General features: G+C 35.9%; 63 protein-coding genes (1 of these 63 only partly in view). 43 read left to right on the plus strand and 20 right to left on the minus strand.

All coding sequences use genetic code 11. The features are described from left to right. Positions 1 to 231: 231 nt before the first annotated feature. The 4 genes from H3T55_RS11780 to licT all read right to left on the minus strand — a co-directional run bounded on the left by H3T55_RS11780 (position 232) and on the right by licT (position 5,809). Positions 232 to 1,224, minus strand: a complete 993-nt coding sequence (locus H3T55_RS11780) for a linear amide C-N hydrolase (RefSeq protein ID WP_087641931.1) — start codon at positions 1,222 to 1,224, stop codon at positions 232 to 234. A 170-nt stretch (positions 1,225 to 1,394) separates the two neighbouring features. After that, positions 1,395 to 2,822: a glycoside hydrolase family 1 protein gene (locus H3T55_RS11785; RefSeq protein WP_087641932.1), complete on the minus strand. Its 1,428-nt coding sequence runs from the start codon at positions 2,820 to 2,822 to the stop codon at positions 1,395 to 1,397. A 100-nt stretch (positions 2,823 to 2,922) separates the two neighbouring features. Further along, complete coding sequence (locus H3T55_RS11790) at positions 2,923 to 4,821, minus strand: beta-glucoside-specific PTS transporter subunit IIABC (RefSeq protein ID WP_225534627.1); 1,899 nt, start codon at positions 4,819 to 4,821, stop codon at positions 2,923 to 2,925. Positions 4,822 to 4,957: 136 nt separating this feature from the next. Continuing rightward, positions 4,958 to 5,809, minus strand: a complete 852-nt coding sequence (gene licT / locus H3T55_RS11795) for a BglG family transcription antiterminator LicT (protein WP_225534629.1) — start codon at positions 5,807 to 5,809, stop codon at positions 4,958 to 4,960. A 348-nt stretch (positions 5,810 to 6,157) separates the two neighbouring features. Here licT and H3T55_RS11800 point away from each other — a divergent pair, with 348 nt between their 5' ends. From H3T55_RS11800 to H3T55_RS11815, 4 genes are all read left to right on the plus strand, one after another. Next, a complete protein-coding gene (locus tag H3T55_RS11800; protein WP_225534631.1) occupies positions 6,158 to 6,700 on the plus strand; it encodes a helix-turn-helix domain-containing protein in 543 nt (180 codons plus the stop codon). Positions 6,701 to 7,046: 346 nt separating this feature from the next. Then, positions 7,047 to 8,315, plus strand: a complete 1,269-nt coding sequence (locus H3T55_RS11805; RefSeq protein WP_225534633.1) for a RidA family protein — start codon at positions 7,047 to 7,049, stop codon at positions 8,313 to 8,315. A 231-nt stretch (positions 8,316 to 8,546) separates the two neighbouring features. Continuing rightward, positions 8,547 to 9,056, plus strand: coding sequence for a YbhB/YbcL family Raf kinase inhibitor-like protein (locus tag H3T55_RS11810; protein ID WP_225534634.1), 510 nt, complete (start codon positions 8,547 to 8,549; stop codon positions 9,054 to 9,056). 29 nt (positions 9,057 to 9,085) lie between these two features. Beyond that, a complete protein-coding gene (locus tag H3T55_RS11815; protein ID WP_225534635.1) occupies positions 9,086 to 9,421 on the plus strand; it encodes a winged helix-turn-helix transcriptional regulator in 336 nt (111 codons plus the stop codon). A 560-nt stretch (positions 9,422 to 9,981) separates the two neighbouring features. Here the strand turns inward: H3T55_RS11815 and H3T55_RS11820 are convergent. Next, on the minus strand, positions 9,982 to 10,440 hold the full coding sequence (locus tag H3T55_RS11820) for a hypothetical protein (protein ID WP_225534636.1): 459 nt from the start codon (positions 10,438 to 10,440) through the stop codon (positions 9,982 to 9,984). Between the two features lie 247 nt (positions 10,441 to 10,687). On the opposite strand from H3T55_RS11820, the gene H3T55_RS11825 reads away from it, so the two are divergent. The 22 genes from H3T55_RS11825 (at position 10,688) to nfsA (ending at position 35,181) form a co-directional block, all read left to right on the plus strand. After that, positions 10,688 to 11,782, plus strand: coding sequence for a M50 family metallopeptidase (locus H3T55_RS11825; RefSeq protein ID WP_225534637.1), 1,095 nt, complete (start codon positions 10,688 to 10,690; stop codon positions 11,780 to 11,782). A 25-nt stretch (positions 11,783 to 11,807) separates the two neighbouring features. Continuing rightward, positions 11,808 to 13,721, plus strand: coding sequence for an ATP-binding cassette domain-containing protein (locus tag H3T55_RS11830; protein WP_225534638.1), 1,914 nt, complete (start codon positions 11,808 to 11,810; stop codon positions 13,719 to 13,721). Positions 13,722 to 13,731: 10 nt separating this feature from the next. Beyond that, a complete protein-coding gene (locus H3T55_RS11835) occupies positions 13,732 to 15,639 on the plus strand; it encodes an ATP-binding cassette domain-containing protein (RefSeq protein ID WP_225534639.1) in 1,908 nt (635 codons plus the stop codon). A 20-nt stretch (positions 15,640 to 15,659) separates the two neighbouring features. After that, a complete protein-coding gene (locus H3T55_RS11840) occupies positions 15,660 to 15,992 on the plus strand; it encodes a LytTR family DNA-binding domain-containing protein (RefSeq protein WP_225534640.1) in 333 nt (110 codons plus the stop codon). A 297-nt stretch (positions 15,993 to 16,289) separates the two neighbouring features. Then, positions 16,290 to 16,880: an accessory gene regulator ArgB-like protein gene (locus H3T55_RS11845; RefSeq protein ID WP_225534641.1), complete on the plus strand. Its 591-nt coding sequence runs from the start codon at positions 16,290 to 16,292 to the stop codon at positions 16,878 to 16,880. 114 nt (positions 16,881 to 16,994) lie between these two features. Continuing rightward, a complete protein-coding gene (locus H3T55_RS11850; RefSeq protein WP_225534642.1) occupies positions 16,995 to 18,296 on the plus strand; it encodes a sensor histidine kinase in 1,302 nt (433 codons plus the stop codon). Next, positions 18,293 to 19,051 (plus strand): LytR/AlgR family response regulator transcription factor, encoded by a 759-nt coding sequence (locus H3T55_RS11855; protein WP_225534643.1) that lies wholly within the window; start codon positions 18,293 to 18,295, stop codon positions 19,049 to 19,051. Before H3T55_RS11850 ends, H3T55_RS11855 begins: the two co-directional genes overlap by 4 nt. A gap of 346 nt (positions 19,052 to 19,397) precedes the next feature. Next, complete coding sequence (locus H3T55_RS11860) at positions 19,398 to 20,906, plus strand: DUF1846 domain-containing protein (protein WP_225534644.1); 1,509 nt, start codon at positions 19,398 to 19,400, stop codon at positions 20,904 to 20,906. A 220-nt stretch (positions 20,907 to 21,126) separates the two neighbouring features. Continuing rightward, positions 21,127 to 21,465, plus strand: a complete 339-nt coding sequence (locus H3T55_RS11865) for a hypothetical protein (RefSeq protein WP_225534645.1) — start codon at positions 21,127 to 21,129, stop codon at positions 21,463 to 21,465. A gap of 104 nt (positions 21,466 to 21,569) precedes the next feature. Then, positions 21,570 to 22,562 (plus strand): LacI family DNA-binding transcriptional regulator, encoded by a 993-nt coding sequence (locus tag H3T55_RS11870; protein ID WP_225534646.1) that lies wholly within the window; start codon positions 21,570 to 21,572, stop codon positions 22,560 to 22,562. Between the two features lie 70 nt (positions 22,563 to 22,632). Next, positions 22,633 to 23,019, plus strand: coding sequence for an RDD family protein (locus tag H3T55_RS11875; RefSeq protein ID WP_176372889.1), 387 nt, complete (start codon positions 22,633 to 22,635; stop codon positions 23,017 to 23,019). Beyond that, entirely contained in the window at positions 23,012 to 23,260 is a 249-nt protein-coding gene (locus H3T55_RS11880) for a hypothetical protein (protein WP_225534647.1), read from the plus strand. Before H3T55_RS11875 ends, H3T55_RS11880 begins: the two co-directional genes overlap by 8 nt. A 53-nt stretch (positions 23,261 to 23,313) precedes the next feature. After that, positions 23,314 to 23,976: a beta-phosphoglucomutase gene (gene pgmB / locus H3T55_RS11885; RefSeq protein WP_225534648.1), complete on the plus strand. Its 663-nt coding sequence runs from the start codon at positions 23,314 to 23,316 to the stop codon at positions 23,974 to 23,976. Positions 23,977 to 24,000: 24 nt separating this feature from the next. Continuing rightward, positions 24,001 to 26,313: a glycoside hydrolase family 65 protein gene (locus H3T55_RS11890; RefSeq protein ID WP_225534743.1), complete on the plus strand. Its 2,313-nt coding sequence runs from the start codon at positions 24,001 to 24,003 to the stop codon at positions 26,311 to 26,313. Continuing rightward, a complete protein-coding gene (locus H3T55_RS11895; protein ID WP_087641944.1) occupies positions 26,314 to 27,585 on the plus strand; it encodes an extracellular solute-binding protein in 1,272 nt (423 codons plus the stop codon). It abuts the gene before it with no gap. A gap of 147 nt (positions 27,586 to 27,732) precedes the next feature. After that, the gene (locus H3T55_RS11900; protein WP_087641945.1) at positions 27,733 to 28,638 is read left to right on the plus strand and encodes a carbohydrate ABC transporter permease; all 906 of its coding nucleotides are present in this window, start codon (positions 27,733 to 27,735) and stop codon (positions 28,636 to 28,638) included. Beyond that, the gene (locus tag H3T55_RS11905) at positions 28,635 to 29,471 is read left to right on the plus strand and encodes a carbohydrate ABC transporter permease (protein ID WP_087641946.1); all 837 of its coding nucleotides are present in this window, start codon (positions 28,635 to 28,637) and stop codon (positions 29,469 to 29,471) included. Before H3T55_RS11900 ends, H3T55_RS11905 begins: the two co-directional genes overlap by 4 nt. A 16-nt stretch (positions 29,472 to 29,487) precedes the next feature. Next, on the plus strand, positions 29,488 to 31,470 hold the full coding sequence (locus tag H3T55_RS11910; RefSeq protein WP_225534649.1) for a glycoside hydrolase family 65 protein: 1,983 nt from the start codon (positions 29,488 to 29,490) through the stop codon (positions 31,468 to 31,470). A 22-nt stretch (positions 31,471 to 31,492) separates the two neighbouring features. Further along, positions 31,493 to 32,935, plus strand: a complete 1,443-nt coding sequence (gene gtfA / locus H3T55_RS11915) for a sucrose phosphorylase (protein WP_225534650.1) — start codon at positions 31,493 to 31,495, stop codon at positions 32,933 to 32,935. A 172-nt stretch (positions 32,936 to 33,107) separates the two neighbouring features. Next, positions 33,108 to 33,557, plus strand: coding sequence for an ATP-binding protein (locus H3T55_RS11920; RefSeq protein ID WP_225534651.1), 450 nt, complete (start codon positions 33,108 to 33,110; stop codon positions 33,555 to 33,557). Then, complete coding sequence (locus tag H3T55_RS11925) at positions 33,547 to 34,302, plus strand: tRNA(His) guanylyltransferase Thg1 family protein (RefSeq protein ID WP_225534652.1); 756 nt, start codon at positions 33,547 to 33,549, stop codon at positions 34,300 to 34,302. Before H3T55_RS11920 ends, H3T55_RS11925 begins: the two co-directional genes overlap by 11 nt. A gap of 141 nt (positions 34,303 to 34,443) precedes the next feature. Further along, a complete protein-coding gene (nfsA, locus tag H3T55_RS11930; protein WP_225534653.1) occupies positions 34,444 to 35,181 on the plus strand; it encodes an oxygen-insensitive NADPH nitroreductase in 738 nt (245 codons plus the stop codon). 110 nt (positions 35,182 to 35,291) lie between these two features. On the opposite strand, the gene H3T55_RS11935 is transcribed toward nfsA, so the two are convergent. The 7 genes from H3T55_RS11935 to H3T55_RS11965 form a co-directional block, all read right to left on the minus strand. Beyond that, positions 35,292 to 35,552, minus strand: a complete 261-nt coding sequence (locus H3T55_RS11935; RefSeq protein ID WP_225534654.1) for a hypothetical protein — start codon at positions 35,550 to 35,552, stop codon at positions 35,292 to 35,294. Beyond that, the gene (locus H3T55_RS11940; RefSeq protein WP_225534655.1) at positions 35,552 to 35,890 is read right to left on the minus strand and encodes a hypothetical protein; all 339 of its coding nucleotides are present in this window, start codon (positions 35,888 to 35,890) and stop codon (positions 35,552 to 35,554) included. The genes H3T55_RS11935 and H3T55_RS11940 overlap by 1 nt, the downstream gene beginning before the upstream one ends. A gap of 14 nt (positions 35,891 to 35,904) precedes the next feature. Then, positions 35,905 to 37,206, minus strand: coding sequence for a hypothetical protein (locus H3T55_RS11945; RefSeq protein ID WP_225534656.1), 1,302 nt, complete (start codon positions 37,204 to 37,206; stop codon positions 35,905 to 35,907). Positions 37,207 to 37,219: 13 nt separating this feature from the next. Then, complete coding sequence (locus H3T55_RS11950; RefSeq protein ID WP_412523576.1) at positions 37,220 to 37,789, minus strand: hypothetical protein; 570 nt, start codon at positions 37,787 to 37,789, stop codon at positions 37,220 to 37,222. Between the two features lie 337 nt (positions 37,790 to 38,126). Continuing rightward, on the minus strand, positions 38,127 to 38,663 hold the full coding sequence (locus tag H3T55_RS11955) for a hypothetical protein (RefSeq protein ID WP_225534657.1): 537 nt from the start codon (positions 38,661 to 38,663) through the stop codon (positions 38,127 to 38,129). Positions 38,664 to 38,978: 315 nt separating this feature from the next. After that, complete coding sequence (locus H3T55_RS11960) at positions 38,979 to 39,509, minus strand: hypothetical protein (RefSeq protein WP_225534658.1); 531 nt, start codon at positions 39,507 to 39,509, stop codon at positions 38,979 to 38,981. A gap of 130 nt (positions 39,510 to 39,639) precedes the next feature. Then, positions 39,640 to 39,942 carry a WXG100 family type VII secretion target gene (locus H3T55_RS11965; RefSeq protein WP_088270133.1) on the minus strand — a complete coding sequence of 101 codons (303 nt, stop codon included), beginning with the start codon at positions 39,940 to 39,942 and terminating at the stop codon, positions 39,640 to 39,642. 317 nt (positions 39,943 to 40,259) lie between these two features. Between H3T55_RS11965 and H3T55_RS11970 the strand changes: the two genes are divergently transcribed. After that, positions 40,260 to 40,658, plus strand: a complete 399-nt coding sequence (locus tag H3T55_RS11970) for a hypothetical protein (RefSeq protein WP_225534659.1) — start codon at positions 40,260 to 40,262, stop codon at positions 40,656 to 40,658. Between the two features lie 37 nt (positions 40,659 to 40,695). Continuing rightward, positions 40,696 to 41,004 (plus strand): hypothetical protein, encoded by a 309-nt coding sequence (locus H3T55_RS11975; protein ID WP_225534660.1) that lies wholly within the window; start codon positions 40,696 to 40,698, stop codon positions 41,002 to 41,004. 169 nt (positions 41,005 to 41,173) lie between these two features. Here H3T55_RS11975 and H3T55_RS11980 read toward each other — a convergent pair whose 3' ends face one another. Further along, entirely contained in the window at positions 41,174 to 41,434 is a 261-nt protein-coding gene (locus H3T55_RS11980; protein ID WP_225534661.1) for a hypothetical protein, read from the minus strand. Positions 41,435 to 41,870: 436 nt separating this feature from the next. Between H3T55_RS11980 and H3T55_RS11985 the strand changes: the two genes are divergently transcribed. The 7 genes from H3T55_RS11985 to H3T55_RS12015 all read left to right on the plus strand — a co-directional run bounded on the left by H3T55_RS11985 (position 41,871) and on the right by H3T55_RS12015 (position 45,695). Then, positions 41,871 to 42,137 carry a DUF3130 family protein gene (locus tag H3T55_RS11985; protein ID WP_225534662.1) on the plus strand — a complete coding sequence of 89 codons (267 nt, stop codon included), beginning with the start codon at positions 41,871 to 41,873 and terminating at the stop codon, positions 42,135 to 42,137. Between the two features lie 7 nt (positions 42,138 to 42,144). Continuing rightward, the gene (locus H3T55_RS11990; RefSeq protein ID WP_225534663.1) at positions 42,145 to 42,504 is read left to right on the plus strand and encodes a hypothetical protein; all 360 of its coding nucleotides are present in this window, start codon (positions 42,145 to 42,147) and stop codon (positions 42,502 to 42,504) included. Further along, positions 42,497 to 43,942, plus strand: coding sequence for a T7SS effector LXG polymorphic toxin (locus tag H3T55_RS11995; RefSeq protein ID WP_225534664.1), 1,446 nt, complete (start codon positions 42,497 to 42,499; stop codon positions 43,940 to 43,942). Before H3T55_RS11990 ends, H3T55_RS11995 begins: the two co-directional genes overlap by 8 nt. 14 nt (positions 43,943 to 43,956) lie before the next feature. Further along, positions 43,957 to 44,196, plus strand: a complete 240-nt coding sequence (locus H3T55_RS12000) for a hypothetical protein (protein WP_225534665.1) — start codon at positions 43,957 to 43,959, stop codon at positions 44,194 to 44,196. Between the two features lie 87 nt (positions 44,197 to 44,283). Further along, the gene (locus H3T55_RS12005) at positions 44,284 to 44,577 is read left to right on the plus strand and encodes a hypothetical protein (protein ID WP_225534666.1); all 294 of its coding nucleotides are present in this window, start codon (positions 44,284 to 44,286) and stop codon (positions 44,575 to 44,577) included. Between the two features lie 235 nt (positions 44,578 to 44,812). Then, positions 44,813 to 45,157: a hypothetical protein gene (locus tag H3T55_RS12010; RefSeq protein ID WP_225534667.1), complete on the plus strand. Its 345-nt coding sequence runs from the start codon at positions 44,813 to 44,815 to the stop codon at positions 45,155 to 45,157. Between the two features lie 256 nt (positions 45,158 to 45,413). Then, positions 45,414 to 45,695: a hypothetical protein gene (locus H3T55_RS12015; protein WP_225534668.1), complete on the plus strand. Its 282-nt coding sequence runs from the start codon at positions 45,414 to 45,416 to the stop codon at positions 45,693 to 45,695. A 182-nt stretch (positions 45,696 to 45,877) separates the two neighbouring features. Here H3T55_RS12015 and H3T55_RS12020 read toward each other — a convergent pair whose 3' ends face one another. Then, positions 45,878 to 46,105: a hypothetical protein gene (locus tag H3T55_RS12020; RefSeq protein ID WP_225534669.1), complete on the minus strand. Its 228-nt coding sequence runs from the start codon at positions 46,103 to 46,105 to the stop codon at positions 45,878 to 45,880. Positions 46,106 to 46,245: 140 nt separating this feature from the next. Between H3T55_RS12020 and H3T55_RS12025 the strand changes: the two genes are divergently transcribed. From H3T55_RS12025 to H3T55_RS12035, 3 genes are all read left to right on the plus strand, one after another. Continuing rightward, on the plus strand, positions 46,246 to 46,488 hold the full coding sequence (locus H3T55_RS12025) for a helix-turn-helix domain-containing protein (RefSeq protein WP_086282410.1): 243 nt from the start codon (positions 46,246 to 46,248) through the stop codon (positions 46,486 to 46,488). Between the two features lie 86 nt (positions 46,489 to 46,574). Then, positions 46,575 to 46,817 carry a helix-turn-helix domain-containing protein gene (locus tag H3T55_RS12030; RefSeq protein WP_225534670.1) on the plus strand — a complete coding sequence of 81 codons (243 nt, stop codon included), beginning with the start codon at positions 46,575 to 46,577 and terminating at the stop codon, positions 46,815 to 46,817. A gap of 258 nt (positions 46,818 to 47,075) precedes the next feature. Next, positions 47,076 to 48,161, plus strand: a complete 1,086-nt coding sequence (locus H3T55_RS12035; protein ID WP_225534671.1) for a hypothetical protein — start codon at positions 47,076 to 47,078, stop codon at positions 48,159 to 48,161. A 9-nt stretch (positions 48,162 to 48,170) separates the two neighbouring features. On the opposite strand, the gene H3T55_RS12040 is transcribed toward H3T55_RS12035, so the two are convergent. Then, positions 48,171 to 48,983, minus strand: coding sequence for a sce7726 family protein (locus tag H3T55_RS12040; RefSeq protein ID WP_225534672.1), 813 nt, complete (start codon positions 48,981 to 48,983; stop codon positions 48,171 to 48,173). 128 nt (positions 48,984 to 49,111) lie between these two features. On the opposite strand from H3T55_RS12040, the gene H3T55_RS12045 reads away from it, so the two are divergent. Both H3T55_RS12045 and H3T55_RS12050 read left to right on the plus strand, forming a co-directional pair. Beyond that, complete coding sequence (locus H3T55_RS12045; RefSeq protein ID WP_225534673.1) at positions 49,112 to 49,426, plus strand: type II toxin-antitoxin system RelE/ParE family toxin; 315 nt, start codon at positions 49,112 to 49,114, stop codon at positions 49,424 to 49,426. Positions 49,427 to 49,441: 15 nt separating this feature from the next. Next, entirely contained in the window at positions 49,442 to 50,512 is a 1,071-nt protein-coding gene (locus tag H3T55_RS12050; protein ID WP_225534674.1) for an ImmA/IrrE family metallo-endopeptidase, read from the plus strand. A gap of 465 nt (positions 50,513 to 50,977) precedes the next feature. On the opposite strand, the gene guaA is transcribed toward H3T55_RS12050, so the two are convergent. The 5 genes from guaA to H3T55_RS12075 all read right to left on the minus strand — a co-directional run bounded on the left by guaA (position 50,978) and on the right by H3T55_RS12075 (position 55,632). Further along, on the minus strand, positions 50,978 to 52,546 hold the full coding sequence (gene guaA / locus H3T55_RS12055) for a glutamine-hydrolyzing GMP synthase (protein ID WP_225534675.1): 1,569 nt from the start codon (positions 52,544 to 52,546) through the stop codon (positions 50,978 to 50,980). 290 nt (positions 52,547 to 52,836) lie between these two features. Then, positions 52,837 to 53,760, minus strand: coding sequence for a type I pantothenate kinase (coaA, locus tag H3T55_RS12060; protein WP_087641963.1), 924 nt, complete (start codon positions 53,758 to 53,760; stop codon positions 52,837 to 52,839). Between the two features lie 105 nt (positions 53,761 to 53,865). Continuing rightward, on the minus strand, positions 53,866 to 54,957 hold the full coding sequence (locus H3T55_RS12065) for a hypothetical protein (RefSeq protein ID WP_225534676.1): 1,092 nt from the start codon (positions 54,955 to 54,957) through the stop codon (positions 53,866 to 53,868). A gap of 2 nt (positions 54,958 to 54,959) precedes the next feature. Beyond that, positions 54,960 to 55,406 (minus strand): YiiX/YebB-like N1pC/P60 family cysteine hydrolase, encoded by a 447-nt coding sequence (locus H3T55_RS12070; RefSeq protein ID WP_225534677.1) that lies wholly within the window; start codon positions 55,404 to 55,406, stop codon positions 54,960 to 54,962. Continuing rightward, the gene (locus tag H3T55_RS12075) at positions 55,351 to 55,632 is read right to left on the minus strand and encodes a hypothetical protein (RefSeq protein ID WP_225534678.1); all 282 of its coding nucleotides are present in this window, start codon (positions 55,630 to 55,632) and stop codon (positions 55,351 to 55,353) included. The genes H3T55_RS12070 and H3T55_RS12075 overlap by 56 nt, the downstream gene beginning before the upstream one ends. 237 nt (positions 55,633 to 55,869) lie before the next feature. On the opposite strand from H3T55_RS12075, the gene H3T55_RS12080 reads away from it, so the two are divergent. From H3T55_RS12080 to H3T55_RS12090, 3 genes are all read left to right on the plus strand, one after another. Beyond that, complete coding sequence (locus H3T55_RS12080; protein ID WP_225534679.1) at positions 55,870 to 56,460, plus strand: SGNH/GDSL hydrolase family protein; 591 nt, start codon at positions 55,870 to 55,872, stop codon at positions 56,458 to 56,460. A gap of 10 nt (positions 56,461 to 56,470) precedes the next feature. Continuing rightward, positions 56,471 to 57,073, plus strand: coding sequence for a class I SAM-dependent methyltransferase (locus tag H3T55_RS12085; RefSeq protein ID WP_225534680.1), 603 nt, complete (start codon positions 56,471 to 56,473; stop codon positions 57,071 to 57,073). A 137-nt stretch (positions 57,074 to 57,210) separates the two neighbouring features. Then, positions 57,211 to 57,671, plus strand: partial view of a LacI family DNA-binding transcriptional regulator gene (locus H3T55_RS12090; RefSeq protein ID WP_225534681.1) — the start only. 499 nt of this gene lie beyond the right edge of the window; 461 of the gene's 960 nt are visible here — the first part of the coding sequence; the start codon lies at positions 57,211 to 57,213; its stop codon lies off the right edge, out of view.

Here is a 57,671-nt window from a genome sequence, read left to right on the forward strand (position 1 = left end):
GAGACAAAAGTGTTTAATCCCGAAAAATAAGAAAGAATTCACGAAAATTGTTTTCCAAATTTTTGTGAATTCTTTCTTATTTCCGACCTTCAAAGCTTAGGGCTTTAGCCCTTAGCATTTGATGAGATCGGAGTTCAACGTAGTGGGATTGCTTCTGCTCTCACCGTTTATCTGGAGTACGTGTGTCCAGAATTTGACTCGCAAAATTTTGTCCCAGTCACTTTCCTACGATTATTTTTTATTGCGATATAAAATATCTTCAGTATCTGAACTTGACCAGATTTTTCCGTTTGGCGCATCGAAGTCTTCAGCGGTTAGATCAATACAGCGAATACGTTGGTTATTGTATGTTTTATAGTAATATTTCAATGAACTATTCATCATGATCGATGTATATTGGGTATAATCATAAGAATCTGTTGTTTGTACGAGCCCTTTTGGAACACTCACGTTGGAAAGAACATGGAATGCAGCGGTTACTGCGTCTACTTCTGATTCGACCTCTTGTAAACAAGATTTCAGAAAGGCTGCCCGAATAAAACGTGAGGGTGATGTAAAATCACCTGGAAGGCCGAAAGAGCCAGCGCCTTCGCCGAAAGGTCTCATGATGATATTTTGCAATTGAAATTCTGTTTTTTGAGTCGTTGAAAGACCGATATAGTTTCTAAGATTTGTCACATGCCATAGATAGTCCGGGCTATTAGTCATCACACCGACTGTATTATCATGGATTTGCAGGATTTCATCAATATATTCGATCACGATGCTTTGACCTGAGGCATCAGTAACGACCCAATGAAGAGGTAAAACAGTCTCAAGAAAGTCTAATGGAATGTTTTCAATTTGGGCATTTTCCATCACTTCTGCAGCTTCTCGAACTGTTGCGCAAGAAGAGAGTAAAAATGGAACAACATCATGTGGGGCTAAGGGATATGTTTTATCATGTGCTTGATCATTATAGTCGGCATAACCTGAAAAATAAAGAGTTGCACAAGACAAGCCTTTTTCATTTAAACCATCCGCGAAGATGAAGGCGTCATTTTCTTGTCGCGCCATTCCTACGAAGGCATAGTCATTTTTATGATTATCACTGTCATCATTATTAAAAACAAACTTTTTTCTAGGAATAAATGTTGGCTCTGCTTCTAAAACTACACCAAAATCCATTGTTCGAGCCAATAAAACATCTTGCTCATCAGTCGTCATCGTGATACTTGTACACATGGAAATCTCTCCCTCTTTTATAAATGTTCTCTTTTTAAAATTTTAACGTACTTTTATGACAGAGACAAACAAAAGACTATAGTATTAAGCATTTATTAAACTAAAAACTGTAAAATCTATTAGAAAGGCTAAATGATTTTACAGTTTTTTTTAGTTATTCAATTTTTTCGTTAATTAGAAAGGTTTTCGCCGTTCGATTCAATTACTTGTTTGTACCAATAGAAAGAGTTTTTACGACTTCTCGCTAAAGTACCGTTTCCTTCATCGTCACGATCAACGTAAATAAATCCATAACGCTTGCTCATTTCTCCAGTTCCCGCACTGATCAAATCGATACAGCCCCACGGCGTATAGCCGATCAAGTCTACACCATCTTCGATCGCCTTATCCATTTCGATGATATGCTGTTTGAAATAATCGATTCGATAATCATCATTGATCGAACCATCTGCTTCTACTTCATCGAAAGCGCCAAGACCATTTTCCACTACCATCAAAGGAATCTCATAGCGAGAGTAAATTTGATTCAGTGTATAGCGTAATCCGATGGGATCGATCTGCCAACCCCAGTCGCTGCTTGGTAAATATTCGTTTGAGACACCTCCGAAAAGATTCCCGCCGGATTTGTCATCACGCTGATCTAAGTCGTCAGCGATACAAGTTGTCATGTAATAACTAAATGTATAGTAATCGACAGTTCCAGCTTGAAGGATCTGCTGATCTTCTTCAGTGATCTCTACTTGGATATTGTTTTTTTCAAAGTAGCGTTTCATAAAGTAAGGATATTTTCCTTTTACTTGCACATCACCACAGAAATAATTGAATTTGTCATTGATTTGTTGTGTTTTCAGTACATCTTCAGGGCGGCAGGTTTTGGGATACATAGTGATGTAAGCCAACATACAGCCGATTTTAAAGTCTGGATTGATTTTATGTCCAGCGCTTACTGCTTTAGCGGATGCTAGAAAGACATTATGTAGCGCTTGATACTGTTCTGTTTCTGTATATTCCCGATTGAATAGACCGCTGATCCGTAACCCATGTTCCATTGTACCAAAATTGATTTCATTGAAGGTCAGCCAATATTTCACTTTGTCTTTATAGCGATTGAACAAAGTCGTTGCATAGCGTTCATAAAAACCGATCGTGCGTTTATCTAAAAAGCCATCATATTCTTTACCCAAATGAAACGGCAGCTCAAAGTGGGAAATCGTTACAAGCGGCTCAATGCCATATTTTGCAAGTTCATCGAAAACATCATCATAAAATTGTAATCCAGCTTCATTTGGTGTTTCCTCATCGCCATTTGGGAAAATCCGTGTCCAGGCAATCGATAAACGGTACACTTTGAAGCCCATTTCAGCGAATAAAGCAATGTCTTCTTTATAATGGTGATAAAAATCGATCCCAGTATGACTCGGATAATAATATTTTTCTGTATCGATCGTCAAATCAAACGTTCTGCGGGTTCCTGCGGTTCTGCTTCCAGCCCGATTGTGATCGTTGATGGAATCACCTTTTCCATCTACATTCCAAGCTCCTTCACATTGATTAGCAGCCGTTGCGCCGCCCCATAGAAAATTTTTTGGAAATGTCATGAATGTCTGCTCCTTCGTTGGTTAAATGTATTTTAGTTGAAAAGAAAAAATTGCGGGAGGATGAGTTTGTTCATTTCCCGCAATTTCATTTAAAGCACTGCTAGTTCGAAATAACTGCTGTAATGAGAATATCTCCTTGTTTCACAGCTGTTTCGGAAGTCGGGATCACATCTGCGTAATCAGGTGTGTTGGTTATGATGATCGGCACCTGTGTGCTGTAACCAGCAGCTTCGATTGCTTCAATATCAAATGTGACTAATTTGTCTCCTTTTTTAACAGTTGCATTTTGTTCTACGAAAGATTCAAAGCCTTTGCCTTCAAGCTGAACCGTGTCGATCCCAATATGGATCAAGACTTCAGTTCCATTATCTGATATCAAACCAATGGCATGTTTTGTCGGGAATAGAGTCATGATCGTTCCATCAAATGGGGCAACGATTTCACCGCGGGCAGGTTCGATAACTACCCCTTTGCCCATGATACCTTCAGAAAAGGCAGCATCTCTTGCTTCGCTTAATGGCAATACTTTTCCTTCAAGTGGTGAAAATACTTCATCTTTACCTAATTTCTTTTTTTTACCAGTTGCAGCTAATTTTGCTTCTTCTTTTGATAATTGAACAGTTGGTTCGTCGTCTTTGAATCCTAAGATCCAAGCTAAACCAAAACCAGCTGCCAACGCAACAGCATCTAAGATCATGCTGTAGATCGCATATTTCATATTTCCATCAGGTGCGATCGTACCAGTATATCTAAAGATACCAAGACCACCCATTTGATACGCTTCAATTCCTAAGCCCATTGCGATCGCTCCGATCACACCACCAACGATACAAGATGCCCAGAAAGGTTTCTTTTTCGGTAAAGTGATCCCGTAGATCGCAGGCTCAGTTACACCGAAGATCCCTGAAATGAAGGCTGGGATCGATAGTTCTTTTAGTCGTAGGTTTTTCGTTTTCAACATAACAGCAAGCACTGCACCTGTTTGCGCAAAGGATACACTTCCTGATCCTGTCAATAGTGAAGTTGGTGTTCCTTGAGATAATGAAATGATCACAAACGGAATCAATGCCCAGTGCATACCGAACATAACCAAAATCTGCCAAGTAAACCCGACGATCGCGCCGAAAATGATTGGGTTGAAATCTTGAACAGCTAATAACCCATTTCCTAAGCCATCTGCTACGACATTCATAATTGGACCGATCACTAAGAAAGTCAAAGGAATCGCGATCAATGCAGTGAAAAACGGTACCAAGAATAATTTAACAACATCCGGAATGATTTTCCGTAATTGTTTTTCAAGAAAGGCACTGAACGCTGTGGCAGCGATGATCGGCATTACTGTTGAGCCGTATCCTGCAGCGGGGATCGAAAACGGGATCCCAAAGAAATTCAGTCCGCCCGCTTCTGCAAACGTTGCAGTTGCGGAACCGTCAATAAATCCTGTATAAACCAAACTGGATGCGATCATCATTCCTAAGAATGGTGAGCCGCCAAATTTTTTCATTGCTGTGTAGCCAATAAAGATCGGTAGGAATAAGAATAACCCATCGCCCATCGCGTTGAATACAGCGTATGTCGAGCTTCCAGAGAAACTAGAGCCTAAAGCAAAGGCAAGGATCGCATTGACCCCTTTTAGCATACCGGCAGCGGATAAAGGCGCAAGAATAGGTTGAAAAATACCAGAAATCATATCGACGAATCGATCAAATAAATTGCCTTTAGGTCCTTCATCTGCAACAGGTTCTAAAATGCCCAAGACTGCATCAACATCTTTACGTACATCAGGTACATGATTCCCGATAACGACTTGATATTGTCCGCCAGCCTGCATGACCGTTACGACACCATCCATATTTTTTAGAACTTCGGTGTTTGCTTTACTTTCATCTTTTAGCTTGAAGCGTAGACGTGTGATACAGTTTGTTAGTGAATTGACGTTTTCTTTTCCACCAACTTCTTTTACAATGTTTTTTGCTAATTCTTCATATTTGCCCATTTTCTTTCCTCCAAATGTTTTTTTGTTTAATTTAGAGGTCTCGCCAACTGAATGTCACGATCCATGTCCTTTCCAAAGACGGGGGATTTTCCGATGCTCCTTTTCTTTAAAGTATTTATCTTAAGAGAAATATCTCTTAATCTCTGGTTTTTTCAATAATTCGCGCAAGGTGAATCGTAATGTAAACTTGTTCATCTTTTGAAATAGTATAATTGCGTCTTGTTTTAAGAAGTTCTGCGACTTTTTTTGTTACCTCAAAAGCTTCAGGATATTGGTTAGTCACGAGTAGAAACAGCTCATTTTCGACTTGATTTTCTTCTTTTTCCAATGCATTACTTTTTAAGACCCGCTCTGAGAAAAATTTGAGATGGGTGATAAATCGTTGGAAGTAAATATCATTTTCAACAAAGTTGATTTTTAGTGTGTATTTGATCACTGTTAAAATTTCTTCGATCAACTGTGTTAAACTGACTGCATCTTCATGACTGTTGTCGATGCCGGCATTTGTGATATGAAGTGCTAAAAAGCCAGCTTCATCATCAGTCAAGTTGACTGCTAGTTTTTGATTGACGATCTGGATCGCTTTTCGAGCGATTTTTAGCTCCTTCGGGAAAAAGCGTTTAATGTCCCATAACAAGAAGTTTTTTACTTGAATATTATTTTTTTCACGCTGGATTGCGGAATGGAGATGATCGGCAATAGCGATAAAAGCGATCTCATTTAGTTTTTTATCTAATGTTCGAGTCGCATAGGAAACAATTTCGTAGGAGATACTGATGATTTCTTCTGGAATTTCAGAGAAAACTTTTTCGATCTGCTCTGGTTCCACTTGATTTTCTAATTTGAATACTTTTTCAACTTTTTCTTCATTTACTTGTGCACCGGCCTTCATCTGAAAACCCAGTCCATTACCCATCAAAATAACTTCTTCATGTTCTTCGTTTGTGACGATGACAACATTATTATTCAGAATTTTTAGAATTTCCAAAGCAGTATCCCCCTTACTCCTATGAAATAGAAAAAACCTAAACAAGCCCTTTTCAGGCATTGTTTAGGTTTAGCTTAACTTAATAATCACTATCCTACTTACAATGCAAATATACAATATAGAGAAAGCGCTGTCAATGGTTTGTTTAAGGAAATGATTAGAAGAAAATAAGTTTCATACATTCTGAACATGAACAACTTTATTTTGTCTAAAAAGCTGGAGGAATCTCAGGCAACGATACGTTGCTTTTCAAAAATTGCTTTTAGCAACGAAAAAGTGACAAGAAAATAAGAGTTCTTCTTTTCTTATGGATCAAAAAACGCTATGGTTAGAACAGGAGGGGACGAGATGATAACTATTGGGGCCAACATTCAAGCTTATCGAAAAATAAAGCATATGACTCAAGCAGAGTTAGCGGAGCAATTACACGTATCAAGACAAACGATTTCTAAATGGGAGTTGGATAAAAGTATGCCAAGTATCGAGTACCTCGTTCAGCTTAGTCAAAAACTTGACATTACACTGGATCAATTAATTAAAAATACGGGAAGTAAAAAGGAAATGGAGGGAACAGCAATGAAAAAAGCATTGTTACTAGTACAAAACTACAAACCATCTGAAGATACAACTTGGGGGATGGAGGCACAAGACTATGGAACGAGAGATTTTCTTGCGAATTTAGCACAAAAATATCCTCAGTATGACTGGCGTGCTGTGACCTTTAAGGAATTAGAAAATGTACTTTCAAACGTTCAAGTAGAGTTTATTCTTGTGACTCCGGCGGCCGAAAGATTCTTAGACCGATTAAAGAAACTATATCATGGTGAAATCCGTGTTCTCAAATCCAATGAATATGCACAGATAACACTGAACCATATATTAAAAAAATAATACTTGAGAAGATCTGTTAGAGAAAGAAAACTATGCTGCCAAAACGTGTTAAGCTGGCAGCATAGTTTTTTGAGAGCATAGTTGAGATGATAAAGGCAAATGCATATCTTTTCTACACAAAGAAAAATAAATTTAGGAATCCCTTATTGAAATGTTAGCGCTATTATTGTAGACTAAAATGAGTGATATGATTTTTATCAATTTGTCATGATTTTATAAAAGCAGGAAAATGAAAGTGATCAAGCTCTGATTTATTTTTAATGCTTATTTTGAAAGCGTTAACAAAAATATTTGGAGACAGACTATTTTCGTTTAAAAGTATCTAAAAGAAAAGAGGAATGAAACAATGAGCAATGAAAATGCAGTACTAGCAAGAAATACGGAGAATGCACCGCAAAATGCCCTTGCAGCACAGTCGGTTGCTTTTTCTCACTACAACAATCTATCTGCGCAGTTACCAATCGATCCCGAATCCGGTAAGCTAGTAGCTGGCGGAATCAGCAAACAAGCTGAGCAGTGTTTTAAAAATATTCAGTCGATCGTTGAGAGTATCGATCATAGAATGAGTGATATCGTCAGGGTCACTATTTTTGTCAAAAACATACAAGACTGTGATGCAGTAGATGAAGTCTATGCATCATTTTTTAAAAGCTATCATCCGTCAAAAACAGTCGTTGCAGTTGCCGACTTACCACAAAACGCATTGGTACAAATCGAAGCACTAGTTTCAAATGGAGAAGGAACGATCCCGAATGCACCGCAAGCTGGTGATTTAATTAAGCTTACAAATGAGACAGCCAATGCACCGGTCCATCCGTTAGCAAGTCAAACAGTTGCATTTTCTCATTATAATAATCTATCCGCTCAACTGCCGATCGATCCAAAAACTGGGAGAGTCGTTGCTGGTTGTGTGAAAAAACAAACAGGTCAATGCTTGAAAAATATCAAAGCTATCCTGGAAAGCATCGATGTTCCATTTGATGATATCGTTAAAATCAATATTTACTTGAAAGACTTATCGAAAATGGAAGCCGTAAATAAAGTTTATGCTACCTTTTTCCCTGATTCGGCTATTGCGCGCTCCGTAGCCTATCTTCCTGCACGAACAGTGATTGCAGCTGCTGATTTACCAATGGGGGCTGAGGTTCAAATCGAAGCTGTAGTTTCACATGGTGATGGAACGCCGCCTCAAGCAATCGAGGATCGACATGGGCTTATTATAGAAGCAAATAATACTGACAAAGCACCGAAGTGCCCCTTCTCAACACAAACGGTCGCCTTTTCACATTACAATCATTTGTCCGCGCAATTACCGATCGATCCAAAAACCAATACTCTTGTAACAGGTGGAATAAAAGAGCAAACGAAACAATGCTTAGAGAACATCAAAGCGATTATTGAAAGTGTGGATCATACACTGGAGGACATGGTCAAAGTGAATATTTTCGTTAAAGATTTAGAAGATATGAATGCCGTAGATGAAGTGTATAAAACTTTCTTCTCAAAAGGTACTCCAGCAAGAAAAGTGATCGGTGTAACTGAGTTGCCAACAGGTGCGTTGATTCAGATCGATGCTATTGCTGGAAATGCGGAAGGAACACCGCCGATCGTTTGAACCTTAGAGTAAGATGCTTACTATAATAACAATGATTTATATAGATAAACCCGTGAAGACTTTTATACAGTAAGCTCACGGGTTTATACTACTGTACGGAATAAATCTCATGTTGAATCAGAGGATCGTTGAAGAGAAAATATAATATACTTACTAAAAAGTAAGTAATATACAAAGTACTGATTATCCTCTACAATGAAAAAATAGTAAATCAAAAGGAGTCGTGTGAATATGAAGATCAGTAGTAAAGGACTTAAAGATGGTTACTTTTTAGATATTTTTGGAGGAAATAGTCCAAGTGTGGAGCAGGGGGATATGCCAACTTACTCGATTCCCTTTAAAATTGAAGATGCACCGGAAGATACAGTTTCTTTTGCGGCGATTTTATACGATGTAGATGCCTTTGCTGTGACAAATGGTTTTCCTTGGATTCACTGGACGATCGCAAATCTGACAAAAAAGGAAGTCAAAGAAAACGAGAGTATTGACGCAGTAGATTTTGTCCAAGGTGTCAATAGTTGGCATAGTCAATTTGTAGGTGGAAAAGAGAAAAAGCTGACATCAATGTATGGCGGAATGACTCCACCTGATCAAGATCATGTCTATACCTTGACTGTCTTTGCATTAGACGCTCTTTTAGATATCGAAAATGGCTTTATGCTGAATGAATGGCATCACAAAATCAAAGAGCATATTTTAGCAAGTGCCACACTTGAAGGAAAATATAGAAAACTTGACTAGCTCTGTTTTAGTGGAGGGAGCAGATAAAGATGAAAATACGTGAAGACTATATTTGTCCGATCGAAGTCGTTACAGATATGCTGCGAGGAAAATGGAAAACGATCATTCTCTGGCGTTTACGTTTAGGGCCGACAAGTTTGTCACAGCTGCATAGAGATATTGAAAATGTCAGTGAAAAAATGCTGCTACAGCAATTAGCTGAATTGATTGAATGCGGCTTTGTTGCTAAAACTGAATTTCAAGGTTATCCGCTAAAAGTAGAATATTGTTTGAGTGATGAACTCGGTTTGGAATTACTGAAAGCATTGACGATACTGCAGAACATTGGATTGTCGTTTACAGGGAAAGATAGTTGTGAAAAATAAGCAAAAAGAGTTGGCGATTTAAGCCAGCTCTTTTTTATGTGTTTTTAGAAGAAAGATCCAACAAACGATCCTACAGCATAGCCAATATTGTACCAAATACCCGGTGCTGCAACTTCTTCATATTTTTCAATACGAGATAAAGTCATGATTATATTCTCCTTTCTAAAGATCTATTGAAATAATTGCAAAGATGATTAGAAGAAAGAGCCAACAAATGATCCTACAGCGTAGCCAATATTGTACCAAATGCCTGGAGCTGCAACTTCTTCATATTTTTCAATTTGTTTTAATGTCATGTGAGTCCCTCCTTTTTAATGAATCAAAATAAGTGATTAACGTCTAAATCCATCGATGAAACCATGGCAAAAATCTGCCACGTTTGCCCAAAATCCTGGAGCCGCTACTGTTTCGAATTTTTCAACTTGAGTTAGCATCATTGTTTTGTCCTCCTTTTTAGAATAATGAACGAGACGGATTAGCCTCTGAAACCATCGATAAAACCATGACAGAAATCAACAACGTTTGCCCAGAACCCTGGAGCTGCTACTGTTTCATATTTTTCAATTTGAACTAAAGTCATAATACATTTCCCTCCTTTTTTCTAAATGTGTTTGGATCGTCCTAACATAATCGATACACTCTTTGATTTCTCGTTTACAAGTATACGTAGAGTTTGCAGAGTCAATAAAAGCTAATGCTCTTATTTTATACTTGTAACTTAAAGTCATGAGCTCATGTGTTATTTCCGAACAGATAACAATAAAGTGTAAGGGAGGCTGTCTATCACTAGTCAAAAATTCTTTATTGAAACGTAAGAACGTTTCAACATCCGGAATATAAATGAAATAGATACTTAAAGAATCTTTCGCCGCTAATTGAGTGAATGAACGCTTTTCTTTCATACATAAACGAGCCGTATCTGTTTCTTCTTGTGTTATCTCTTCCAGAGCTTCTGTCATGATTTTTGACTCTTTGACATAGGTAATCAAGTATAAGTAGATGAATTCATTGATCTCCATATGAATGCTCTTCCTTTCAATTCTAGGTTTATCTTTTCGAGTTAGAACTTGTTATCCTTGCTACACCAATAACTATACGTGAATTCATTCTGGAAATACGTTCTATTCTTTAAACAGTGAGCTTTCTATCGTGAACTGCTTAAAATGAACCATTCACGGCGGAAAGATTACCGTTTATGAAACACGGACTTATTCGCTCACTAGATTCGATAAAGTAAGAGTATCAAGAACATAGGAGGACGAAAAAATGGAAATGACAGATTTACAAATAACAGAAAAAGAAGATCATTATGTTGTACTAAAAGAAGATCAGTATTTTCGCTTAGGCCTTTCCGAGGGGAAGGTTTTAACAGAACTACAGGCGGGTCACTCTTTGGAAGAAATCTCAGAACGATATGACGTTTCAGAAGCTGAAATAGAACGTTTCATTGAATCTTTAGAGAAGTTGGGTGTATTAGGGGAGAAAAAAGAAGAGAAAAAGAATCTGCTATATTATAGGATCAAATTATTCGATCCGGATAAATACTTTCAATGGGTTGTTGACCATGTACTAAAAAGTAATACCATCAATCGAATGCTCATTACAGTAGTTAGTGTGATTTGTCTAGCGGGTGTTGCCTTACTTGCCTTACACTCCACTATCATTTTCACTAACATGGCTTTTGAAATAACAGCGAAAAACCTCTTTTTACTATATGTAGGAACGATTTTGACAGTCTTTTTCCACGAATTAGGCCATGGATTAGTTTGTAAATATCACGGTGGAAAAGTGAAAGAAATTGGCTTTCTGTTCATATGCGGGTCACCAGCATTATTTTGTGATGTTAGTGGTATTAGGGAATTCAATGAAAAAAGAAAAACGCTAGCAACCTTACTAGCTGGTGTTTTTGTTCAGTTGATCATTACAGCTGTAGCCGTCATTGTATCCGTTAATATCAATGGAGCAAACACTTTACTAAATACATTTATCGGATGGAATTTGCTGATGATGCTATCGAATCTTTTGCCCATCACAAAGCTAGATGGTTATTGGATTTTTTCAACACTATTGAACATTCCCAACCTATATGACAAATCGATCAAATTAGCCCTAGGCAAGAAAAATAATGTTTTATTCAATAAATATGAAGAAAGTAAAGCGGGACTGATCAAGTTTTACGGCATTATGAATCTTTCGATCATGTCTGTGATGATCATTAGCATGATCCTTGGGATTTCTCGAATCAAGCTTGAAAGTGGGAATGCACTATCCACAGGATTAAGCATTTTCCAAGGCATTCTCGGATTTGCAATGATTTTTTATTTATTCAAAATGATCGTAAAAGTACGTAGAGAAAATTAAACAGTAGAAAGAAGTGAATGTATCAATGATTAAGTTTAGATCCGTCTTTAAAAATTATAAATTAAATAAAAAAACTGTACCTGTGCTAAAAGATATCCATTTAAGCTTAAATAAGCCGGGTCTCGTTTATCTGATCGGAGAGTCAGGTAGTGGTAAATCGACTTTGCTAAATATTATTGGCGGTCTAGATAAAATCGATCAAGGAGAGTATTTTCTATTTGGAGAAGATACAGCGATGCTTAGCGAAAAAAAATGGGCGGCTATTCGACAAAGTAGATTAGGAATCGTTTTTCAACAATACAATCTGATCGATCATTTAACTATTTTAGAAAATGTCAAACTAAGTTTGATGCTTGGAAAATATTCTGAAAAAGAGCAAATAGCTAAAGCCGAAGAATTATTGGAAAAAGTAGATATGTGGGATAAAAGAAACTATTTTCCCAACCAATTAAGCGGTGGGCAAAAACAACGGGTCGCAATTGCTCGTTCCTTAGCAAATGACCCGGAAGTACTTTTAGCAGATGAGCCGACAGGAGCATTAGATTCAGAAAATGCAGATAAAGTAATGCATCTTTTTAAAGAAATCTCAGAGCAAGGAAAGCTGGTCATCATTGTTACCCATTCACAAGACTACATGGAACTTGCAGATCAAGTTATTGAACTAGCAGATGGAGAAATCATACAAGGGTCACAGGCTGATTCTGAGCCACCTATGCAACTAACGAAAAAGAAATTGCTGCAAAAACGATTAAGTCTAGCGGCAGTTGTCAAAATGGCCTTCCGCAATATCAATAGCAAAAAGAGTAGAACATTTCTGACAGCTATGGGTGCTTCAGTAGGGATTATGTCTGTATTATTGATTGCTTTTTTTAGTCTGGGAATGAATAACTATATCGAAAATGAATTCAGCATCTATCAAACCAATAAATTATTGATGGTCAATAAAACAGGCTATAAATTACTTTCGGAGGAAAACAAAGAAAAGTTGTCAAAACAACCAGGAGTCAAAGAAGTAATAACAGATTATGTTTTTTCGGCAAGTTTGAAAAGTGGGGAAAATGTTAAAAGCATGAGTTTGTATACAGCATTAGATAAAAAGAATAGCTCTCTTTATAATAAGACGATTTTAAAATCTGGACAAATGCCTACGAAAAACGCAGAGATAGTGATCCCAGAAGAGACTGCAGATCAATTTTTTGGCAGCGCAGAAAAGGCTTTAGGAAAAGAAATCGAGTTAGTTACGCAGTTGGTTTCAAAAAGTGAAATGATGCCGACTTCTCAAAGAAAAGTAACGATCTCAGGTGTGACTCGAAAGAAAATTGTCGACTTATTGAATTTGGCATACGTATCTCATCCATTAGCTGAATCGTTGGTGAACGATTCTCCTTTAACAAAAAATCAAGCAACAGGTATGATTTTACTTTTTGATACAACGGCAGATAGCGAAAAGGCTAATAAAACACTAAAAAAAGAAGGCTATATTTCAGTCACACCAGATGAAGATACAGAGATGGGAAAACAATATATCACGATTCTTTTTGTCTTCTTAGGCTTAGTAGCCGGTATTTCATTAGTTGTAGCAGCTATTATGATTGCTATTGTCATCTATGTCAGTGTTATTGAACGTAGAAAAGAAATTGGTATATTGAAATCGATCGGTGCAGCTAGAAGTGATATCCGACGTCTCTTTGTAACTGAAGGAGCGATGATTAGCTTATTAGGTGGATGTGCAGGAGTGGTCTTGAGTTTAGTGATCGGCGTAGGTGCAAATCATGTATTAAAAAGCAAACTGAACTTTACGACAGCACTACTTGATTTTAATGGCGGAACGATTATTAGTATGTTGATTTTCAGTGTTATTTTAGGCATGATTGTTTCTTTTGTTCCTGCAAGAAAAGCTGCTAAAGCATCGATTGTTTCCGTTTTAAATAATCCATAGAGGTGAGAAAATGATCTATATAAAAAATATAACTAAAAGCTATCAACTGAAGGATGAAAATGTAACAGTTTTAAAAGATATATCTTTTGATATCACTACTGGGTTAACTTATATTATAGGAAAATCAGGTAGCGGCAAGTCGACCTTGCTGAATATTATTGGTGGAATCGACCAAGCGAGCGGCGGCCAAATCTATTATGATGAAGTAGATGTTTCCAGATATTCAGAGAAAGAATGGGCAGAGTTCCGAAAAAAGAATGTAGGATTTATTTTTCAATCCTTCAATCTCTTGGATCACCTGACTGCATTAGAAAATGTCGAAATCAGTTTGATGTTAGCCGGAGTAGAAAAGAAAAAAAGACGAGAAAAAGCCCAAGCTCTTTTAGAAAAGGTTCACATGGAAGAGTATAGCCGACACAGGCCTGGAGAATTAAGCGGTGGGCAAAAACAGCGTATCGCAATTGCACGGGCGTTAGCTAATGACCCGGAAGTAATATTAGCAGATGAGCCGACAGGTGCTTTAGATAGCAAAAATTCAGATGAAGTAATGACTGTTCTAAAAGAGATCAGTGAAGAGCTGGGGAAAACAGTTGTCGTTATTACTCATTCAGAAAAATATCGCTCTCTTGCTGATCAAATGATCCATTTAAAAGATGGAAGAATTGAAGAAATCAAACAGTCAAAAGTGACAACTGTTCATAATCAAAAAACAAACAATTCTTCTATTCGTGATTTTTCGCTTCTTTCTACACTTAAGCTGGCATGCAGCAATATGAAAAAGCGAAAAGCTCGAACCTTTATTACGGCATCAGGTGCGTCTGTTGGGATCTTTGGCATTTTGATGATTACGTTTTTAGTAGCTGGATTAACCAAGCAAATGAATTCTATTGCTTCAGATAGAGTGGGGGAAAATACATTAGTTGTTTCAAGTGAAGATAAGCAATTATCTCCTGTTTCTGACCGACAGAAATTAGCAAGACTTGACGATGTAGCTCTTGTTTATGAGACAAATCGTTTCCGTGCTCAATTAGACTATGATGGAAAGCAATTTCAAGCAGAGGCAATCAATATTGCACCTAAAGAAGAGGGGATTGCTGAAAACTATGTCGATTGGGGGAAAGCGCCATTGAATGCAGATGAGATTGCCCTTTCAAAATCCGTAGCAAAACAACTTTTTACGCAACCGACAGATGCGCTAAATAAAAAATTGATAGTGAAGACACAACTAATCACAGCTGACACAACAGCAGTTTATCCTGTGAAAAGTACTGAATTTACAGTCACGGGAATTTTTAAGAATGAAGATCAGCATCAGGCTAGTGTAGAAATGTCCTATGTTAGTGCCGAACAATTAATGCAAGGGGAAGAAGCAACCAAGAATTTGACGAATTATTTTACAATTGTTCCTCAAAACCTAAATAACGTAGATACATTAATAAAGCAAGTAAATGAAATGAACTATTCTTCCGACGATAATACATTGGCTTCGATGAAAAATTATTTAAACATTGCCAAAAGTATATTGATTGTACTCTCCTCTATTTCATTGATCGTTTCCACATTATTGATTTGTGTTGTTTTGTATATCAGTGTTGCAGAACGAACCAAAGAAATCGGCATTATGAAAGCATTAGGGGCAACCCCGATTAATGTTCAACGATTGTTTCTTGTTGAAGGTGGATTGATTGGATTGGCAGGTGGAACGCTAGGTTTAATTTCTGCATTGGGCATTTCTCAAGCCTTAAATACAGTGATTGAACATGCAGTTGAAGGAATCAAGTTCCATTTCTTTAGTTTTGATTTAGCGATTATCTTTATTTTATTAGTCTTTAGTATTGCTATTGGCGTGTTGGCAGCCTATTTCCCAGCAAGATCTGCAAGTAAAAAAGTTCCTTTAGAGGCATTGCGTTTTGAGTAATAGAGAAAGGAGGATCATCAATGGTTCAAGGTGTATTAGTTGATAACCAGAAAGAAACGATTTGGGTTCCGTTTAGTGAGCTTCTTTATATCCAAACAACAGAAAATTCGCATAAGTTAAAAGTGGTGGCTTTGAAAAATAGTTACTACATATACAGCTCATTGGATAAATTAGAAGTAGAATATCCTGCATTAATTAGATGCCACCGGACAACGCTAGTCAATCCTAAAGCAATCAAGGGGATCGACAAAAAGAAAAGAGAAGTCCAATTTTTTGAAAATCCCAAAGAAACATGTAATATTTCTAGACGAGTTTATCAAAATATGCGGCTTTTCTGGTTGGAATATTCATAAAAGAGAGTAGTAACAGATGAATCGAGAACAACTGAATAACAGTGATTCGTCTGTTATATGGAGAAATCTACAGAGTGCTGACCTAAGTTTTTCGTAACCAAAGGAATAGCTGGAACAGAAGCAAATTCTTCGGAAGTAGTCACTTCTGTTCTAGCCATAAATAAAAAAAGTAATGTTTTTCGGGTCTTTTGTTACAAAAAAAGCTGTTTAAGGTGGAAATCGAACCGTTTAGGGTATATAATTACTAAAAGATTTCCTTTCTTTTGTATAATTTAATTATCAAAAGGAGGGAGAAGCATGCATCATACACTATCATTATTTCTTCTCGAAAAGAAATTGAAAAGTCATCACTTTTTGTCACCTGAGGAATTGGCCTATGCAGTGTATAATTTAGAGGTTTTGTTGATCAATTTGGAGAAGGTAATGACGATTTATTTTTTTGCATTGATTTTTCAGAATATTTCCACAACAGTCATCGTTCATCTTTCTTATTTTTTTATCCGCATGTTTGCTGGTGGTTGGCATGCACAGTCATCTATTGGGTGTACGGTTATTTCAGTCGTGGGTTTTGTTTTTCTTCCAAAAATTGTACAGTCATTACCAATCAGTATCGAAAGTCCAGCGTTTATGCTATTTGCGATTGCTTTATTAGCAATTATTTGGAAATATGCTCCGGCAGGCACTGAGAAAAAAACGATCACTGACAGGTTTCAGCTCAGAAAGTTAAGATGGCAAGCTATGGCGGTAACCACTGTCTTATTGATTGTTGCCTATTTAAGTACATCCGCAGATTTACAGATTTTGATTCTATTAGGCTTAAGCATTGAAGCGATAACGATTCACCCATACTTTTATCAACTAATGAAAAGAGGTCAAAAGAATGATTAAAAATAAGCGTATCCAAAAATTGATAAAGAAATATTTGTTGAATACAACCTATGTCTGTCCCTTTTTTTTCTATGAACCGACTTATCCAGTTATAGAAACCAAAGAGAAAGCAAAATGATCACCTCACTAACACATTTGCTGTTACTAGTCGTTCAGCTATCGTCACTTACGCTAATTTATCAACAAGTCAGTAAAATCAAGCTATCGTACAAAGAAATTATTCTCCTTGTTGTATTGACTATCATGGTTTTATCGTTCATGAGCTATTTTTTCTATGTAGTGATCATTTTGTATTTTTATTTTTTAGGCATGCACCATCGTTTAAAGCAGAAAAAGAATCTAGCAGCTTTTTATAGTATTTATAGTGTGACAACTTTAACTGTAATTGGAAGTCTTACTCAGTTGTTGATCGATCGATTTTTTTCAACAAATCTCACAATTACTCTATTGCTGCAATTGACTCCTTTTTTTATCAATAGGCTGATGCTACGCGTTTTTGAAACCAATTTTGATTTTTTAGTAGAAAATTACGAGCGGGTCAATAAAAAAATTCTGCTCAATGTGAATGTCCTACTTTTTTTATTGTGTACATTTCAGTTTAGCGGTTACTTTTTTGAATTAAGAATGCAGGAGATCGAATTACTAAATATCCTAAAGACAATTGCTTTTTTTGTTATTATTCTTGTTCTGTTGTTTTACTTAAATATGAAAACACAATTACTCCAAAAAGAGCAACTTGAAGAACTAAAGGAAACGCAGCTAAATGATTTAACACAATATACGACACAAATCGAAGAACTTTATGGAGAGATTCGTAATATCCGTCATGACTATGTCAATATTATTGCCAGCTTAAAAATTGGGATCGAAGAAAATGATATGGAGCAGATAAAAGAAATCTATACAGAGGTTTTAAGTGAGGTAAATCGATCACTGCAAAATAATAAATATGATCTGATACAGCTAAGTAAAATCAAAATTCCAGCAGTGAAGGGGATCATTTCGGCTAAGTTGTTGACTGCACTTCAAGAAGGCTTGACAGTGAATGTGGAGATTCTAAATGAGATAGAAGAAGTTTACATAAATACATTAGATTTTATCCGTATTCTTTCAATTTTTCTAGACAATGCAATTGAGGCTGCTGGTGATACAGAAACGAAGCAATTAACGATTGGATTGATTCAAGAACAAACGAAGCAGATCATCATTGTCAATAATTCCACACAAGAAGGAGCAATTGATAAGCGGAAAATCTTTTCTAAAGGATACTCAACAAAAGGTTCAAAACGAGGACTAGGCTTGGCAATCGTCAAAGATATCTTAGCGAACTATCCAAATGCTTCATTGGAAACAGAATTTCAATCCAATCATTTTACTCAAACATTATCTATTCAGAAGGAAGGGATAACAGGATGAATATTTTTATACTGGAGGATGACTTATTTCAGCAGCAGTACTTAAAAAGAATGATTGAGCGCTTGGCTAAGCAGAATCTTTGGTCTTACGTAAAGCTTATCGCTACCTCTAAGCCGAAAGAACTACTGACAGAAATCGAGAACAGTCAGGTTAGTGCCAATATTTATTTTTTAGATATTGAAATAAAAGGAGAACAGCAAGCAGGATTGAAATTAGCGAAGCAAATCAGACAACTGGATCCTTTTGGTCAGTTGATTTTTGTCTCTACTCACTCTGAATTTTTACCGATCACCTTCAAATATAAATTAACAGCCTTAGATTTTATTGATAAAGGATTTAACGAAGAAGAATTTTCTAAACGAATAGAGGAATGTTTACAAATTGCCTTTACTAATAAAAATGAGTTGGTTGCTTCCGATGCGTTCGTTTTTAAAAATCAACATTCTGATTTTCAAGTTCCTTTTGCAGATATTCTATTTTTTGAAACAACAGAGATCACGCATAAAATACGACTGATCACTAAAAAAAAACATACTGAATTTTATGCTAATCTGCAGGAAATTGAAGCAATGGATCAGCGCTTTTACCGTTGCCATCGTTCTTATGTCCTTAATGTAGCAAATGTTCAGTCAGTGGATAGAGCAAACAAAATGGTGTCTTTTGATGCAGAAGAGCAGTGTATGATTGCTAGAAACAAGGTAAAGGTATTGGTGCATAAATTAGAAGAAGTTCGAGTAATACAGCGAAAAGAATGACAATATTGAGGGATTATGCGTCCTATTTTTTGTTTGATATTGGAGATAACTGTGAAAAAATAGCGTTACTGTTAGGGACGTCCAAAGTTGGAATGGATCAAACAGCAACGTTTTATTTGTTTGATTATAGACTACTTTTGTATCTGTTCATCCATTCGCAGCAAAAAAATTATGTGAGTGATATAAAATAGTATATTGAACAAGAAAAACAAGGGAACTTGCTTGATTACCAAAAAATAGATAAATACGAATCATGATCGATCTAAAAAAATAATGTTTTATATCGTAATCATTCGTAAATAAGTTTATAATAGATGGCAGTATAAAAATATCGGAGGGTTCTTACGTGAAGAAATTGGGGTTTGATCCACAAAAGTATATTGAAGAGCAGTCAAAGTATATTCTTGAAAGAGTCGATCACTATGACAAGTTATACTTGGAATTCGGTGGTAAGCTGATTGGTGATATGCATGCGAAACGTGTGTTACCAGGATTTGATGCGGATGCGAAAATCAAGCTGCTGCAAAAATTAAAAGATCAGGCGGAGATTTTGATTTGTGTTTATGCAGGTGATATCGAGCGGAATAAGATTCGTGGGGATTATGGGATCACATACGATATGGATATTTTACGCCAAATCGATGAATTGAAAGAATATGGCTTAGCTGTCAATAGTGTTGTGATCACACGCTACAGTGGACAACCTTCCACAAAAATGTTTATCAACAAGCTGGAAAGAAGAGACATCAAGGTCTATAAACATTCAGCAATTGAAGATTATCCATCAAATCTTGAAAAAATCGTCAGCGAAGAAGGATTTGGGAAAAATGAGTACATTCCGACAACTAAACCAATCGTGGTCGTCACAGCCCCAGGACCTGGCAGTGGAAAATTAGCCACTTGTCTGAATCAACTGTATCATGAAAGCCGTAATGGCAAAACGGCTGGTTACTCAAAATTTGAAACCTTCCCTGTATGGAATGTCCCGTTGAAGCATCCGTTAAACATTGCTTATGAAGCTGCGACCGTCGATTTAAAAGATGTCAATATGATCGATTCTTTCCATTTCGATAAATACCAGCAAGTGGCAGTCAACTATAATCGCGATATTGAAACGTTCCCTGTGATCAAACGAATCATTGAAAAAATCACTGGGGAAGAATCGATCTATCAATCGCCAACAGATATGGGCGTGAATCGTGTCGGCTTTGGTATCATTGATGATGAAGTCGTGAAAGAAGCCTCTAAACAAGAGATCATTCGTCGCTGTTTTGCCACAGAATGTGATTTCAAAAAAGGCTTGATCGACGAAGAAACAGTCAATCGCATCAAATTGATCATGGAAGAAGTCGAGTTGAAAAAAGAGGACCGCAAGGCAGTCCTTCCTGCTAGAGAGTACTCAGAACAATTAAGAGAACAAACCCAAAGTAATGATACACCGGCAGTCATTGCCTTTGAACTTGCAGATGGTCGTATCGTCACCGGAAGAACAAGCAATTTGATGGATTCCTGTTCGTCAGCTATCTTAAATTCAATCAAGATGTTAGCGAATATTTCGGATGAAATTTTATTACTATCGCCTGTCATTCTGGAAACGATCCAAACAATGAAACGTAAAGACCTACACAGCAAGATTACTGCTTTAAAAGCGAATGAAATCTTGATTGCTTTAGCGATCAGTGCAGTGACTAATCCAACAGCGCAACTAGCCTATGATAAGTTATCTGAGTTAAATGGTGTACAAGCTCATTCAACTGTGATGTTGAGCAAAAATGATGAGCAAACTCTGCGAGAGTTAGGTTTGGATATCACGAGCGATGCGGTTTATCCGTCAGAGAATTTGTATTATATTTAAGCTGGAGTAGATGATACATGCATGATTAAAAGTGTTATCCTGAGTTAAACTAGATAGTTGATAAAGAAGCAAGTAGCTGGAAAATCAGCTGCTTGCTTTAATCGTTTGACTAAGATTTCCAATATATAAAACAAGTGCGTGCGATCCAATACTCTTTGATATTTAGGAATCGCTTTGTTAAAATGTGAGTAATTAAACACATTTAGTAAGGGGAGCTAAGATGACTACTATTTTTTCTTCAAAGGATCAGCTATTATCATTTTTACTATTATTTAGTCTAGTTCTACTTCTTTTAGCACTTTTGACAGATAAATCAAATGGTTTATTTTTGGCTAGAAATCCTTTTGATAGGAAAAGCTACGAACAGACACCAGAAAATGAAGGTGAAAGAAAAACTGGAATGTTATTTGTGAAATGGACCTATCAAATGGTTTTTCTACTTGTGCCATTGTTTTTACTTTTTTACAGTATTATAATAGTTAAAATTTTAGGAATCATCTTGGTCATAGCCAATTTGGTGTATCGAAATAGCAGGAAAAATAGTCCTAGGAGCAAATAACGTTATTTTTGTTTTCTTCCCACTTTTTCTTGATAAAAATTGGACGAATACTCTCTCTAAGTGTTAAAGTTAAATTCAAAAATAAGTAAGGAGTAAAAGCGATCTTGAAAAAAATAACGATTCGAGATGTTGCAAAATTAGCGAATGTCTCGGTAAGCAGTGTCTCTCACGTATTCAATCATTACGATGATATTAGCGAAGAGACGAAAAGAAAAGTATATGATGCAGCGAAAAAATTAGGGTATGTTCCCAATTCAGCAGCTCGTAGTTTATCAAGTAAGCAGTTAAAAACTGTTGCATTGATTTTGAATGATATCAATGTGATTGCAAGAGGCGTAGCGATGCCTTTAGAAATCATTTCAGGTGTCAGTGATTATCTTGACGATACTGAGTATGAGTTTGTTTTTTACTCAACAAATTTGAAGAAGCAAAAGGAAAAAACGCTAAGACAGTTTTGCAATGAGCATAATATTTCAGGAGTGATCATACAGGGATTACGGACGACAGATCCTTATTATGAAGAGCTCAAAAATTTTGACCTTCCAGTGGTGGCGATCGATTTACATATCGATAACGAGTCGATCGGGATCGTTAGTGTAGATAATAAATTGGCAACGTATGAAATGACTAACGTTCTTCTTGAAAAAGGATATCAGAATATCTTGTTTATGAACGGTGATCCCAAAGCATCTGTCTCTCATGAACGTGAAGCGGGATACAGAGAAGCGATGGCAAATCCTTCTGTTGTGTATGCTGATTATAGTGAAAAAAAAGCTTTTGATCTAGTCATTGAGTTATTTGATTCAAACAAATTACTAGACTACCAAGCTATTTTTGCGGCAAGTGATTTAATGGCAATTGGCTGCTTGAAAGCCTTAAAAGAGTTGAAGCTGATCGATCAGCTTGCGTTGGTAGGATTTGATGATATTACCTTAGCCTCTTATACGACACCAACATTGACTACTGTTCGTCAAGATATCTTAAAAATCGCGCAAGTTGCTGCTGAAAATGTGATTGAACATATTGAAACAGGCAAAGCAAAGCATTCATTTGTAGAGTTTGAACTGATCGAAAGAGAAAGTGCCAAAATTTTTTAAAAAGGGTTGACATTGGAAGCGTTTCAAAATATAATCCGAATATACCTAAAACGTTTTAGGAGAGTGGATGATGAAGTTATTGATTTTTATTCAAAGGATTTTGGCTGCTTTGATCGATTTGATCGTGGTCTATATACCCGTCTATTTTATGGTTGCGGTCATGGTGAAAGGCTTCTTTACCCCTGGGATTTTAAGTGCTGCACTTTTTGTGATTTATAATGTTTTAGCGATCCATTCCTTTCAGGGACAAACGATTGGAAAGTATTTTGCCAAAATCGAGGTGAAGGATGTCGGAAGAAGTATCATGGATGATAGCATCCGTGAGGCTGTAAAGATCCTGTATTTTTTACCATTCGTGGGATTTGTCACAGGACTTCTCAGTCTTGGCTGTTATTTGATAAGCGGACGCTTCTTACATGATGTCATTGGGAAAAGTGAGGTGGTTGTCCATGGCTGATGTAGCTACATTTTCACTGCTTATACCATTTATTGTCACGATCATTAGCGCCTATCTTATTGCCTGGTTTTACCGAAATGATTATGATCCTAAAAAAATGTTGATCGCCTATCTAGTGTATCTTTTCCCTTTAGTTATTTTAGGATATTTTTTACGGTTGGGATTGATATTGAGTCTTGCTATTTATGTATTTGGAGGCATAATTACCATTTTTCGAAATAGCACATATTTTAATCAATAATTTTTTTACACATTTACTAAAACGTTTTAGAAAAAAAGAAAAGGAGTTTAAAAATGTTTAAAGCAGTCTTGTTTGATTTAGATGGTGTAATTACGGACACAGCAGAATATCATTTCTTAGCTTGGAAAAAATTAGGGGATGAATTAGGAATTTCGATCGATAGAGAATTCAATGAGCAGCTGAAAGGCGTTTCTAGAACGGAGTCTTTACAGCGGATCTTAGCATCGGGCGGTAGAGAACATGACTTTTCAGCAGAAGAATTCGAAGCTTTAGCAAAACGGAAAAACGATAATTATGTCGAAATGATTCAAGACGTCTCCTCAAAAGATGTTTATCCTGGCATCTTGGAGCTGCTTCAAGAATTAAAAGAGCATGGGCTAAAGATTGCATTGGCTTCAGCATCAAAAAATGGGCCGCTTCTTTTAGAAAAAATGACATTGACGGACTATTTTGATGTGATTGCTGATCCGGCGAAAGTTGCTGAGGGAAAACCAGCACCAGATATTTTTCTAGCAGCTGCAGCCGGAGTAGGAGTAAACGCTGATGAGGCGATCGGCATAGAAGACGCTCAGGCAGGAATTCAAGCGATAAAAGCTGCAGGCGCCTTGCCAATTGGTGTAGGAGAGTCGGATGTATTAGGAAATGATATATCAGTAGTCAAAGATACTAGCGAACTAACGCTAGATTATTTAAAAAAAGTATGGAATAAACGATAGGAAGAGGGACAGAATTTGACGAAAATGAATTATACTCGAGATAATCTTTGGCAAATCGAAGAGGTCGGCTTTGACAGCCGTTATTTAGGGAAGACAGAAAGTATCATGGCATTAGGAAATGGCTACCTTGGCAGCCGAAGTGCAACCGAGGAACGTTATCCAACGGAGCAAAGAGATACTTTTGTAGCTGGGACATTCAATAAGTTTGCGGAAAATGAAGTGAGTGAATTACCAAATGTCCCTGATTTGTGGTGGATGGATTTCATCATTAACGGAGAACATTTTTCATTAGAAAAAGGGATAGTTAGTCACTTTAGTAAACGGTTGAATTTGAAAAACGGTGAGCTGATTCGCGAGTTTGATTGGGCATTTGGTACAATAGAGCTGCACTTTATATTTCGCAGATTTGTTTCTAAAAAACGTCGGCATTACTTATCGAGTTTTGTAACAGTAGAAAATTTAACAGAAGCAGCTGTAAATATACAGATCCGTTCGGGTATCGATGGGCAAGTAACGAACAACGGTAGCCAGCATTTTTATGAAGGAGAAAAAGGATTAGTTGGTGGAAAATATATCCAGATGATGCCTCAAACAAACGAAAGTCAAATCGATTTTGTTTTTACAGCGGGACATAGAATCAAAGCCGAAAATGTTAGAGAGCGTATCGAGATGGGACGCCGACAAATTTTTATGAATTACTTCTTTGATCTTCCCGCCAAAGGAACAGTAGCGATCGAAAAAAGAATGAGCATCTACACATCGATCGATAATGACCATTCCGATCGTGAGGTCACAGCAATCCGGCAAAGAGCCATTACTGAAATGGAAGCGCTTGAGGATATTTCTTTCGATGAGTTATTACAAGAATCGGCTGAAAAATGGAACGAGATGTGGCAAAAGCATCCAATAGAGATCGACACAGAGAATTTTGAAGATCAACTAGCTATTCATTTTGCAAAATATCACCTACACATCATGACACCGGCGCATGATGAACGTATGAATATTGGCGCAAAAGGGTTAAGTGGGGAAGGATATAAAGGGCATACGTTCTGGGATACAGAGGTGTTTATGCTGCCGTACTTCAATTTTACTCATCCGGATATCGCCAAAAGCTTAGTGACATATCGTTATCTAGGACTAGATGGTGCGCACAAAAAAGCAACATCGAATGGGTATGAAGGTGCTCAGTATCCTTGGGAAGCAGCGAACCCTTCAGATGGAGAAGTAACACCTGTTTGGGGAGCGGCAGATATCGTCACCGGACAATCAACAAAAATCTGGTCGGGCTTCATTGAACAACATATCACCAGTGATGTAGCGTTTGGTGTAAAACAATATATCGATGTAACTGGGGATAAAGAATTTGCAGAGCAAAAAGCGTATGAAATTTTATTTGACACAGCCAAATTTTGGGGAAGCCGCCTAGAATATAATGCAGAAAACGATTATTATGAAATCAAAGATGTCATCGGACCAGATGAATACAAAGAGCATATAAACAATAACGCTTATACGAATTATACTGCACATTGGAATGTCACATATGCCTTGGCGCTAGCGAAAGAACTTAAGTGCTCACAACCTGAGCTATTCGATCATTTGAATGAAAAATTAGGACTGGATGCTGTATTGGACTCTTTGGCGGAAAAAGTCGACAAAATATTCCTACCACAGCCTACAGAAGAAGGAATCATTCCACAAGATGATTCATATTTAGGGAAAAAGACGATCGATCTGACAAAATATAAATCTGCTGATAGCGTAGATGGGCTATTCCATGATTACAACTTGGAACAAGTGAATCAAATGCAGATCACCAAACAAGCGGATGTGCTATTGCTTTTATATCTATTTGAAGGATTGTTCCCGCATGAAATGAAATTGAAAAACTTTGAATATTATGAACCAAGAACCACGCATGATAGTTCCTTGAGCTTATCGACCCATGCCATTCTTTCGGCAGATCTTGGAAAACTTGATGAATCCTATGAATTCTTTAAAAAAGCCAGAAATATCGATATGGGGGAATACATGAAATCCTCTGATGATGGTATTCATGCAGCTAGCCTTGGTGGAATTTGGCAAATGATCGTATTTGGTTATGGGGGCGTACGTATGATCGATGGTCAGTTACGGATCGAGCCGCATTTGCCAAAAGCATGGAAACGATTGACTTATGGATTTGATTATCATGGAGAATCGATCGATGTGGTTGTGACAAAAGAAAGTGTGGAATTGACTAAAGAGGATAACGGAAACAATGTGATGTTTGTTTCGAATGGAGAAACATACTCATTAAAAAATAAGCTGCTAATTACATTGGAGGAAGTTTAAATGAAGAATTGGAAAAAAGCTTTAACAGTCGGAGTGTTAGCCTTAGCATCGATTACGATGGTCGCTTGTGGAAATAAGTCAGATAACGGCGCAGATGAGACAGACTTTAAAGGGAAAACCTTAAAAGTAGGTGTTTGGGGTGGAAATGAGTCGGAAGAAAAGACATTGAAATCTATCGTAGCTGATTTTGAAAAAGAAACAGGTGCAACGATCGAGTTAAAAACATATACAGACTACAATACACAAATACAAACAGACTTGATCGGTAAGACAGCACCGGATGTTTTTTATGTAGATTCCTCTTACTTCCCATTTTTAGCGAGTAAAGGCGCGCTTGCTCCTTTAGATGAAAAAGCATTTTCTTCGGATGATTATTATGCTAATTTGACAAAGGCCTTTACAGAGGATGGAAAGTTATACGCTATTCCTAAAGACTTCTCTACTTTAGCGTTGTACAAGAATACCAAGATGTTTGAAGAAGTTGGTGTTGACCCTGAGTCAGTACCGCAGTCCTATGAAGAATTAGTGACATGGCTGCCGGAATTTCAAGAAAAATTAGATGCCAAATATGGTAAAGGAAAAGTCAAAGCGATGAGCTATACAGATGAACTGTCACGCTCATATCACTTGGCTGCACGTGATGGAGCAAAACCCATAAAAGAAGATGGTAAACCAGATTTAGAAAATGCCAAGGTCGTAGATAACCTTTCGATCCTGAAAAAATTGATCGATACCAAAGCGGTTGCAACACCTCAAGAATTAGGTGCAGGCTGGAATGGAGAAGCTTTCGGAACTGGAAAAATCGCGATGATGGATGAAGGAAACTGGGTGTATCAAACCTTGAAAGAGGAATTTAGTGACATTCCATTTTCAGTTTCGCCAATGCCGACATATAAAGACAAAGAAGGAAGTATGATGTTTACTGTTGGTTGGGGAAAATATGCAGGGACAAAAAGTTCAGCTTTAGCAGATGAGTGGATCAAGTTTGCTACCGGCAAAGAAGCGATGACCAAATGGGTCAATGGAACAGGAACGCTGCCGACACGGGAAGATGTAGCGACTACAGCTGAAATCAGTAAAAATGAAGATCTAAAAATACATTTAAATGCGGTCGACTACTCAACCGTTTGGCAAAAAGGAACAAGTCTTGCAACGATCAATAAAGCCTATCAAAACTACTGGCCTGAAGTGGCTTCTGGTAAAACAAGTTTAGAAGATGCAATGAAAAAGGCGGATAAACAAGCAATCGATGATATAGAAAAAGCGGAATAATTGAATGAGGTTGGGACAGAAGTATTTTACTCTGAAAAGTAAGAAGGAGCTACTTCTGCTCCCGCCGTTTATTCAGTTAGGTCTTACAGCTACGATGATCCCCACGATGAATGAGGGAATCAAAGGAGTGGCCCAAAGGAGGATAACATGCCGAAAAGAGTAAAAAAGTCTAAAAGAGAAATCAATGAGATGCTGCAAGGGTACGCTTTTATTACACCAGCTATTTTAGTGTTAATGGTGTTTTTTGTCATTTCGATTGTTTTTGCGGTCTATTTATCGTTTAATAAAGTCGATTTATTTACTGGCCAATACACGTGGAATAATTTTGAAAACTATAAAAATATTTTTAAAGACCCGCGAAGTATCATTGCCTTGAAAAATACGGCGATTTTTGCGCTATTTGTTGTACCGACTCAGACTATTGTGGCACTTGTGATGGCTTATATTCTGGCCAGTCGTGATATTAAAGGAAAAAAAGTATTTCGAATGGTATATTTTCTACCTACTTTGACCAGTTCAAGTGCATTGACGATCATCTTTATGTTTCTTTTCAATATCAACGGACCGATCAATCATTTTTTGATGAATTTAGGTCTCTATCAATCACCGATAAACTTCTTACAAGAGCCTGCATATGCTTTGAAAGTGATCATGGCAATGAATATCTGGTCAACAGTGCCTTATTTTATGACGATCTATTTAGCTTCATTAGTGGATCTTCCGTACTCGCTCTACGAAGCAGCAGAAATCGATGGAGCGAATGCTTTTGACAAGCTACGCTATATCACTATTCCGTATTTACGTCCTATCACGACTTATGTATTATTGACAGGGATCATTGGAACATTTCAGATGTTTGATCAAGCCTATATTTTCAGTAATGGTAGTGGCGGTCCGAATAACTCTACACTGACACTTAGTCTGTTGATTTATCAAAATGCCTTTGGTCAAATGCCTACGATGGGCTTTGCAGCAGCGTTAGCTGTGGTTTTATCGATCATCATATTCATCGTTAGTCGGATTGCTGAAAAACTGAATGGAGGAAACGAATGAGAAAGACAAAGAATCAAAAAATATTGAAGATGTTACTTTATGTGATCATGATCACGTATGCAATCATCACTTTTTATCCATTTGTCTGGGCAGTCGCAGCAAGTTTCAAACCATTGAAGGAAATCGTTTCAGGCGGGATGAGCATTTTCGGCGGGAACTTCACACTGGCTAATTATGAGTATATTTTAGGGCGAAGCGATAATTTTCCTCGCTGGTTCATGAACTCACTGATCGTTTCGATCATCGGAACAGCGATCAATTTGTTTTTAAATACGATGGCGGGCTATGCATTAGCACGGATCAATTTCCCAGGTCGAGAACGGATCTATTGGGGGATGTTGGCTATGTTGATGGTACCGGCTCAAGTATTGCTGATTCCTAATTATTTGATTATTTCTAGTTTAGGAATGAAGGATACTTTTGCTGCATTGATTTTACCTGCGGCGATCAATATCGGGAATATTTTTATGATGCGGCAATTCTTTTTGAGCTTTCCTAAAGATGTGGAAGAAGCGGCAACCATTGATGGGCTATCTCGGACAGGCACCTTTTTTAGGATCGTGATGCCGTTGGCTAAACCTAGCATTTCCACACAAGCTGTGTTTGTATTCATGAGTTTTTGGAATGAGTTTTTAAAGCCGATGCTATACATGACAACACCATCTAAATATACGTTGACTTTAGGGCTGCAAACGTTCAAATCACAAAATGCAGGACAGCGCTGGGATCAAATCATGCCGGCAAGTATTATTTCCATTGTTCCGATCATTATCTTGTATATTATTTTTAATAAATACTTCCTGCAGGGCGTTCGAATGGATGGAGAAAAATAGGAGAAGTTGATAGACTATGAATGATTTTATTTTAACGTTAGAGGATATTGGAAATAGATCGGTTCAAAATATTGAAACACTTTTTGCACAGGCCAACGGAGCTTTAGGTGTACGTGCAAGTCTTCCGATAAAAGCAAAAGAAAGTACACCAGGCACCTTTTTAAATGCTTTCTATGAAAGTCACGACATTGTTTATGGTGAGAATGCTTATGGTTATGCGAAGCAGCATCAAACAATGGTCAATTTATTTGATCTACGAAGCATTGAGTTGTCGATCGATGATGTAAGTGAGTTTTTGTTGGTCGATCAGTCTGTAGTATTAGATATGAAAAAAGGGATCCTTAAAGAAACATATCTCTATCAGACAAAAGAAGGAAAAACAATCGAGTATCACCTTGAAAGTTTCACCAGTCACTTTGATCGAACGGTCTATGCTCAAAAAATCGATCTGAAAGCACTAAATTTTTCAGGAGAAGTCGAAGTGTCCAAAAAAGCACAAAAGATTTCTACTAAACAGGGCGAGGACTTTGATCCAAGGATCAAAGATGCCAGTGTGGAACTGATTCAAACAGGAAATAAATATACTGCTCCGAATAGTGGGCTGAGTTTCTATACACATTTTGATTCATATGATAAAAAGCAATACTTAGAGGAAGGTCAAACACTTTCGTTTACTCAACTGTACCAGATTTCTCGTGAGGCTGAGTTTACTTCTCCTAGCTATGAAGAGCTAGAAGCAAAACAAATTGCAATTTTCGCCGACTTTTGGGCAAGCTCTGATATCGAGATCGATGGAGATCGTCACTTGCAAAAAGGGATTCGTTTTAATTTGTATCATCTTTTCAATTCTGCCGGACGAGACGGACATAGTAATTTTTGTGCGAAGGGATTAACAGGAGAAGGGTATGAGGGACACTATTTTTGGGATACAGAGATGTACTTACTGCCTTTTTTTATCTACACACAACCAGAGATCGCCAAAAGTTTACTGAGTTATCGCGTGAATATTTTACCAAAAGCGCAGGCACGAGCAAAAGAGCTGGGATTTAAAGGAGCATTGTTTGCTTGGCGTACGATCAATGGTGAGGAAACATCCGCTTATTATCCAGCAGGAACAGCACAAGTCCATATTAATGCAGACATCGCTTTTGCCTTTGAACTCTATGAAAAAGTGACGGGAGATACAGCGTTTATTGACGAAAATTGTGAGCTGATCTTTGAAACAGCTAGATTTTGGCTGGACTATGGATTCATGTCTAAACGCGGCTTTGAAATCCATGAGGTAACAGGACCAGATGAATATACAGCTTTGGTGAATAATAATTATTATACGAACAAAATGGCGCAAAATCATCTATATTACGCTGCTAGGCTTGCAAAAAAATTAAAGAAGTATGAAAAAGAAGCAGTAGAGTGGTTTGACTCAGCCGAGAAAATGTATATTGGTTTTGATCAAGAACTGCAAATCACTCAACAGGACGATAGCTTTTTAATGAAAGAACCTTGGGACTTTGAGCATACACCTAAAGATCGATATCCACTACTGCTGCATTTTCATCCTATGAAAATATACAAACATCAAGTCTTGAAACAGGCGGATACGATTTTAGCGCATATGTTATTTGATCCACCTATTGAGCAAATTGCGCGAGATTTTGATTTTTATGAGCCATTGACGACGCATGATAGTTCATTATCAAAGGCAATTTATGGTGTTGTTGCAAGTAAGCTTGGACGTAGCGAATTGGCGTATCGATTTTTCAAAGAAGCAGCGATTATGGATCTAGAGGATTTTCAAGGGAATGCTAGCCATGGCATCCATGCAGCGAATATGGGTGGTTCTTGGTTAGGATTGATTTATGGTTTTGCGGGTCTATCAGTTGAAAATGGAAAAGTTACAACAAAAAATCATTTACCTAAAGAAATAAAATCACTGAAATTTACGGTCACGATTCGAGGAATAAAGCAGCAACTTGTGATCGATTCGTATAAAAAATAATAGAGATAAAGGAGGCTTGAGAGTGACTATTGAAAATAAAACCATGCTGATCACTTATGCGGATAGTTTAGGAAATGATTTAAACGAACTAACACTTGTGATGGAGAACTATTTCAAAAACGCAATCGGAGGGATCCATTTATTGCCGTTCTTTCCTTCAACAGGCGATCGAGGCTTCGCGCCAAAAGATTATACGGTTGTTGATCCTGCGTTTGGAACGTGGAGTGAAATCGAAGCTTTAGGAGAAAAGTACTATTTGATGTTTGATTTTATGATCAATCATATTTCTCGTGAGTCTATTTTTTTCCAAGATTTCAAACAAAAACATGAAGCATCAAAATATAAAGAGATGTTTATTCGAATCAAAGAATTCTTTCCGGAAAATCGTCCTACTGCTGAAGATATCGACTTGATCTACAAGCGAAAGGACAAAGCACCTTTTCAGGAAGTACATTTCGCTGACGGCAGCAGAGAAGAGGTTTGGAATACATTTGGAGAAGAACAGATCGATCTAGATGTCACAAAAGAAGTCACGAAAGAATTTATTCGAGCGACGATCAAAGATATGGCAATCCATGGCTGTTCTTTGATTCGTCTAGATGCCTTTGCGTATGCTATCAAGAAACTAGAGACGAATGATTTTTTTGTTGAACCTGATATTTGGGCGCTACTTGATGAAGTTCGTATAGAAGCAGAGCAATACGGGATCGAGCTTCTACCAGAGATCCATGAACATTATTCGATCCAATTCAAAATCGCTGAGCATGACTATTTCATCTATGATTTTGCATTACCGATGCTCATGCTGCATGCGATCTATAGTGGGAAAACGCACCGTTTAGCTGCTTGGTTGAAGCAAAGTCCGATGAAGCAGTTCACCACATTAGATACCCATGACGGCATTGGAGTAGTGGATGCCAAAGATTTATTGAGCGATCAAGAATTAGCGTACACATCTGAAAAGCTCTATGAAGTAGGGGCAAATGTAAAAAAAATCTACTCGTCAGCCAGCTATAATAATTTGGACATTTATCAAATCAACAGCACCTATTACAGCGCATTAGGAGAACAGGATGATAGCTATATACTAGCACGTGTCCTGCAGATATTTGCACCAGGCATTCCTCAGGTGTATTATGTTGGGTTACTTGCAGGGCAAAATGATATTCAACTCCTAGAAGCAACCAAAGAAGGGCGAAATATCAATCGTCATTATTATACGATGGAAGAAATTGCAGAAGAAGTGCAACGACCAGTGGTAAAAAAGCTGCTGAGCATATTAACTTTTCGGAATGAGCAGCCGGCATTTGATCTAGATGGATCGATCGAAGTGACGACACCGTCAGAGCATACGATCGAAATTGAACGTAAGAATCAAGCAGAAAATGAACGTGTTAAGCTAGTTGCTGATCTAAAAACGAAAGAATTTTTGATTTATCATAATAGTAAAAAAGTTTTATTTTAAGGAAAAGAATTTTAAATTAAGGGCTGTAGGCTATTCACGCTTTCTAGAGGTGAATAGCTTATTTATGTTACTTTTTTATCTAGAGAAATTGTTTAACTGAAAAATTGCTGTGGTTGTTTTGCTTAAATGCCTACGTTATACTATTTTATAAATAAAAAGGAGGAGAAGCTCAATGGAAGTCATCTTGTTAATGGGGCTTCAAGCTAGTGGAAAAAGTACTTTTTACAAGAGGTATTTTTCAGATAGCCATTTACGATTAAACTTAGATATGCTACATACACGTAATAAGGAAAAGCAACTACTTTCGACCTGTCTAGAAATTAGCCAGTCTGTAGTTATCGATAATACCAATCCAACGAAACTTGATCGTCAGCGTTATTTCCAACTTGCTGGTCGAGCGGATGTCACGTTTATTGGCTACTATTTCCAATCAAAGCTAGCGGAGTGTTTAAAACGAAACCAGCAGAGAACTGGTCAGGCACATTTACCTGAAATAGCTTTGAAAGCCACTGCGGCCAAGCTTGAATTACCTGATTTTGATGAAGGTTTTTCACAGCTTTATTATGTTGCCCAGACAGCTGATCAAGGATTTGATATAAAGGAGTGGGCGAATGAAATTTAGTGAATTAGATGCTAAAATGCGAATCTACGAAACAAATCAAGACCATACGGTTTTACCAGAAATGTACATGGTTGCTCGGATCGATGGCCGTAACTTTACAACGTTAACAAAGGATCGGGAAAAATTTGAAGCACCTTTCGATGAACGATTCCGTGATTACATGGTAGAAACCGTGAAGCACTTGATGAATTGTGGTTTTCATGTTATTTATGGCTACACGGAAAGCGATGAGATTTCTTTATTATTTAACTTGAATGAAGCAGCTTTCGGACGGAAAACAAGAAAATATAATTCAATTTTAGCAGGAGAAGCTAGTGCGAAATTCTCACTACTTTTAGGTTCAATTGGATCGTTTGACTGTCGAATTTCAGAATTGCCAACAAAAGCTGCGGTAATTGATTATTTTCGTTGGCGTAATGAAGATGCTAGCCGTAATGCTTTAAACGCTCACTGCTATTGGCTTCAAAGAAAGCAAGGAGTGAGTGTTGCAAAAGCGACAAGCTATTTGGAAGGGTTATCGGTCAGTGAAAAAAATGAATTTCTTTTTCAGCATGGGATCAATTTCAATGAACTACCGAAATGGCAAAAACGAGGAATCGGAGTTTACTGGAAAGAAGAAGAAAAAATCGGATTCAATCCAATCATAAAGCAATCTAGTAAGACGACACGACGCAAACTGGTAGTTGAGTATGAATTACAGATGAAGGATGCGTATAGTACGTTTGTTGGAACGTTTTTAGAATAATAGGTAAAGTATAGTGTATCTTAAAACAGGAAGAATAGCTTCATGGAAACTGCTTTTTTCTACAGCAGGCTCCTTTTTAGCCAGTATTGTGCCCAGTATAAATGAGTTGTATACTAAGGTCATATCAAGGAGGTAAGATTAATGAATGATTATATAAAAAAAATGACGACACATGTTTCTGTCAGAGATTTCAAAGATATTCCGTTGTCACCAGAAATCAGAAAAGCTTTATTGACTGCGGCGCGCAGTGCTTCTTCTTCTCATTTTGTCCAAGCATTTTCAATTATAGAAATTACCGATAAAACGCTAAGGGAAGAACTAGCTGACATTACTGGAAGTGCTCCGTATGTAAAAAATACAGGAACTTTTTATGTATTTGTCGCTGATTTATATAGACAATCAAGACTACTCATTGAAAATAATAAAAAATTAGACGGATTGACCAATATGGAGTCTTTGATTGTAAGCATTGTCGATACATCGATTGCAGCACAAAATATGGCTTTGGCCGCGGAGTCAATGGATTTAGGTATTTGTTACATCGGAGGAATTCGTAATGATGTCCGAAAAGTGTCCGAATTGTTGAAGTTGCCTAAGTATACTTTTCCATTATTTGGACTAACAGTCGGCGTTCCTGCTAGTAAAAATAAAGTTAAACCAAGATTATTAGAAAAAAATCAAATTAGCGAAAATTACTATCCTCACGAACAATTCGCTGATTTAAAAGAATATGAAAAAGTATCGAAGGAATATTATAGTTCTAGAGAAAGTAATCAAAAACAAACCTCTTGGTCAGAAAGCAATGTTGCCTTTTTTGAAGAAATTAGACGACCAGAAATTGCGGCCTTTTTGAAAGAACAGGGTTTTCAACTAAACTGATTATAAGAAAAAATCCAAAATCAATTATTCAGCTTATAAACTAAAAACAGCAACCTTGATTTATCGAGGGTGCTGTTTTTGGCATTTTTTTGGTTCATATCTAAAGATTGCTAGGAAAACGTATCTAAGTTTTCACTTTGTTTTTTGAAGGTTTCTTTTACTTTTTTACCGAATTCTCCTTTGACAGAATTTCCCATACTTTCAGAGACACTCGCCATATTTGTTTTCAGCGAAGCCAACTTGGTTTCTCCATCTTGTTTTGCTTTTTGTTGGTTCGTTTGTTTTTTCTGGGTCATGGATTGACCAACTGCTGAAGCGATCGCGGCTTTCTGTGCCTTCTTTTTAAGATCTTTTTTTACATCATCTAACATCAAGAATCACTCTCTTTCTTTGCTAATTCCTGATCAGATAATATACGAATCTCACGATAATAGGTCTCATCTAAGTCTTCTATCTCCCGTTCGATTTGTTTTCGGTCATATTGTGCGGCTTCATAAACCTCATCTTTTAGCCTATCTAACTTATGTACAGCTTGTATAATAAATGCTTGATCTGGAACGTAGTCTTTTAAATAATAGTGTGTCATGTCTGCAACTTCTTCTAAATCACGTATTCCTTGGTCTCTTTGAAAAAGAATATCATCTTCTTTTTCTTCAAATTGACGTTTTTTCTTTAGATACTCTGTTTTTAATCGCTCTTGCTGATCCAACTGAATACTCCTTTCTAGAAAAGTTGACTAGATAACTCTTTGTCACTTTGAACAAGTTTATCGATCCCCGCCTTGATTTCAGAAACAAGGCTATCAAAACTTTCACCTAACTGTTTAGCTTTCGCTATCTGTTCTTTATAGAAAGTCGTAGGCTCAGTTACGATACTGGACTCAGTTGCCCCAACCGAAGCCAGTGCTTCTGTAATTTCTGATTCATTCAATTCTGTTCCGATCGAACGTGCATGTTGAAGTCCTTCAGACCAAACCTGTTTAGCCTCGATCATAGCCTCTTGATAGATCGTTATGACTTCAGATAAACCATCCTTCATGGTTTGTGAAGCAGTTGTTACAGCGAATAAAGCTTCACTGTTATCTAAATAAATTTCTTCATTTTTCGATAAACCGCCGCCGCTTTTCTTTAATTTTTTTCTTAGGTTTTTCAATTCCTCAAGATTAGCGATCCGATAAGTACCATATAACTTTAAGTACTCTTTTACACGGGCTTTCGCTTCGGCATCATCACCTGTCCAAAATTTTCCATCACCATTTTTCTTTGCCCAGTTTTTAGCGGCTAGTTCTACTTGTGCTTTGGTCATGCCAGGTGCAAAAATACCATCTTTCGCTAAACGATCTAGATTCAATGTATCTCCATCAAAGTATTTAGCTAGGGTGTTATGTTCACCGAATCCTATCCCTTCAATGCGTGAGACGGACCCATACGTATGGTCACGACCTGAGAGATTTGCCCAGGAATCGTTTTGATATCGTCGCAACATTTCAGGATTATTTTTCAGCCATTTCAGTTGATCATCTGTGAGCGTTCCGAACTGATCTCGTCCCCAATCATCAAAACTTGTTGTCTGAAAGCCCATTTCTTTCCCATACTCGCCAGCCATTTTCATCATGTAGCCACCAGATTGGCTAAAACCTGCAACATCGGTAATCGTTCCGTTGTGTTTGGCTACTTTGTCGTAGGTTTCTTTTAAAAACGATTGTGCGTCGTTGTATTCTCCAGAAAGCCCGCCTGTAAATGCACCTCCTGCCGTACCAAAGCCATTTGCTCCTGTTTCATTATGCATATTGGTACCAGCATAAACCACTGCTACGTTATTGTAATCAGGTTTTCCATTGACGATAGGTGCGATAGCCATTGCATTTAGTTGATTGTCTTTGTCGCTGGCGGCTTTGTTTAGGATTTGGTATTCAATGTCTTGATTTTGAATGACTAATGTTACTTTATCATCCTTTGTCTGAACAACATCTTTTGTTGTGTCAATTGCTTTAGCTAAAATCTCTGTTGTAATTTCTCTACTCATAGAAAACCTCCTCCTAATAATTTAATTCATGGATTTCTAGATTATAAATAACCTGAGCATTAGGGCTACCAATTGAAGATTTTTTGATATTATCAAGCTCTTGCTTTTCCTTTTGGTTCACATTTATCTTTTTATTATCTGGATCATCACTATATGAATAGATAGCATTATGAATCCCAGTTTTAACCATGGTATCCATATTACTTGGATTCATAGACTCTGATAAAACATATTTTTTCTGATTAACATCATATTCTGCCCTATCATTTAACCGAAGTCTCATTGTAAAATAATTATCTTTTGAAATGTATACATGAACATTGCTATTCACATAATTTCCAAGTATGGACGATCCAAAAATATCTGAATTACGCCATTCAACGCCAACACCTTGCCATTCGATTTTTTCAATTCCTTCATAGTTTTTGATTAAATAATCCGTTAAGTAGTTTTGTATCAGTTCAACCCCGTCTTGATAACTTTTCTCTACCGCTTTCTTATCCATATATTTTTTTCCTCCGATACATAAAATAATGAGTACGATCATTCCTAATATTGTTGCTAAAATCCATTTCTTTTTCACTACTTCACCACCTAAATTAATGATCTATTCTTATGTAAGAATAACAATATGAACAACATATAGCAATTTTTTTCGTACGTTTTCTTTTTCACTGCCTATGTAACTTATTTTCTTCTGTCCTAATTATGTACGCTGGTTTCAACATAAACGACTGCATTTAGTTGAGTGCTTTTGTCGCCGGCAGCTTTGTTTAGGATTTGGTAGTCTTGTTTACCCTATTCAATCTTTAATCTAAGTGTGTCTCCAATTTTTTTATCTTGGACAGTCTTTTTATTTTATCTATCGCTTTAGCCAAAACTTTTATTGTAATATCACTACTCATAGCCTATCCCCCTTCTTAATAAGTCAATTCATGAATATCTAAATTTAAAATAATTTGAGCATTGGGGCTACCTTTGTCAGATTTTTTTACCTTTTTAAATCTAAGTTTATTTTTTTCGCTCAATTCTCTAGTGGCATTTCCTATCTCCATTTCAACGGTTGACTCCAAATTACTAGGATTCATGTAATCTGTTAAAACGTACTTTTTTAAATTCTGATCATACTCCAGCTTCTCAGTTAGAGTAAAATCCATAGTGAAAAATTTATCACTAGAAACAAAAACTTTGACATCACTAACCACATAATTTCCCAAAATAGAACCACCAAAAACAGGAGAACTACGCCATTCAACGCCAACGCCTTGCCACTCAATTTTTTCAATACCTTCATAATTTTTGACTAAATAATCCGTTACATAATTTTGTATCAGTTCGATACCGTCTTGATAGCTTTTCTCCACGGCTTTTTTATTCATATATTTTTTTCCTCCGATACATAAAATAATGAGTACGATCATTCCTAGTATTGTTGCTAAAATCCATTTCTTTTTCATTACTTCACCACCTAAATTACTGCTCTATTCTTATGTAAGAATAACAATACGAACAACATATAGCAATTTTTTTCGTACGTTTTCTTTTTAACTGCCTATGTAACTTATTTTCTTCTGTCCTAATTATGTACGTTGGTTTCAACATAAACGACTGTATTTAGTTGAGTGTTTTTGTCGCTGACCCTGGTAGTTCTGTTCTTCATCTCCAATTTCTAACTAGATTTCATCATCATTATTATTAGATTGAACAGTCTTTTGGGTTGCGTCAATGGCTCTTGCTAAAACTTCTATTGGTTCACAAAATTTTCACCTCTTTTAATAGCTCAATTCATGAATTGCTGTATTGTAAGTAATTTGAACGTGTGGACTTCCAGAATTAGACTTTTTAATATTTTGGAAAATAAGTTTTTCTTCCGCTGCCAACCGTCTGGTGGTATTACGTATTTCCATCGCTAGTGTAGAATCTATATTATTGGCATTTAGGGACGCTTTTAAGAAATATTTTTTTGAGTTATCTTTATACTCTGCTTTATCATTTAGACGAAATGTCATAAGAAAATAATCATTTTTAGAGATGAATATTTTGGCATCACTGTCCACATAGTTTCCCAAAATAGATGCACCTAAAGTAGGAGAACTACGCCATTCAACGCCAACCCCTTGCCACTCGATTTTTTCAATACCTTCATAATTTTTGACTAAATAATCTGTTACATAATTTTGGATGAGTTCAACTCCATCTTGATAGCTTTTCTCTAACGCTTTCCTATCCATATATTTTTTTCCTGCTACAAAAAAAACGACAAGTAAAATGATTCCCAAAATAAATCCCAGTTTCTTTTTCAATTCTTCACCACCGAACTTAAGGATATTTTTTGATTAGGATTTACCATATTTATCCACTACTATACAGGTACTGACAACGGTTTATTAGAAAAAGACCAGAAGACAAACGCTCCTGATCTCTCAAAATTGTTTATAGTCCACGACCGATCGCAGAAGAAATGTTTTGATCTGTTTCTTCCATGATTTGGGCTACTTCATTTAATTGCTTGTTGATCTGTTCTAACAGTTCCGCAAACTCGCTCACTTTTGGTTTTAAGGCTGTGAATTGATCATTAAAGCTATCAAATCCTGACCCTTCCCAGTTTCCTTGAATCGTGTCTTGCTCCGTTTGTAATTTTTGTAAAATGTCATTTACTTGGTTAGAACCGTCTGTATATTTTGTAGCAGACGTACGTAGTTCTTGTGGTGATAATTTAATGCGATCTCCCGCCATGTGTGTTCTCTCCTTTACTTTTTGTTTATGGTTATTACTCTATTAGTTTATCACAATAAGAAAATTATTTTTATCAAAAAATTAGGTGGATAATGATATTTATGATAAAATAAGTCTTTTTGTTCGTTTTGTTTATCATTATATGACAAGGAATATTTCTACACGTTGTTAATTAGTATTCATTACAACTACTATTGTTCAGCTTTCTGAGATTTTGTTATAATTATTTTTTTATCTTAAAGTTATAAATGTTTTTTAAGTGGTGTATAAAATATTTTTATTGTGATATAATTTTTTATGAAAAGAAAGGAATATCGATGAAAAAAATTTGTTTGATAGGGGTACTATTAGTATTGATGGCAGGTTGTTCAAAAGCTAGCGGTGTAGATAAAAATATCAAAAATGAAAAGGCATTCATTACATTGAGATTCAAAGGAATGAAACTAGTGATCAAAAATAATACTGATCATAATATCACGGTTTTTGACTCAGAAACTGAATTTTCAATAAAGAAAAACAAAAAATGGGTATTAGCTGATGAGACTCATGGTCTTACGGCCTTTACAACAAATATTCTAAGTGGTGAAGAGAATGAATTGGACTTAACGAATCGACTCTCACAGATTAAGGAAAAAGAAATAAAGGTAACGATTCGTTATGAATATAAAAATAAGAAATATGAGACAAGTACAATATACTCATGGATGAAGGAATAGTGACCTAGATAATTATATAAAAGGATGGAAGAAAAGTATGATTTACGAAGAAGTGTTTAGAAATAATATTATTGAAAATAGCAGTATACCATTTGTTGCTGCAGAGGATGGTTTTTGGATCAACTCTGAGGGGAAAAATATTTCTATTAGTGACATGCCAACAAGATATCTAAAAAATTGTTTAAGAACATTGAATAATTCTAATTCATGGAATGAAGTGACGAGCTTAAAAAACTTTATGGATGGAAAAATTACTGCTGATAATAAGTCGGTTTTTGTTGAATATCTAGGTACGCTTATAGAAAGTAAAACGAAAGAGGTTGAAAATGAATTAGAACGTAGATAGCTTTTATTTCGATAGGATCGTTTATTGATCAGTAATGAGTAGAAGTGTAAATCTGATCGAGTACTTGTACACTTTGGATTACCTTTAATTTTTAAAACAGACCCTAATAACTAAAGGGATCTGTTTTTTTATTGTTAGTGGATATATTTCCGATCACGCGGAGGAAGTGCTATTGAACTTCCGCTTCAATAATCTTTATATTCCCATCAAAATCTACTTTGTCGATACCTTTACTTAGATTCTCTTTATTGACCCAACTCACAATGTAATAATCCTCTTTTTTTTCTATGGAGACGATCTCTGCTTTCCCTACATCGTTTGAATTTGCTGTAATGACAAGTTCTTTAGCTCTATCTTCAGTTATTTGATTTTGACACCCGCTAATAAAAATAACGGTCAGTAGTGAAAATAACAACAGAATATGTTTCATAATTCCTCCTTAACTTGTGTTTCTTCGTTTAAGTGTGTGTTAATTTGTTTTAACAATTACGTTCAGTTTAACATAGTAAGAAATTTGTTTACATCAAAAAATGAAACGTTTATATAAATGAGGGGTAGGAAATATCGAAACAAGCTTTAGAAGATAAAATGATTCTGAAGCTTATTTTTTATTGAAATGAATATTTAGTGCGAAATTATTAGTAGATAAATGTTTTCCATGACTTCAGTCTAATTTATCAAAAAATGATGCTCAGATGAAATAAATTGAAAAGATCCTCGTCTTTCATTGTGTTACCCTTAAATTACATTATGTTTTTAATGGTTGGTTATTTAACTGAAAAATAAGTGTCTACCTATGGCGTTTATTTGGGGTAAAACAATGGAATTGTAATATCATCATCAAATTTAGTAAAGGAGATGTTCGCATGACAGATAAAATCAGTACAGATGCTGCTACGGTAAATGCATTAACAAATAAATTTACAAGTAGTATCTCATCATTGTCATTCAAACCAAAACAAGCAAGTAGTATGAGCTTTTCTGAAAGTAGCGCCGCTAGCGGAATGAAAAGTAGTGTTTCTTCTCTAAGTTCTATCGTATCAACATTCAGAAGCAACGCGTCTAAAGACATTGGCAACTTAGAAAAAATACACCAAGCCATCAAACAGGCTGAAAAAAATGCAGTAAAGTAGGTGCTTTATGGAAGAAAAACAACTACAAGTAAAAATCGAAGAATATGAAGATCGAAAAATAGAGTTAAAGAAAAAAGATACCGAAAGTGATTTTCTAATCAATGATCTACAACGTGTTTACCAACAACAAGCAGAGATACTAGAAGAATTTCTCTATTACAGCAAAGGAACAGAAGCAGAACGTTCAGCTAGGATAGATTTAGAAATGCTGGAAGATGAACGAACAGAAGCATTCCGAACCTTTGATGCGGGCAAAGAAGAGTTAACTGAATTAGTCAGTGAAACAGAACGTAAAAAAATCCAAGTAGAAGACGACCTCCTATGGCTGCAAAAAAAACAAGCACAAAAGGAGGAGGGAGATGCCTAAATTTAGATATACGGAATGGCAAAACGTTGCCAGTGAAGTCCAAACGCTACGTTTAACAGTATTAGATCAACTAAATTCCTTTAAAGAGGCACAACAAGCGTTTCAAAGTGCAGGGAAATTATCTGGTACAGGGTGGGATTCTACTAAAAGTTATTTTGATGCCTACTCAGAAGTATCAACCACAGTGGGCAATGCCTTAAATACCCTTGACGATGCGATCACCTCTTATTTGAGTGCCTTTACCTCAGAAGTTGGACCAGCAGAAAATGATTTAGATACCGCCAAAATGGAGGGACTAAAAGCTGAGTTACGTCGGTTACAAGCAGAAAATGATGTGATCATGGAAGCTTTGGCAAAAGCCTTCGAAGATGTACCGTTTGTCAATCAATTTTTTAATAAACAAAGTATGTTAGGAACCGCTAAGAAAATTGAAATTCTCGAAAAATATAGCGCCTTTGAAGCAGCGCATGGGAGTGATTTCTCAGACGTACAAACAGTTATTGCTTCGATTGCCGAAGGATTAGCCTTCCTAGGCAGTGCCGGGAATTTTTCAGGTGGGAAAGATGGCTATAAAACCATTGATTTTAAAAATCAAAAATGGTATAAAGCACTAAAGGACTTTAACAAAGCCCAACCCAAAGACCGAATTGATGTGGTCATCAAAGAATTATCGAATGGCGTCGAATACCAGATTTATCGCAATGGGAAATTAGATGTTCAAAGAACAAAAGAGTTACATGAACTGTTTCGTGTGCATAATGTTGAATTGTTTAAAGAGTATGGGCCAGAGATTTTTAAAATCCTTACTAATATTGATGATATTGAGATCCTGCTTGCGAAAGATTCAACGACGATGCAGCGCTCATCTTCTGGTGTTTTCTTGTTGCTTGCAGTGCTACCGATTGATCGAGTGAAGGATATTTTGAAGTCAGCTAAACTGCTTAGAAATGGTGATTATACGCTGGACGCGATCAAGTTGACTGCTAAAGAGTGGGAAACGTTGAAAGAGTTTGAGAAGTCGGCAGATGTTGTTAAGACGGTTGATAGAGGGAAAGATCATGGAAAACTTATAGGGAAATTAGATGGACTAACTAAGGAAGAAACCAGTGCGGTAGACAGGTTACGATCACAAGGGAAAAATGTAGAAATAATTCCAGTAGATCCTAAGGCAAGAATAAAAACACCTGACTTTAAGGTCAATGGTATCAAGACCGAGCTTAAAACGTTAGTTAATCCAAATACTAATACAGGGATGAAACGTATTCAAGAAGCTTTTAGACAAAATACTAACGATGTTATTATAGATGGTATTAATGCAGGTCTAACGAAGAAACAAGCGGAAGAAATTTTAACTAGAGCTGCAGGGAAATATCCAAATGGGAAATTTCCAGGTAATGTAGAGATATGGACTATAGAAGGCATCATTAAATCTAAATAGAAGGAAGTGCAATTATGCGATTTCAATGTAAATGTGGAGAAACTTTATCAAATAGTTTATCTCCAAACGATGTAGAGTTAAGAGTGTATACAGATAGAGAGTGGGATGAGTTAACAAATTTGGGTATGATTGATTCAGTAGATATCCCTTTTCCAAAACTAGATGTTTGGAGATGTCCTGTTTGTAAAAGAATATATGTATTTGACGGTGATGAACTGAAATATCAATATGTTTTAGAAGACAATATTTTTTAGTGGTTATAGCTATACAGATAATAAGGTTACTGTGAGAATTGAAGGTGTAGTAATAAGGAATGCAGATCAAAAAGGAATGTAATTAGGATGATAGAAGTCTTAAAAAAGAGAAAAAACTTAAATATAAATGATGACTTTGGAATTGAAAAGTGTTGGAATGAGATGACAGAATTACTATCTCAAAATGAGAGTGAGACAATACGTTATCTTGCTGATGTTAATGAAGATGATCTATACTATATCAGTGAAATTTTTGAAGATATATCTGAAAAGCTTCAAAGTGAACAATTTATTAACTGTTTGAGAGAACTGGATAAAAAATTTCCTGAGTTAGATATGACTAAAGATATTGATATCGCTGAAAGTTATGTTGAAAAATGAATAAACATCTAATTTAGAATCTTATTGATATCAGAGATTACAAAATACTGATATCAATAAGTTTTTTTAAATACTTTTAGTGGTGAAGGCAGTGCTAAATATGCTTTTGTAGGATTAGATAGGACAACTGGTAATATAGCAACATTACATTTGAAGTCTGTAAAAGTGCTTGTTAAAAAAGAACCTAGTTTAGGTTTAAAACCATAGGAGGATATATAATGATTATTGTAAAAAAGTGAATTGGATAAATATAGATTCAGGAGAGGCAGATATTTTACTTTCAGATGGTACGTATTCCATTGAATGTTTTTGTAGTGATTGTAATCTTTCAGAAGGTGATGTATTTTCAGATATTCTTTATGGATTTAATGTTAAAAATATCGTGAAAAACTTCAATGAGGAATACGTAATAGATCAAAAAAATGGTAACTACTCTATTCAAGGGAAACTTGTAGATAAGGACGGTGAGATTTTACAAATAGGAGAGCTTAAAATAGATATATCTGATGGCGATATACCTAAGGACATTGACAAAAATGATTATGTGGAAGTTGATATTTCAAGAATTGATATTTATTAAAATAGTTGTTTTTTCACTTCCCTAAAGTATTATTCAACTCAAAAAAAGTCCTAAATACAGGAAAAACGATAGGCTTCTATTTTAATCTGAGCGTTTAGAGGAAGGGGATAGAATACTAAAGAAGTATAGAAAAATTTTGTCTAAAGAAGCGAATGGGTAGGAAAAGATAAACTTGGTAAGGCTTAGATATGAGTTTTTAAAGACGAAAAGAAATGGGACCTTTTCCTCGTATTAATAAAGGAGGGGAGAATTAATAATGAGTATAATAGAAAAATTCTTGCAAGCCGAAATAAACGAGCAAGAGCTATACGAAGCAATAATTGAATTTATTAGTTCTTATGAAATTAGAAGTGGCGAGTTTGAAGGAAACGAGTATATTATAAAGAAACTGGATCGATTGAATTTCTTGGTTTTTCCAGAATATGAAATCAATAATCAGCGTGAAATTCCATTTGTAGAATGCTTATACAAAGATGAACTAACTACAAAAATAAATGAATATGCTAAAGAAAAAAAGTTAAATGTAGTGAATGTTTAATACATGACTAAAATAATGAGGTCTAGAGGAATTTCCTCTAGGCCTTTTTGTTGAAAATGAATTGTGCCAAAACACAAAAAACAAGTAGCCAGTTATCCAACTACCTGTTTTAATCTATCTTTCATCAGTATCAGTTTGTGCTAATACTCATGAACTTTAAAATCCTATTTGCTGCTAGGAGTTTAAATCAAGATGTTTTTCAGTTTTTCTTTAGTTTTAAGTTTGTGTGTTTCTTGAGTTAATGTTTTTATTATTCGCTCATGTTCATAGAAGAGGTTATCGGGAATAGAATGATTTTTGGTGTTGTTTTTTAGTGAACTGAATGTTTGGTGCCAGTTCTTTAATTGTTGGATTGAATGATTTAGTTTATGTAAATCTTGATAGGTGATCATTTTTACTGGGTGAGCCATGTTGAACCTCCTAATGAAATTTTTAACCTTATAAGGTTAATTTATCACAAGGATTATTCATTGTCAACCTTGTACGGTTAATTCGTTATATGGAAATATTATATACTTCAGTTAACTGTACAAGGTTAACGGAGGAGAATATGACATATTCAGAAATTATTGTTTTTAGACTTAAAAAATTATGTGAACAAAAAGGAATTTCAATAAACAAGCTTGCAACGTTATCAGGGATGACTCAATCTACTCTAGATAACATTATGAAGGGGAATACTAAAAATCCCAAACTAAAAACGTTGCATAAATTAGCAATGGGATTAGATATGACGGTTTCTGAACTGTTAGATTTTCCAGAAATGAATGAAACACTTTTTGATGATGAGTAATACTAAATATAACCCTGTAACGTTAATGCAATATATATTCATTCACTATACTTGAGTTAACTATACAAGGTTAATGGAGGAGAACTATGACTTATTCTGATGTAATTAGATTACGGCTTAACAATTTATGTTTTGAAAGAAATATATCAATCAATAAACTTGCGACTTTATCAGGTATAACGCAGTCTACTGTGGATAATATTATGAAAGGGAAGACCAAAAACCCTAAGTTGAAAACTTTACATAAATTAGCTACAGGACTTGATATGACGGTTTCTGAATTGTTGGATTTTCCAGAGATGAATAATACTATATTTGATGATGAATAATTACTTTTAGTTGAGCTACGATTTGCGATGAATCGTAGCTTTTTTCTAGATAAATATGAAAATGAATTCTAGAAAGAGTCATTTTTAGATTTCATCTATAATTTGTACTAAAAAAAGAACAAAATGATGTTATAATAGTAATGTAATACTTGTCAATTTGTTAAGCAACGAATAATATAATTCTAGAAAAAACGGAATAATTTAGGAATCAAGTTAAATAGTGATAATTTTTTTACGAATAAAGAGGAGGATGTAAATATGTATGTACCTATTATGAAAAACAGAGATGAAGAGTTACGGGTTTCAAAAGTTTGTTCAGAATTTTTTTCTGATTCCATAATACCATTGTTTGAAATAATACAAGATAGACATATTGATAAGTATGAAATAGATCAATCAACAGGAGATTTTAAATACATACTAAAGCCTGGAAATACAAAAAAAACTAGAATTAAACTTAGACCAGAGGAAAAAGATATCATTACCCTTAATGAAATAAATGAAAATATCAAAGAAAAAAAAGCTTTTATAGATTTTTTTAGATTCTTTGAAAACGAATATGGAAATCGAAAATTTAAAAATATTGAAACTTCTTTTCGGATGAGTCGAGATTTTAATTACTACAGAACCCGGCTGCTTCAAACTACAAGTTTTAAAAATTTTATTCCAACAATATCGATAAAAAAAGGTTTAGAAATTGGAATTTATGATTTAACTTTGCTAGTTAATGACTTGAAAAAGTCTAGTTCTTCAATTGCATTACGTGTGACTGCCGATCAACTCGATTTTTATTCAGAATTTATTGAATCAAATTTAAGTAGTATGGATTATGTTATGTTGGATATAAGAGAAGATAATTTAAATTCAAAAGAAATTGAAGTTGAGGAATTCGAATCACTTGATTTTTCAGGTATAAAAATTCTTCTTAATTCCCCTAGAAAAAAGAGTACACAAAATAAAGAATTTGAAAATTTAGATTTTACTTCTAAAATTGATAATTCTGTAAGTCAAAGATATATAGAATTTAATCTTGATGGATTTGGAGACTTTGGAGGGCTAAAAGATGATTTACCTACGCATGGTGGAGGAGGTAAAGGAGCAGCATTAGCATTACTATATTTCAAAGAAAAAAACCAATTTTATTCTGTAGTAAATAAAGATACTTCTTTAGGAGTAAGGGGATACGCTTATGTTAAGCAGGAGATTGTTAAAAGAAGCCATTTAATTGATCCAAATAAAACGTGTTTAGGTATGAAAAAAGTTGAAACGCTAAATAATGGAACTTTTGCCAGCTGGAATAATGTAAACCTTACAAGATATATACAAAGCCAAGCACAAAGATAGTATATATTTTTATATATATACTATCTGAGGTGGGATTTGATTTTTAAAAAACCATTGATAATCAATTTCTAAAATAGAGCTTTTGTTGTTTAATAAAAATTGCCAATTATCTTGATATTTTTCTTTTAGATGATTTTTGAAAATTGTGTTAATCATACTAGGTTGGAACTTATCTTTGACCCAAAAAACCATTTTTTCCTTGTCACTGTAATCAGGGCAAGAAAAGTAGTATTTTAAATCTCTTTTAGTAAGAGTAGACAATTGTAGAGCGGAATCAATTAGATTCGATTTTTTAGCAACTCTACTTAACTTGAAAAAATATTTTCCAGTTTTAGATAGTCGATAAGTGTAGATGCCACAATCTTCTGGAATAAGCTCTTCATACAAGCTTAATTTTTTTTCTGGACATATCAAATAAACATTTTCAAAAATCTTGAAGTAATCTTGCATTTGTGTTTCCAAACGTTTTGGAGAGTCTAATTCTGTTTTAATTTCATAAGCTGTACTGTGACCATTGATTTTGCATAAATCGACCCTACTTGAACCGACGTTTAGTTCGAAAATGGTAACATGTTTCTTTGTTTTCGTAATTACCTTATTGATAAAGTTAGACTTTATTGATATTTCATTAGGATAATTTTTCTGTAAAAAGAGATTTAAAAACTCTCTCGGAGAAATACGTTGATCCTTAAAAAAAGATACATCTAATTCATTACGAAACGTATCAAGTATGTTCATAGAAATAGTTTTATTCGTAGAATGAGTAAAATAATCTTTGTATAAAGTCTGTGCTCGTTCAAAATCTATTTGCTGATTTGGCATAATTTATCCCTCCAACATAATCATTATAAAGTTAATTTATAAGTAAGTCCAATTGAAAAAAATTGACCTCAGAGGTTAATTATCGTATATTAACCTTTGAAGATGTTGTATCAATCAAGGAGTAAACCATGAGAATACATTATAAAACAAATAAATTAGAAAAAATATTAACAAATGAGCGACTGATAAAAAAGCATTATACAGCATTTCATGGAAAACTCTGTAATAGGCTCTCAGAGCTCAGAGCTGCAGATAATTTGGAAGAAATTCCAAATTATCCTCCACCTAGACGTCATAAATTAGATGGCTATTTGGACAATCATTGGGGAATAGATATCTCTAAAAATTTCAGAGTAATTGTTAGGCCTATAGGTACGTTCAATATTGAAAATTTATCAACTATTATCGAAATAGAAATTATTTCATTGGAAGATTATCATTAGAAAGGAGGGGGGATTATGAGTGAAGAATTTTTAGTTCCTACAGGTTTACTAATAAAAGAGTATTTAGAATATGAGGGTATGTCACAAAAGGAATTTGCAAAAAGACTGGGGAGTAGTGAAAAGCATATTTCCAACTTACTCAATGGTAAAACAAGATTAACAGAAGAACTAGCTTTAAAAATAGAGAAGGTTTTACCTCCAACCTTAGCCTCCTACTGGCTCAATTATGAGTCTAAATATCGAGAATATATATCTAGGAAAGAAAAATCTTTAGAATATACTGATGTGCAACTAAAATTATTATCTAAAAAATTTCATTTTAAAGAAGTTTTTAAAGGGCTAGATTGGTCATTACAAAAACAAGCTAATGAAATGTTAAAGTTATTGCGAATTGCTAGTTTTGAAAATTTTGATTTAGTTTATGAGTCTATTCTTGAAGTGGATTTCATGGAAGATGGGGGTTCGCCAGAGAGTATAGCTGTTTGGTTGGGACTAGCACGAGAAGAAGTTGAGATTCAAAATCCTAAAAAAATTGATTCAGAAATATTTAGTAAAAATAAATTAGAGCAGTCACTAAAAAAACTAAAAAATATTGCATTAACTAGTAATTATGAAAGTTCTATAAGCAGTGTAAGAAAGCTATTTAATCGTCTTGGAGTCTATCTAGTTATTTGTGATCCACTCACAAATAGCAAAGTTAGAGGTGCATTAACAAGTTATGAAAATACACCAGTTATCTATATAAGTGGTCGCTTTAAAACACATGATAATGTTTGGTTTGCTTTAGTTCACGAAGTAGGTCACCTATTACTACATTACGATCCAGAAGATGTTGTTATTACTTTAGATGACGATGAAAATTATTCAAAAAAAGAACTTGAAGCAAATCAATTTGCTAGAGATTTTTTCATTTCTCCTGAAGCATATAAAGTTTTTTTAGACAATAAACAAAATAATTTTACTGAATTAGCAATAAAAGAGTTTGCGAGTTCTCAAAATATTTTACCAGGTATTGTAGTCGGGCGACTTCAACATGACAAACTTTTATCATATGATATGTTTGATTATCTAAAAGATAGAATTTGATGGACTTCATTCTTCCTCCGCAAGGTCTATTTAAAACTAAATAACAGTTTCTTAAGAAAAATACAGAACACTGTTTACTAGTTGTCAACATGCCATCTATACATTAAAAGATTTGGCTACTTTCCAAGGTTTGGAGAGTGTTTTTTATGTATTAGTGCACTGATAATTAGTAAACAATCTTTATTAAAATAAATCATGAAATGTATCTATTTTAATTGAGTTAGCCTTCGAGTATCATCATTTTTTAGATAACCTTACTATTTTATAGCTATATCCCAAAATATTGATAAAATTTACTAATAATAGAGAGACATTACCAATTGTTTTAATCACCACAAAAAATCCCGCCAAAATCCTTGGCGGGATTTTGGCGGAAAACCATATCAATTTATTACATTTCAATCCATTTTATAACCTGTCAAATCCTGTTAAATCAACGTTTACACATCAAGTGATGAAAATACTTTATTCCCACTCCACAGTAGCAGGTGGCTTACTCGTAATATCATAAACAATGCGATTTACATGAGCCACTTCATTCACGATCCTCACAGAAATCTTCTGCAAAACATCCCAAGGAATTCTCGCAAAATCAGCTGTCATCCCATCGATCGAAGTCACTGCACGAATGCCCACAGTATAATCATACGTACGACCATCACCCATCACACCCACACTACGGATGCCAGGTAACACAGTAAAATACTGCCAAATATCACGATCTAAACCAGCATTGGCAATTTCTTCACGTAAAATCGCATCAGAATCACGCACGATTTCTAATTTTTCTTCCGTAATTTCACCAAGCACACGAATCCCTAAACCAGGACCAGGGAATGGTTGGCGCCAAACAAGTGCTTCTGGCATGCCTAATTCGATTCCTAATGCACGAACTTCATCTTTAAATAACGTATTCAACGGTTCGATCAATTCAAATTGCATATCTTCCGGCAATCCGCCCACGTTATGGTGAGATTTGATCGTTTGTGCTGTTTCAGTGCCGCTTTCTACGATATCTGTATAAAGGGTACCTTGTGCTAGGAAGTCGATCCCATCAAGTTTTGTTGCTTCATCATCGAAGACATAAACAAATTCATTTCCAATGATTTTACGTTTTTCTTCTGGATCAGATACGCCAGTTAATTTATCTAAGAAACGTTTTTTCGCATCTACTTTAATAATGTTCAAGCCAAATTTACCAGCTAAACTATCCATTACTTGTTCTGCTTCGCCTTTACGTAATAAACCATGATCCACAAAAATACATGTCAATTGATCACCGATTGCTTTTTGTAAAAGTACCCCAACAACGCTTGAATCCACGCCGCCTGAAAGGCCAAGAAGCACTTTTTTATCGCCGACTTGTTCACGGATGTTGTTGATTTGCATATCGATGAAGTTGTCCATTGTCCAGTCGCCTTCACAATGACAAATATCAAAGGTAAAGTGACGCAATAAATCGTTCCCATATTCAGAATGACGAACTTCTGGGTGGAACTGCACACCGTAAAGATTACGAGCTGTATCTTGCACTGCAGCAAACGGACAATCTGAACTAGTCCCAACCGTTTCAAAGCTATCAGGAATAGCGGCAACTAAGTCGCCATGACTCATCCAAGCGATTTGTTTTTCAGGTGTTCCTTTGAAGATCGGTGAATCAGGGATCAAAAGAGATAGCTCTGATTTACCATATTCACGGTTGCCGGAAAGTTCACCAGCAGGCTCAACTTTTCCACCTAGATTATGCATCATCAATTGCATACCGTAGCAAATACCTAAAATTGGAATCCCCAGCTCATAAATTTCAGGATCGATCTGGAAGGCATTTTCGTCATACACACTATTAGGTCCGCCAGAGAAAATAATTCCTTTAGGAGCCATTTCGCGAATTTCATCCGCTGTGATTCGGTGGCTCAAAAGTTCTGAGAACACGCCAAACTCACGAATACGTCGAGTAATCAATTGGTTATACTGACTACCAAAGTCTAAAACAATAATTTTTTCGACAGTTGTCAAATCGGCAACATTGGTCACATTTATTACCCCTATCCATTTAGATTTATCTAAAAAGAGGTTGTAAAAAAAGCGTTTAGGTTCGAGCAATTGGACTAAATTATGTAAAATCCGTTTTTGGGATTGTATATGATTTAGGAAATTGCCGAAGAACCTGCTCTTTTTACACCGTTTATGGAGAATTTTCCGCTAGGAAAATTCTGACCCCTTTAGAATCAAGTTAAGTATTGCTTTGTAATCTAGCTCCATGAAGCAATCCGCAAGGAAAATAGATAATCTTCATGTGGATTAAACGCTTCATTCCACTTTTCTTAGTACTTCCGCATAAAGATCTTATCAATGATATGATTTTCAGTCTTATGAAGTATAATATCCGCTCTGCCTCGTGTTGGCAAGATATATTCCTCCAGGTTTTTCAAATTGACATTTTTCCAGACTTCCTTCGCCATCGCAAAGGCTTCGTCACGGTCGCCGATCGCATATTGATAATAGTAATTATCCGGTTCAAGAAAGGCTGTATCTAGTAAAGCGCCGAAGCGTTCTAAGTACCACTTTTCGATCAGTTTCGGATCAGCATCAATAAAGACTGAAAAGTCAAAGAAGTCGCTGACATAGATTTGTTGATTGGCTGGCAGTTGAAGCGTGTTGATTCCTTCAACGATCAAAATATCCGGCTGCTGGATCACTTCATACTCGCCTTCGATAATATCATAGACACTATGAGAGTAGAGCGGTGCTTTGATTTCGTCTTGACCGTTTTTGACTTGGTTCAAAAAATCGATCAGCTTTTCCATGTCGTAGCTTTCAGGAAAGCCTTTACGGTCCATGATCCCTTTTTCCTCAAGGACTTTATTCGGATACAAAAAGCCATCCGTTGTGATCAGCTGGACATTGCGGCGTTTGAAGGTTCTAGCTAAAATCGTTTGTAAGAGACGTGCCGTGGTACTTTTCCCGACAGCTACGCTTCCTGCAATGCCAATGATAAATGGCGGAACAGGGACATACTCATGCAAAAACAACCCTTTGCTGACAGTCAAAGACTCGAATTCCTTCATATATAAATGAATCAAATGCGTCAATGGGACATAAATATCCTGCACGTCCTGCAGTGAGATCTGGTCATTGAAGCCTTTGATGTTTTCTAGTTCTTCTTCTGTCAACGGTGCTTTACCATTATGATAGAAGCCTTGCCATTCCTCTCTGGAAATGGGGTAGTAATTCATTTTATCGTCCATAATTCCTCCACCAAAGCCAACATTTCGTTCCTTGCTCATTATAGCATCTTTCATAAAACAACAAAACCCTACTGAGTATTTAAAGTAGAGTTTTATTGTGTATTCTTATTTATTCATAATCAAAGCACTTGTATCTTCAAAGTCATAGGCTGACAAGTCTAATTTGATAGGTGTATTTGTTTTAGGATCATATTTGGTGAGTTGATCATCGAACATAAAATAGTAATAACCACTATCCTGAGTGAAAAATGGAGGGTTTATATGTTTTTCTTGTTCCAATTTTTCATATTCAGGAAAATGAATGAACGATTCTGTTTGGTCTTTCAAGTTAAAAACTGTCCATGTATAGCTTTTTACATATAGCTCATAGTGACGTATGATTAGGTTTTCGTTTGGCTCATCTACATATATTTCCATCGGATAAGGATAAGTCAAAGTGAGATACTCTTTATTTTTTGTTGTTAGATCATACACAAGCACTCGATTTGCTTCTCCCGGTTCTCCATTTGTCCCCACGCTGGCATTGGCTTCTGTAATATAAAGTTTATTTTGAAAGTGAACCATTCTTAGATATGCACTTGCTTCATCACCTAAATCTGTTTCTTCAACCACTTCAAATTCCTTCGACATTTTTACTAACATATTTTTACTCGATCCATCATCAGGATTAGTATAATCACATAAAACATAGAGGTAATCTCCTAAAGGGATCAATTGATTAGTTAGGACACTTTCTTTTTTACGGAGTTCTTTTTTTTGTTTAAGTTTCAAGTTCTTGTCATACTTATAAAATTCTGTTCGATCACTAAAACAGGCGCTAGTATAGAAAAATTCCCCGTCCACATTTGAAGTGTAAGCATCATTTCCTTCGGCTTTGACAAGGTCAATAGATAAATCATTACCAATTTTTGCTAAAGAAACTTCAAGTTTGGGATTTTCAGAGGTTTTTGTATAGTAATGATCATCCATTTTCCAAAAATTATTGCGCCAAAAATTTAGATTACCATCTGTTCGTTTAAGTTGTTCCACTTTTTCTAGTTTACTGTCTTTTTCAAGAAAAGTTGTGATATTTCGTGAGTCAATAATAGCTAGATCGTACTCTTTTGTTTTTAGAGCAGTATTCTTTTGGCATCCGCCAAGCATAAGTAAGAAAAATAGGAAGGTTAGCCCCATTTTTCTTAAAACATTTTTATTCATATTTATTTCTTCCTATAAATCAAAGTTGTTTTATCTGTTTGGTGAAGTTCAAATGGATGTACAGCAGATGCATAGCGCCATGTGTCTAAGTCGACGTTAGCTGTGTCTTTATATGCTGCCCAAACTAGCTGAGAGCAATAGAAAGTACTTCTGGTACCTCTATTCAAAAAATTGTTATTGTATTTTTTTCCCACCTGTTTTTCTGCCCATAAGGCAGCTTTTTTATCTTGTGCAACTGACGTACTTTTCACTCCTACTTGCCATACTTGACCACCAAAACGAGAAGGCCAGTCACCGCTTTTAAATTGTACGCCGTCATTAGGGTTAGCTTCAACTGTTGTATACCAGCGACTAGCACCCATGATTCCCGCATGACCGTTATTAAAAAGAGGACTAGAAGCATACGAATCTGACACCATCGCGCCATGACCATGAACCTGCTCTAGCACGTCCAACAGCCTTTGGATCTATTTCAACTGGAGCGGTATTTGCTTCATTTTTCATCTCTTCTTCCCATTGTTCATTTTCTGGAAAAATCGAATTTAAATCATTTAAATTATTTACTTCTAAAGTTGTACTGATTTCCGACTCTTCAACAGCAAGGACCTGTGTAGCAGAAAAAATGTGTGTAGAAAGCATAACAGTACCAACAAATAACCAATTTCTTTTTTTCATATCTTAACCACCTAGTATATTTTTTACTAATCACGAATTAGTTGAAGTTGATTATATAACAATGCTTTTATTATTTCAACTCATTTAGTTATTTTTAATTCTTATTTTGTTATAAATAAAATTCTTTGTGACTTTCTTTTTAATTGGGACTACGCTGGAATAATTCTTTGACTCGGCAAAATAGCTTGTTCAATGGTATGATAAATAGAGAAAAAAGTCTTGGAAGGAGACTGAGAAATGAAAAAATTAGTTCTATTTGGTGATAGTATCACAGCAGGCTACGGAGAAGAGGCGATCACGCCGATTTTACAAAATCTGATCACGGAGGATCTAGCGGCACAGCAGTTAGAAGATATCCAGATCGTCAACGCAGGATTTCCAGGAAATACAACAGAGGATGCGATGAAACGTTTAGAAAAAGACGTACTGGCTGAGCAGCCTGATATAGTCACTATTTTCTTTGGCGCTAATGATACGAATAGTGATAATTTGGTACCGTTAGAAAAGTATGCGGAAAATATTGAAACGATGATCCAAAAAGTCGGTGCAGAAAAAGTAATTTTATTAACGCCGCCTTATGTTGATTGCGGCCGCAAACCAACAAGAGATGATGACCGGATTCGGACATATGTGGAACGAGTAAAAGTCATTGGAGAAAAATATCAGCTTCCTGTGATCGACATGTATCAAGCAATGGTCGTTTATCCTGGTACAGATGAGTTTTTACAAGCAGATGGGCTGCATTTTTCTAGAACAGGCTACGACTTTTTAGCTGCCTTGATTGTTCGGGAAATAAAAGGTAGACTGATGACAAAAGAAAATAGTTAGGAAGAAGAAAATGGCGAATCATTATTATGCAGAAAACCCGGATCTTGCTCATGATCTAGAGCAGTGGTCTTTTGAATTAAGAGGAAAGAAATTTCAATTTTTGACAGATAGCGGCGTTTTTTCCCGCAATACCGTTGACTTTGGTTCTCGAGTGTTGATCGATGCGTTTGATTGGGAAGAATTGCCAGAAGGTCGTTTGCTGGATGTTGGCTGCGGCTATGGTCCGATCGGGTTGACCCTTGCTTCGTTGAGCGGAAGAATGGTCGAAATGATCGATGTCAATCAACGAGCCGTTGCATTGGCACAAGAAAATGCTAAGAAAAATCAGGTGGAAAATGTAGATATTCATCCATCGAACATTTATGCGGATCTACACGAAAAACAGTATGCAGCGATCATTAGCAATCCACCTATTCGGGCAGGAAAAAAAGTCGTTCATGAGATTTTGAGCGAAGCGCATCCGCTTCTTGTCACAGACGGTACGCTGACTGTCGTGATCCAGAAAAAACAAGGTGCACCCAGTGCTGAAAAGAAAATGCTGGATGTATTCGGGAATGTAGAAATCGTGACAAAGGATAAAGGGTATTATATTTTGAAAAGTGTCAAAGAATAATCTAATCGACATGTAAAGGCAGGCGATCAATGGTCTGTCTTTTTTTGCAGTCAAAAAAGACGTCTGCTGCGACTATCTTTTTATGCCCCATTCCTCTAAAATAAACCTATAAGATCAAAAGACAGGAGTGCGTTTCAATGGTGACGATCAAAGATGTAGCAAAAAGAGCTGGCGTATCTGTCGCGAGCGTTTCCAGATATATCAATAAAAATGGCTATGTAAGAAGTGAAACAGGAGAAAAAATCGCTGAAGCGATCGAAGAATTGAATTATGTCCCAAATGAAGTAGCCCGCTCCTTATTTCAGAAAAAATCAAAAATCATCGGCGTACTTTTACCGGATATTGCTAATCCTTATTTTCCGCTTTTAGCCAAAGGAATCGAGGAGACTTTGATCAAAAATGGCTATATGATGCTCTTGGCAAATACCTCAGATTCAGAAGAACAGCTGCAGCAGTATATTACGACATTCATTCAAAATAACGTAAGTGGGATCATTACCGCATTGCCGATCGATCCAATCGAAGGGATCTCTGTGGTTGGGATCGACCGTGTCTATGAAGGGAATTTTACAAAAGTACTGCCGGATGATTACTTGGG

The organism is Enterococcus sp. S22(2020), from assembly GCF_020295385.1.
GTDB lineage: Bacteria > Bacillota > Bacilli > Lactobacillales > Enterococcaceae > Enterococcus_L > Enterococcus_L dunnyi.

Bases quoted from the DNA above. Each gene is read 5' to 3' on its own strand.
- H3T55_RS11790 (WP_225534627.1), bottom strand. From the start codon at position 4,821: ATGGGCAAATATGAAGAATTAGCAAAAAACATTGTAAAAGAAGTTGGT.
- H3T55_RS11855 (WP_225534643.1), top strand. From the start codon at position 18,293: ATGAATATTTTTATACTGGAGGATGACTTATTTCAGCAGCAGTACTTA.
- H3T55_RS11825 (WP_225534637.1), top strand. From the start codon at position 10,688: ATGGAAATGACAGATTTACAAATAACAGAAAAAGAAGATCATTATGTT.
- H3T55_RS11875 (WP_176372889.1), top strand. From the start codon at position 22,633: ATGAAGTTATTGATTTTTATTCAAAGGATTTTGGCTGCTTTGATCGAT.
- H3T55_RS11970 (WP_225534659.1), top strand. From the start codon at position 40,260: ATGAAAAAAATTTGTTTGATAGGGGTACTATTAGTATTGATGGCAGGT.
- H3T55_RS11830 (WP_225534638.1), top strand. From the start codon at position 11,808: ATGATTAAGTTTAGATCCGTCTTTAAAAATTATAAATTAAATAAAAAA.
- nfsA (WP_225534653.1), top strand. From the start codon at position 34,444: ATGAATGATTATATAAAAAAAATGACGACACATGTTTCTGTCAGAGAT.
- H3T55_RS11955 (WP_225534657.1), bottom strand. From the start codon at position 38,663: ATGAAAAAGAAATGGATTTTAGCAACAATACTAGGAATGATCGTACTC.
- H3T55_RS11835 (WP_225534639.1), top strand. From the start codon at position 13,732: ATGATCTATATAAAAAATATAACTAAAAGCTATCAACTGAAGGATGAA.
- pgmB (WP_225534648.1), top strand. From the start codon at position 23,314: ATGTTTAAAGCAGTCTTGTTTGATTTAGATGGTGTAATTACGGACACA.
- H3T55_RS11810 (WP_225534634.1), top strand. From the start codon at position 8,547: ATGAAGATCAGTAGTAAAGGACTTAAAGATGGTTACTTTTTAGATATT.
- H3T55_RS11995 (WP_225534664.1), top strand. From the start codon at position 42,497: ATGCCTAAATTTAGATATACGGAATGGCAAAACGTTGCCAGTGAAGTC.
- H3T55_RS11800 (WP_225534631.1), top strand. From the start codon at position 6,158: ATGATAACTATTGGGGCCAACATTCAAGCTTATCGAAAAATAAAGCAT.
- H3T55_RS12050 (WP_225534674.1), top strand. From the start codon at position 49,442: ATGAGTGAAGAATTTTTAGTTCCTACAGGTTTACTAATAAAAGAGTAT.
- H3T55_RS12025 (WP_086282410.1), top strand. From the start codon at position 46,246: ATGACATATTCAGAAATTATTGTTTTTAGACTTAAAAAATTATGTGAA.
- H3T55_RS12035 (WP_225534671.1), top strand. From the start codon at position 47,076: ATGTATGTACCTATTATGAAAAACAGAGATGAAGAGTTACGGGTTTCA.
- H3T55_RS11840 (WP_225534640.1), top strand. From the start codon at position 15,660: ATGGTTCAAGGTGTATTAGTTGATAACCAGAAAGAAACGATTTGGGTT.
- H3T55_RS11820 (WP_225534636.1), bottom strand. From the start codon at position 10,440: ATGGAGATCAATGAATTCATCTACTTATACTTGATTACCTATGTCAAA.
- H3T55_RS11990 (WP_225534663.1), top strand. From the start codon at position 42,145: ATGGAAGAAAAACAACTACAAGTAAAAATCGAAGAATATGAAGATCGA.
- H3T55_RS12005 (WP_225534666.1), top strand. From the start codon at position 44,284: ATGATAGAAGTCTTAAAAAAGAGAAAAAACTTAAATATAAATGATGAC.
- H3T55_RS11920 (WP_225534651.1), top strand. From the start codon at position 33,108: ATGGAAGTCATCTTGTTAATGGGGCTTCAAGCTAGTGGAAAAAGTACT.
- H3T55_RS11805 (WP_225534633.1), top strand. From the start codon at position 7,047: ATGAGCAATGAAAATGCAGTACTAGCAAGAAATACGGAGAATGCACCG.
- H3T55_RS11865 (WP_225534645.1), top strand. From the start codon at position 21,127: ATGACTACTATTTTTTCTTCAAAGGATCAGCTATTATCATTTTTACTA.
- H3T55_RS11905 (WP_087641946.1), top strand. From the start codon at position 28,635: ATGAGAAAGACAAAGAATCAAAAAATATTGAAGATGTTACTTTATGTG.
- H3T55_RS11985 (WP_225534662.1), top strand. From the start codon at position 41,871: ATGACAGATAAAATCAGTACAGATGCTGCTACGGTAAATGCATTAACA.
- H3T55_RS11780 (WP_087641931.1), bottom strand. From the start codon at position 1,224: ATGTGTACAAGTATCACGATGACGACTGATGAGCAAGATGTTTTATTG.
- H3T55_RS11785 (WP_087641932.1), bottom strand. From the start codon at position 2,822: ATGACATTTCCAAAAAATTTTCTATGGGGCGGCGCAACGGCTGCTAAT.
- H3T55_RS11975 (WP_225534660.1), top strand. From the start codon at position 40,696: ATGATTTACGAAGAAGTGTTTAGAAATAATATTATTGAAAATAGCAGT.
- H3T55_RS12080 (WP_225534679.1), top strand. From the start codon at position 55,870: ATGAAAAAATTAGTTCTATTTGGTGATAGTATCACAGCAGGCTACGGA.
- H3T55_RS11880 (WP_225534647.1), top strand. From the start codon at position 23,012: ATGGCTGATGTAGCTACATTTTCACTGCTTATACCATTTATTGTCACG.
- H3T55_RS12085 (WP_225534680.1), top strand. From the start codon at position 56,471: ATGGCGAATCATTATTATGCAGAAAACCCGGATCTTGCTCATGATCTA.
- H3T55_RS11935 (WP_225534654.1), bottom strand. From the start codon at position 35,552: ATGTTAGATGATGTAAAAAAAGATCTTAAAAAGAAGGCACAGAAAGCC.
- H3T55_RS12000 (WP_225534665.1), top strand. From the start codon at position 43,957: ATGCGATTTCAATGTAAATGTGGAGAAACTTTATCAAATAGTTTATCT.
- coaA (WP_087641963.1), bottom strand. From the start codon at position 53,760: ATGGACGATAAAATGAATTACTACCCCATTTCCAGAGAGGAATGGCAA.
- H3T55_RS11890 (WP_225534743.1), top strand. From the start codon at position 24,001: ATGAATTATACTCGAGATAATCTTTGGCAAATCGAAGAGGTCGGCTTT.
- H3T55_RS12075 (WP_225534678.1), bottom strand. From the start codon at position 55,632: ATGAAAAAAAGAAATTGGTTATTTGTTGGTACTGTTATGCTTTCTACA.
- H3T55_RS11850 (WP_225534642.1), top strand. From the start codon at position 16,995: ATGATCACCTCACTAACACATTTGCTGTTACTAGTCGTTCAGCTATCG.
- H3T55_RS12020 (WP_225534669.1), bottom strand. From the start codon at position 46,105: ATGGCTCACCCAGTAAAAATGATCACCTATCAAGATTTACATAAACTA.
- H3T55_RS12015 (WP_225534668.1), top strand. From the start codon at position 45,414: ATGAGTATAATAGAAAAATTCTTGCAAGCCGAAATAAACGAGCAAGAG.
- H3T55_RS11945 (WP_225534656.1), bottom strand. From the start codon at position 37,206: ATGAGTAGAGAAATTACAACAGAGATTTTAGCTAAAGCAATTGACACA.
- H3T55_RS11925 (WP_225534652.1), top strand. From the start codon at position 33,547: ATGAAATTTAGTGAATTAGATGCTAAAATGCGAATCTACGAAACAAAT.
- H3T55_RS12045 (WP_225534673.1), top strand. From the start codon at position 49,112: ATGAGAATACATTATAAAACAAATAAATTAGAAAAAATATTAACAAAT.
- H3T55_RS12030 (WP_225534670.1), top strand. From the start codon at position 46,575: ATGACTTATTCTGATGTAATTAGATTACGGCTTAACAATTTATGTTTT.
- H3T55_RS11815 (WP_225534635.1), top strand. From the start codon at position 9,086: ATGAAAATACGTGAAGACTATATTTGTCCGATCGAAGTCGTTACAGAT.
- H3T55_RS11895 (WP_087641944.1), top strand. From the start codon at position 26,314: ATGAAGAATTGGAAAAAAGCTTTAACAGTCGGAGTGTTAGCCTTAGCA.
- H3T55_RS11910 (WP_225534649.1), top strand. From the start codon at position 29,488: ATGAATGATTTTATTTTAACGTTAGAGGATATTGGAAATAGATCGGTT.
- H3T55_RS12065 (WP_225534676.1), bottom strand. From the start codon at position 54,957: ATGAATAAAAATGTTTTAAGAAAAATGGGGCTAACCTTCCTATTTTTC.
- H3T55_RS11900 (WP_087641945.1), top strand. From the start codon at position 27,733: ATGCCGAAAAGAGTAAAAAAGTCTAAAAGAGAAATCAATGAGATGCTG.
- H3T55_RS11965 (WP_088270133.1), bottom strand. From the start codon at position 39,942: ATGGCGGGAGATCGCATTAAATTATCACCACAAGAACTACGTACGTCT.
- H3T55_RS12040 (WP_225534672.1), bottom strand. From the start codon at position 48,983: ATGCCAAATCAGCAAATAGATTTTGAACGAGCACAGACTTTATACAAA.
- H3T55_RS11980 (WP_225534661.1), bottom strand. From the start codon at position 41,434: ATGAAACATATTCTGTTGTTATTTTCACTACTGACCGTTATTTTTATT.
- H3T55_RS11845 (WP_225534641.1), top strand. From the start codon at position 16,290: ATGCATCATACACTATCATTATTTCTTCTCGAAAAGAAATTGAAAAGT.